Source organism: Chloroflexus sp. (genome assembly GCF_056331925.1).
On sequence record NZ_JBWGQH010000027.1, the window covers coordinates 1 to 57671 of the forward strand.

At 54.2% G+C, this 57671-nt stretch carries 47 protein-coding genes and 2 tRNA genes (1 of these 49 running past the window's edge); 24 read left to right on the top strand and 25 right to left on the bottom strand.

Translation table 11 applies throughout. The features are described from left to right. Nucleotides 1-186: 186 nt before the first annotated feature. A complete protein-coding gene (locus tag AC01ZF_RS13640; protein ID WP_424677341.1) occupies nt 187-750 on the bottom strand; it encodes a disulfide bond formation protein B in 564 nt (187 codons plus the stop codon). A gap of 134 nt (nt 751-884) precedes the next feature. Here AC01ZF_RS13640 and AC01ZF_RS13645 point away from each other — a divergent pair, with 134 nt between their 5' ends. Together AC01ZF_RS13645 and AC01ZF_RS13650 are read left to right on the top strand one after the other, a co-directional pair. Next, on the top strand, nt 885-3467 hold the full coding sequence (locus AC01ZF_RS13645; protein WP_476575427.1) for a GAF domain-containing protein: 2583 nt from the start codon (nt 885-887) through the stop codon (nt 3465-3467). 158 nt (nt 3468-3625) lie between these two features. Beyond that, nucleotides 3626-5593 carry a VanW family protein gene (locus AC01ZF_RS13650; protein ID WP_476575428.1) on the top strand — a complete coding sequence of 656 codons (1968 nt, stop codon included), beginning with the start codon at nt 3626-3628 and terminating at the stop codon, nt 5591-5593. Between the two features lie 57 nt (nt 5594-5650). On the opposite strand, the gene murI is transcribed toward AC01ZF_RS13650, so the two are convergent. The 10 genes from murI to AC01ZF_RS13700 form a co-directional block, all read right to left on the bottom strand. After that, nucleotides 5651-6457 (bottom strand): glutamate racemase, encoded by an 807-nt coding sequence (gene murI / locus AC01ZF_RS13655; RefSeq protein ID WP_424677338.1) that lies wholly within the window; start codon nt 6455-6457, stop codon nt 5651-5653. 6 nt (nt 6458-6463) lie between these two features. Beyond that, entirely contained in the window at nt 6464-7219 is a 756-nt protein-coding gene (locus tag AC01ZF_RS13660) for a gamma-glutamyl-gamma-aminobutyrate hydrolase family protein (RefSeq protein WP_424677337.1), read from the bottom strand. Between the two features lie 12 nt (nt 7220-7231). Further along, nucleotides 7232-7984, bottom strand: a complete 753-nt coding sequence (locus AC01ZF_RS13665; protein ID WP_424677336.1) for a gamma-glutamyl-gamma-aminobutyrate hydrolase family protein — start codon at nt 7982-7984, stop codon at nt 7232-7234. An 85-nt stretch (nt 7985-8069) separates the two neighbouring features. Beyond that, a complete protein-coding gene (locus tag AC01ZF_RS13670; RefSeq protein ID WP_424677335.1) occupies nt 8070-10712 on the bottom strand; it encodes a GAF domain-containing protein in 2643 nt (880 codons plus the stop codon). A gap of 21 nt (nt 10713-10733) precedes the next feature. After that, nucleotides 10734-11312 carry a SpoIIE family protein phosphatase gene (locus AC01ZF_RS13675; RefSeq protein WP_424677334.1) on the bottom strand — a complete coding sequence of 193 codons (579 nt, stop codon included), beginning with the start codon at nt 11310-11312 and terminating at the stop codon, nt 10734-10736. Nucleotides 11313-11321: 9 nt separating this feature from the next. Then, on the bottom strand, nt 11322-11732 hold the full coding sequence (locus AC01ZF_RS13680; RefSeq protein ID WP_424677333.1) for an anti-sigma regulatory factor: 411 nt from the start codon (nt 11730-11732) through the stop codon (nt 11322-11324). A gap of 46 nt (nt 11733-11778) precedes the next feature. Then, on the bottom strand, nt 11779-12246 hold the full coding sequence (dtd, locus tag AC01ZF_RS13685; RefSeq protein WP_424677332.1) for a D-aminoacyl-tRNA deacylase: 468 nt from the start codon (nt 12244-12246) through the stop codon (nt 11779-11781). Next, entirely contained in the window at nt 12246-13346 is a 1101-nt protein-coding gene (locus AC01ZF_RS13690; protein ID WP_424677331.1) for a PIN/TRAM domain-containing protein, read from the bottom strand. The genes dtd and AC01ZF_RS13690 overlap by 1 nt, the downstream gene beginning before the upstream one ends. Nucleotides 13347-13355: 9 nt before the next feature. Then, entirely contained in the window at nt 13356-14747 is a 1392-nt protein-coding gene (radA, locus tag AC01ZF_RS13695; RefSeq protein WP_424677330.1) for a DNA repair protein RadA, read from the bottom strand. A gap of 82 nt (nt 14748-14829) precedes the next feature. Beyond that, nucleotides 14830-17907, bottom strand: coding sequence for an O-antigen ligase family protein (locus AC01ZF_RS13700; protein ID WP_476575429.1), 3078 nt, complete (start codon nt 17905-17907; stop codon nt 14830-14832). A 700-nt stretch (nt 17908-18607) separates the two neighbouring features. Here AC01ZF_RS13700 and AC01ZF_RS13705 point away from each other — a divergent pair. From AC01ZF_RS13705 to AC01ZF_RS13730, 6 genes are all read left to right on the top strand, one after another. Then, nucleotides 18608-19537, top strand: a complete 930-nt coding sequence (locus AC01ZF_RS13705; protein ID WP_424676150.1) for a DUF4007 family protein — start codon at nt 18608-18610, stop codon at nt 19535-19537. Next, complete coding sequence (locus tag AC01ZF_RS13710; protein ID WP_424676151.1) at nt 19530-22958, top strand: P-loop NTPase family protein; 3429 nt, start codon at nt 19530-19532, stop codon at nt 22956-22958. The genes AC01ZF_RS13705 and AC01ZF_RS13710 overlap by 8 nt, the downstream gene beginning before the upstream one ends. Nucleotides 22959-22967: 9 nt before the next feature. Next, nucleotides 22968-23801 (top strand): phosphoadenosine phosphosulfate reductase family protein, encoded by an 834-nt coding sequence (locus AC01ZF_RS13715; RefSeq protein ID WP_424676152.1) that lies wholly within the window; start codon nt 22968-22970, stop codon nt 23799-23801. Between the two features lie 9 nt (nt 23802-23810). Then, nucleotides 23811-25589, top strand: coding sequence for a hypothetical protein (locus tag AC01ZF_RS13720; RefSeq protein WP_476575430.1), 1779 nt, complete (start codon nt 23811-23813; stop codon nt 25587-25589). A 20-nt stretch (nt 25590-25609) separates the two neighbouring features. Next, the gene (locus AC01ZF_RS13725) at nt 25610-27247 is read left to right on the top strand and encodes a hypothetical protein (protein WP_424676154.1); all 1638 of its coding nucleotides are present in this window, start codon (nt 25610-25612) and stop codon (nt 27245-27247) included. A 284-nt stretch (nt 27248-27531) separates the two neighbouring features. Continuing rightward, complete coding sequence (locus AC01ZF_RS13730) at nt 27532-32469, top strand: DNA translocase FtsK (protein WP_476575431.1); 4938 nt, start codon at nt 27532-27534, stop codon at nt 32467-32469. Here the strand turns inward: AC01ZF_RS13730 and AC01ZF_RS13735 are convergent. From AC01ZF_RS13735 to AC01ZF_RS13750, 4 genes are all read right to left on the bottom strand, one after another. Continuing rightward, nucleotides 32466-33065 (bottom strand): class I SAM-dependent methyltransferase, encoded by a 600-nt coding sequence (locus tag AC01ZF_RS13735; RefSeq protein WP_424676156.1) that lies wholly within the window; start codon nt 33063-33065, stop codon nt 32466-32468. The genes AC01ZF_RS13730 and AC01ZF_RS13735 overlap by 4 nt on opposite strands. 170 nt (nt 33066-33235) lie before the next feature. Continuing rightward, entirely contained in the window at nt 33236-33649 is a 414-nt protein-coding gene (locus AC01ZF_RS13740) for a DUF2237 family protein (protein ID WP_476575432.1), read from the bottom strand. A gap of 40 nt (nt 33650-33689) precedes the next feature. Further along, the gene (locus AC01ZF_RS13745; RefSeq protein ID WP_424676157.1) at nt 33690-34028 is read right to left on the bottom strand and encodes a hypothetical protein; all 339 of its coding nucleotides are present in this window, start codon (nt 34026-34028) and stop codon (nt 33690-33692) included. A gap of 73 nt (nt 34029-34101) precedes the next feature. After that, the gene (locus AC01ZF_RS13750) at nt 34102-34698 is read right to left on the bottom strand and encodes a DUF4126 domain-containing protein (RefSeq protein ID WP_428112202.1); all 597 of its coding nucleotides are present in this window, start codon (nt 34696-34698) and stop codon (nt 34102-34104) included. 192 nt (nt 34699-34890) lie between these two features. Between AC01ZF_RS13750 and AC01ZF_RS13755 the strand changes: the two genes are divergently transcribed. The 4 genes from AC01ZF_RS13755 to AC01ZF_RS13770 all read left to right on the top strand — a co-directional run bounded on the left by AC01ZF_RS13755 (nt 34891) and on the right by AC01ZF_RS13770 (nt 37746). Further along, nucleotides 34891-36762, top strand: coding sequence for an ABC transporter ATP-binding protein (locus AC01ZF_RS13755; protein WP_424676159.1), 1872 nt, complete (start codon nt 34891-34893; stop codon nt 36760-36762). Nucleotides 36763-36830: 68 nt separating this feature from the next. Then, nucleotides 36831-37034 carry a hypothetical protein gene (locus AC01ZF_RS13760; protein ID WP_424676160.1) on the top strand — a complete coding sequence of 68 codons (204 nt, stop codon included), beginning with the start codon at nt 36831-36833 and terminating at the stop codon, nt 37032-37034. A 6-nt stretch (nt 37035-37040) separates the two neighbouring features. After that, nucleotides 37041-37613 carry a DUF7847 domain-containing protein gene (locus tag AC01ZF_RS13765; RefSeq protein WP_476575440.1) on the top strand — a complete coding sequence of 191 codons (573 nt, stop codon included), beginning with the start codon at nt 37041-37043 and terminating at the stop codon, nt 37611-37613. 1 nt (nt 37614) lies between these two features. Continuing rightward, nucleotides 37615-37746 carry a hypothetical protein gene (locus AC01ZF_RS13770; RefSeq protein WP_424676162.1) on the top strand — a complete coding sequence of 44 codons (132 nt, stop codon included), beginning with the start codon at nt 37615-37617 and terminating at the stop codon, nt 37744-37746. 71 nt (nt 37747-37817) lie between these two features. Here AC01ZF_RS13770 and AC01ZF_RS13775 read toward each other — a convergent pair whose 3' ends face one another. Both AC01ZF_RS13775 and AC01ZF_RS13780 read right to left on the bottom strand, forming a co-directional pair. Further along, nucleotides 37818-38939, bottom strand: coding sequence for a cysteine peptidase family C39 domain-containing protein (locus AC01ZF_RS13775; protein ID WP_424676163.1), 1122 nt, complete (start codon nt 38937-38939; stop codon nt 37818-37820). Nucleotides 38940-39070: 131 nt separating this feature from the next. Continuing rightward, nucleotides 39071-39247 carry a hypothetical protein gene (locus AC01ZF_RS13780; protein WP_424676164.1) on the bottom strand — a complete coding sequence of 59 codons (177 nt, stop codon included), beginning with the start codon at nt 39245-39247 and terminating at the stop codon, nt 39071-39073. Nucleotides 39248-39577: 330 nt separating this feature from the next. Between AC01ZF_RS13780 and AC01ZF_RS13785 the strand changes: the two genes are divergently transcribed. The 9 genes from AC01ZF_RS13785 (at nt 39578) to AC01ZF_RS13825 (ending at nt 46724) form a co-directional block, all read left to right on the top strand. Continuing rightward, nucleotides 39578-40201, top strand: a complete 624-nt coding sequence (locus AC01ZF_RS13785; RefSeq protein ID WP_424676165.1) for a hypothetical protein — start codon at nt 39578-39580, stop codon at nt 40199-40201. An 87-nt stretch (nt 40202-40288) separates the two neighbouring features. Continuing rightward, on the top strand, nt 40289-41026 hold the full coding sequence (locus AC01ZF_RS13790) for a response regulator transcription factor (RefSeq protein ID WP_476575433.1): 738 nt from the start codon (nt 40289-40291) through the stop codon (nt 41024-41026). Next, nucleotides 40950-42437: a sensor histidine kinase gene (locus AC01ZF_RS13795; protein WP_424676167.1), complete on the top strand. Its 1488-nt coding sequence runs from the start codon at nt 40950-40952 to the stop codon at nt 42435-42437. The genes AC01ZF_RS13790 and AC01ZF_RS13795 overlap by 77 nt, the downstream gene beginning before the upstream one ends. Before the next feature lie 233 nt (nt 42438-42670). Continuing rightward, the gene (locus AC01ZF_RS13800) at nt 42671-43294 is read left to right on the top strand and encodes a MarR family winged helix-turn-helix transcriptional regulator (RefSeq protein ID WP_424676168.1); all 624 of its coding nucleotides are present in this window, start codon (nt 42671-42673) and stop codon (nt 43292-43294) included. A gap of 4 nt (nt 43295-43298) precedes the next feature. After that, entirely contained in the window at nt 43299-43574 is a 276-nt protein-coding gene (locus AC01ZF_RS13805) for a glutaredoxin family protein (protein WP_424676169.1), read from the top strand. A gap of 16 nt (nt 43575-43590) precedes the next feature. After that, nucleotides 43591-44181, top strand: a complete 591-nt coding sequence (locus AC01ZF_RS13810) for a protoglobin domain-containing protein (protein ID WP_424676170.1) — start codon at nt 43591-43593, stop codon at nt 44179-44181. 83 nt (nt 44182-44264) lie between these two features. Then, nucleotides 44265-44804 carry a DUF305 domain-containing protein gene (locus AC01ZF_RS13815; RefSeq protein WP_424676171.1) on the top strand — a complete coding sequence of 180 codons (540 nt, stop codon included), beginning with the start codon at nt 44265-44267 and terminating at the stop codon, nt 44802-44804. Nucleotides 44805-44868: 64 nt separating this feature from the next. Continuing rightward, nucleotides 44869-45564 carry a response regulator gene (locus AC01ZF_RS13820; RefSeq protein ID WP_424676172.1) on the top strand — a complete coding sequence of 232 codons (696 nt, stop codon included), beginning with the start codon at nt 44869-44871 and terminating at the stop codon, nt 45562-45564. After that, on the top strand, nt 45561-46724 hold the full coding sequence (locus AC01ZF_RS13825; RefSeq protein WP_428112195.1) for a sensor histidine kinase: 1164 nt from the start codon (nt 45561-45563) through the stop codon (nt 46722-46724). Before AC01ZF_RS13820 ends, AC01ZF_RS13825 begins: the two co-directional genes overlap by 4 nt. Here the strand turns inward: AC01ZF_RS13825 and AC01ZF_RS13830 are convergent. From AC01ZF_RS13830 to AC01ZF_RS13850, 5 genes are all read right to left on the bottom strand, one after another. Continuing rightward, the gene (locus AC01ZF_RS13830) at nt 46680-47369 is read right to left on the bottom strand and encodes a metal-dependent transcriptional regulator (RefSeq protein WP_424676174.1); all 690 of its coding nucleotides are present in this window, start codon (nt 47367-47369) and stop codon (nt 46680-46682) included. The two genes, AC01ZF_RS13825 and AC01ZF_RS13830, sit on opposite strands and share 45 nt — an antisense overlap. A gap of 69 nt (nt 47370-47438) precedes the next feature. After that, entirely contained in the window at nt 47439-47801 is a 363-nt protein-coding gene (locus AC01ZF_RS13835; protein ID WP_287904111.1) for an antibiotic biosynthesis monooxygenase family protein, read from the bottom strand. 9 nt (nt 47802-47810) lie between these two features. Further along, nucleotides 47811-48875, bottom strand: a complete 1065-nt coding sequence (locus AC01ZF_RS13840) for a FecCD family ABC transporter permease (protein WP_424676175.1) — start codon at nt 48873-48875, stop codon at nt 47811-47813. Continuing rightward, entirely contained in the window at nt 48872-49945 is a 1074-nt protein-coding gene (locus AC01ZF_RS13845) for a heme/hemin ABC transporter substrate-binding protein (protein ID WP_428132530.1), read from the bottom strand. Before AC01ZF_RS13845 ends, AC01ZF_RS13840 begins: the two co-directional genes overlap by 4 nt. Continuing rightward, complete coding sequence (locus AC01ZF_RS13850) at nt 49926-50741, bottom strand: heme ABC transporter ATP-binding protein (protein ID WP_428112191.1); 816 nt, start codon at nt 50739-50741, stop codon at nt 49926-49928. Before AC01ZF_RS13850 ends, AC01ZF_RS13845 begins: the two co-directional genes overlap by 20 nt. A 226-nt stretch (nt 50742-50967) precedes the next feature. On the opposite strand from AC01ZF_RS13850, the gene AC01ZF_RS13855 reads away from it, so the two are divergent. After that, nucleotides 50968-51044 (top strand) — tRNA-Ile (locus AC01ZF_RS13855). Nucleotides 51045-51093: 49 nt separating this feature from the next. Then, nucleotides 51094-51169: transfer RNA gene (locus AC01ZF_RS13860), tRNA-Ala, on the top strand. 435 nt (nt 51170-51604) lie between these two features. Here AC01ZF_RS13860 and AC01ZF_RS13865 read toward each other — a convergent pair. The 3 genes from AC01ZF_RS13865 to AC01ZF_RS13875 all read right to left on the bottom strand — a co-directional run bounded on the left by AC01ZF_RS13865 (nt 51605) and on the right by AC01ZF_RS13875 (nt 54906). Next, a complete protein-coding gene (locus AC01ZF_RS13865) occupies nt 51605-52027 on the bottom strand; it encodes a hypothetical protein (protein WP_476575434.1) in 423 nt (140 codons plus the stop codon). Nucleotides 52028-52811: 784 nt separating this feature from the next. Next, on the bottom strand, nt 52812-54305 hold the full coding sequence (locus AC01ZF_RS13870; RefSeq protein WP_476575435.1) for a cryptochrome/photolyase family protein: 1494 nt from the start codon (nt 54303-54305) through the stop codon (nt 52812-52814). 154 nt (nt 54306-54459) lie between these two features. Beyond that, nucleotides 54460-54906 (bottom strand): hypothetical protein, encoded by a 447-nt coding sequence (locus AC01ZF_RS13875; RefSeq protein WP_424677420.1) that lies wholly within the window; start codon nt 54904-54906, stop codon nt 54460-54462. Between the two features lie 1246 nt (nt 54907-56152). Here AC01ZF_RS13875 and AC01ZF_RS13880 point away from each other — a divergent pair. Continuing rightward, a protein-coding gene (locus tag AC01ZF_RS13880; protein WP_424677419.1) for a glycoside hydrolase family 31 protein crosses the window boundary here: on the top strand, nt 56153-57671 show its 5' portion. It continues 959 nt past the right edge of the window; the window shows 1519 of its 2478 coding nt (coding positions 1-1519); it begins with the start codon at nt 56153-56155; its stop codon lies beyond the right edge, outside the window.

The following is a 57671-nucleotide window of genomic DNA, read 5'->3' on the forward strand; positions in this document are numbered from 1 at the left end:
CTTTGTCAGTTCGAGCGTAGCGAGAAATCTTCGTCATTCTTCCCCACACACAGATTTCTCGGGCGCTGGCGCGCCCTCGAAATGACAATGGGGTCGTATGACGGGTAGGAATTTTATGGTAAATAATAAAAAAACCGCTTGTCATTCATAGAATGACAAGCGAGTTCTGAAACAGTGTGCAAAATGTTAGATCATCATGCCTAACCCAACAAAGACAGCACTCGTCACCATTACAATCGCCACAGCGGCGATACGGGCCGCACGCCCATGCGCAGGGGGTAGATCGGCGAGGGCCAGATTAGCCATCATCACACTGATAATCATGAAAGCAACGAGAGCCAAAAATGGAATCTTGAGAAAACTCAAGACACCGGGAATATTAATATAATCGAAAGCACACGGTACCGCACCGGCGCAAGGGGCTGGCGGAATGATCAACATCACCATCAGGTAATGGTAGAGCGAAACCGCAATCCCACCGAGGGCCAACGGCAATACATAGAGATAGACCTTACGGTCGTCACGCCAAATCCCAACAAAAAGAATAACCGTCAGCGGATACATCAGAATCCGCTGATACCAGCACAATTCACATGGAATCCAGCGCAACACTTCACTAAAAAACAAACTACCTGCGGTCGCAATCATTGCTGCCAGGAGCGCGATATGGCGACAACTGAAAGTAAGCCAGTCGAGTATGCCAGCCGGAGCAGTCGTTATTGCCGACTCTAAGGATTGAGCGCGATTCATCACTGAACTCCACAAACTACTTTTCATCCTATCAACATTGTATCATCAAACAATAGCTGAATGATTGAAGTGATAACGAATAAAGAGTATACTTACTCCTATCGGGCATATAATGTACATGTTACGGTTGAATGATGCGAGAACGATGGAACGCAACTCAGGCTCGTTTACTCGCCGATATCGGCTCATTGCTCGTCTCGTTAAGTCGGTCTGAGGCGTTTCAACAGATTGCCCGTCGTCTTGTCCCCTTGTTAGGTGATTGGTGCATTATCATCATCCGTGATGAACACCACCAACCGCGTCGCGTTGCCGTAGTCTGTGCCGATCCAAGCAAGCAGGCGTTAGCTGCTCGACTTATCCAAGAGGCAGTTCTTCAAGAGACGTACTCGCCGCCGGTACAGGTATTGACTACCGGACAACCGCTTTTGCTGCTCGATCTCCCGGACGATTATAGTGAGAATCCGAATTTTTCGCCAGCTTACCGCGAGCTTGTACGACAAATCAAGCCTCGCCAATTGTTGACCCTGCCGATATGGGTACGAGATCGGGTGGTAGGAGTATTGGTTTTGCTCATTACCGCCCCCTCGCAGCGGCACTTTACGCAAGATGATCTCATCTTAGCTACTGAGATAGCTAAACGGCTAGCACTGGCCGTAGAGAATCTCTTCCTCTATCGCTCAATGCAGCGTCGTCTCGACCAATTGTTGCTCGTGCAACGGGTTGCCGGTTTAGTCAATTCAGTATTGCATACCGAAAAGCTCTGCCAGTTAGTCGTCCAGCAGTTGCACGGTACCTTTGGGTATCATCTGGTAAGTATTTACCTGCTCCAAGACGGTGTATTACGGCTGCAAGCGGTGGTCGGTTACGATCAGGTATTGCCGGTCATCCAGTTGCATGAAGGGGTAGCCGGGCGAGTAATGCGCACCGGTCAAGCTGAGTTTGTGCGTGATGCAACGGGTGACCCTGATTTTATTGAGATGTGTCCGGGAACAACCCAATGTATTGTGGTACCGTTGCGCCACGGTGAGGCGAAGCCTGTCGGTGTGATTATTGTCGAGTCACTCGGCAATCCTGCACTTGATAACGAAGACTTCTTTTTGCTCTCATTACTGGCCGATCAGATTAGCATAGCTCTGATCAATACGATGTTGTTTGCCCGCATGATAGAAACGTTTGAGCGGTTTCGCTCTCTGATCGAACTGGCCGGTAACGCGATCATTTGCCTCAATCCGCAGTTGCACATCACCGAATTCAATCGTATGGCGGAACAGCTCTTTGGGCGCATGCGCAGTGAAATGATCGGAGCCGATTTTGTAACAACCCTCTTGTCGGAAGCCGAACGACCGCTGTTTGTAGCGTTGGTGCGTGAAGTTAAGCAGGGTGAGAGTACTCAATCGTTTGAAACAACCTTTTGCACGGCAGATGGCGAACGTTATTTGAAGTGGACGGTGACATGTCGACGACAGTTGAACGGTGAACTTGCCGAATTGTTACTGGTCTGCCAAGACTTGACCGAGCAGCGGGAGATGACAGAGGAGTTGCTGCGGTATGAGCGCCGTTTGCAAGACCTTGAGCGGTTAGAGAGCTTGGCGATAATGGCGGGTGGGATCGCACACGATTTTAACAATCTTCTCAGTGTGATTCAAGGTAATGCTCATCTTCTTAAAGATACCGCGGCAGTACCGAATTCAGCCGATCACTATTTGCAAAATCTCCTTACGGCAACGCAGCAAGCCGGCGAATTAGTGCAGCAATTGTTACGGTTTGCGGCTGCCGATCCAGTTGAATTACAGCAACTTGATCTGAACCGGTTGATTGAGGAAGCGATACCGGTCTTGCAAACTATGCTGAACCGTCCCGCTGTGATACGGCTCGATCTCGATCCGGCCTTGCCACCAATTCGGGCCGACCCGGTACAGATTCGACAAGTGCTGTTGAATCTCGTTATGAATGCAGTTGATGTATTACCGGAGCGTAACGGTGACATTTGCATACAGACAGCCTTGCGAGAGATAGGGGTAAGTGAATTCACCAATTTCATCTCTCCCCACCAGCTCACTTCTGGTGAGTATGTGACAATGGCAGTACACGATAACGGGTGTGGAATTAATCCAGCACTGCGGCAGCGGATTTTTGAACCATTTTTTACTACAAAAGTGCGTGGGCATGGATTGGGATTACCGAGTGTCCTGAATATTGTTCGCCAGCATGGCGGTGCGATTGAAGTCAAGAGCCGACCCGGAGAAGGGAGTACGTTCACCGTGTTGTTCCCACCTTGGCAGTCACGCACCGCACAAGGGGTGCTACCGATACCTGTTGCTAGTAGCGAGCCACCGTGCGTCTTGGTAGTTGACGATAACAACGATGTTCGCTCACTCATCGAACGGCTGTTGCGTCATGCCGGGTATCGTGTGCAGGCGGTGGTCAATGGCAGTGAAGCGCTGCAACTCGTGACACAAGGGCAGGCAATTGCGTGTGCTTTAGTTGATATTACGCTCGCCGACATCAGTGGTTATGAAGTTTGTCGTCAGATTGCCGAACGCAACCCATGCATCCCCTTAGCATTGATCAGTGGGTATCCGGTGGATGCAGCGAGTATTGGTGAGGTCTCGGTGGCTGCAACGTTACAAAAGCCGTTTCGGGCACAGGAGTTATGGTCGGTGGTGCAGCGATTGATCGAGATCCGGGCCGAGTTATTGAGAAAACAGAGATGCTAGCAATTTATCAGATGACGTTTATTGACATGTCTTGGTGGCAACGGTATAGTAAAGTGTCAGACAAAAGAAAGATGGTAGGGGAGGAGGTTTGGGTGTCGGTCCAGCAGCCTTTCAATCCAGCACACGAACACGGTTCAAAAGAAGTTTTGGCATCAGCGATGCCCGATGCTGTGGACTGGCCAGATCAAGCAGTTCAACCACCGGTATCATCACGGCGTGCGTTCAAACGGGCGCAGCACAGCGCATGGCAGATTGTAAAATGGTTGCTCTTGATAGCCCTTTTGAGTGGGGGGGGTGTCATCGGTGGGATGCTGTACTTTGAACGCAACTATGCCGGTCGCATCCTCCCGAATGTTACCGTGCATGGTGTACCCGTTGGAAGTCTCACCCGTGAAGAAGCTCGGGCAAAAATTGAAGCTCATTTTGCACCGTTCTTGGCCCAGCCGGTCATGTTGACCTACAGTGGTCGTACATGGACACCGACACTTGCCGAGTTGGGTGCCGAACTAGCGATTGATGAGGCGGTTGACAAAGCCGTTGCCGTTGGTCGTGGTCACGATCTGTTCACCAATCTACAGCAGATCGGTGCAGTGTGGCAGCGTGGACTGGAGTTACCTTTACATCTCTCCATCGACCAAGATGCCCTCCAACGCTACCTACTCGAGCGGGTTGCCGAGGTTGAACGTCCGGCGGTGGATGCGCGACTCGTGCTGCACGGGACAACGGTGCGGGTGGAGCCAAGTGCCGTCGGTCGGCAAGTGTTGGTTAATGACACACTCCACGAGATAGTAGCTGCTCTCCAAGATCTCAATCCCGATACGATAGCGTTGCGCACGCGCACGTTAGAACCGGCATTGCGTGACGATGCGGCGATTGTAGCTCAAGATCGCATTGCAGCGTTGCTGGCCGGGCCGATCACGCTGCTCATCGATGGTCGGCCATTTGTGTGGTCACTTGATGAGTTGGCGCGGATGGTGCGAGTTGAGCGCATTCCCGATCCGGCCGGTGATCGACTGGTGGTGGGTATCGATCACGAACTAGTACGGGCCAAAATCCGTGAGATCGGTGATGCTACTGAAGTAAAAGGTACGTATCCTCGGTTGAACTGGAACGATGGGCGTTTAGAGATCTTTCAAGAGGGGAAACCAGGACGACGGATCGATGAAGAGCAAGTGTTTGCCGCCGTGTTGGACGCCCTGACAAAACCGGCCGAACAGCGCACGGTCACTGTGGCATTCCGTGAGATCGCACCGCCGATTACCGCTGCGAATCTCGATCAGTTGGGGATTACCACCTTGATCGGTGTTGGTCGCAGTGATTTTACCGGTTCGGCGGCCTATCGCGTTACTAATATTCAGGCCGGGATGCGCTTATTGCATGGTGTGTTAATTGCCCCGGGTGAAGAATTCTCGTTCAATCAGACAGTTGGTCGGATCGATAGTTCAAACGGTTTTGTCGAAGGGTACGCGATTATCCAAAATCGTACCCAATTGGAGTGGGGTGGCGGGATTTGTCAAGATAGCACCACCATGTTTCGGGCGGCATTTTGGGCCGGTTTACCGATTACCGAACGGTGGGGGCACTCATTTTACATAAGTTGGTACGATCGCTATGCGTTTGGACCCTATGGCGATGGGCCGGGTATGGATGCAACCATTTTTACCGGTGGCCCCGATCTGAAGTTTCTCAACGATACCGGCGGATGGATTTTGATCCAGACGCTCGTAGATACGCACCGGCATTTGGCTGAGGTGCGATTGTATGGCCCGGACACAGGCCGAAAGGTGTTGCTAGAAGGTCCGATTATCACCAATCGCACGCCACCACCGGAAGAACCGGTCTACGTTGCGTCACCGAATCGGCCGGTCGGTCAACCACGGCAAAGTGATACAGCTCGCGGTGGTATGGATATTCTCTTTACGCGAATTGTGCTCGGCCCCGATGGCAAGGAAATCGAGCGTCGCCAGTTTGTGACGCGATTTAAACCGTGGCCGAATATCTTTGAGTACAATCCGGCGGATCTAGGGCCAGATGGCAAACCGTTGCCGACACCAACCCCACCACCTGAAGAGTTACCACCGCCAGAACAGCCACCGGTTGAGCCGGCACCAAGCGTAACCGAGTAAAACGCCAGTTGGGGCAATCATCAAGATGGTTGCCCCAACTGATTACTTTTGATACGGTTATCTCAACAGGGTGACAAGCGACGGTGCGGTCGAACCAGACTCAATCTGCACTGCGGTTAAGGAGAGCGGTTCACCCCATACATGAACGAGCGCTTCCGCAATTGCTTCCGGATCACCGGTCGTGAAGCAGCGTAGCGTTCCCTCACCGTGGGGAAGCCCAATTCGTTCGGCGATGCGAGCAGTTTGGGCAGCAACGGCCGGTCCGGTATCGATAATCGTTACCTCTGGACCGGCGCACGCTCTAATAAGTTGGGTCAGTGGGGGGAAATGGGTACATCCCAACACGATCACATCTGCATCAGTGGCAGCGGCAAGGTGGTTAGCGATGAGCGTTTTAGTGTATTCATCAGCAACTGCACCGGCCTCAACCTGCTCGACTAAATCAGGGCAAGCCAGCGCATAGACTTCGACCTCAGCGGCATAGGCATTGACCAGCGCACGAAAGCGGTCGCTGGCTAAAGTACCGCTGGTCGCCATTACCGCCACTTTGCCGCGGCGCGTAGCAGCGACCGCTGGTTTGACGCCCGGTTCCATCCCTACTACCGGCACCGGCAACGTACTGCGCAACACTTCAATCGCGGCGGCCGTCGCTGTATTACAAGCGACCACCACGATCTGTGAACCCTGTTCGACCAGCCATTGTCCACAGGCAAGAGTACGCGCACGTATCTCCTCAACCGGACGTGGACCATACGGGCAATAGGCGCTATCGGCCAGATAGAGGAGATCGGTGGTTGGCAATCGTTCACGGATAGCCCGTGTTACCGTTAGTCCACCGAGACCGGAATCGAAAATGCCAATCATACGACATCAAGCTCGCTGCCATTGTCGGCACGCAGCAACAAAATCGGTAAAGAGGGCGCGCCAGCGCGGTTCACTAGTATCCCAGAGATGTTCAGGGTGACACTGAACGGCCAACAAGTAATGATCGTCGGTCGTCTCAAATGCCTCAATAATTCCATCAGGGGCATAAGCGACGGGGCGCAAACCGGGAGCGAGAGTCTTGACCGCCTGATGGTGCATCGTATTACAGCCAATGTGTTCGGTGGTCAAGATGGTTGCCAAGCGTGAGTCGGGGACGATAGTCAACGGATGGGTGAGTTCGGTCCAGGCACGAGTACGGGTATTGGCGCGATGATCGAGTGTGGTAGCGACCTGAGAAGGAATATCCTGGTAGAGTGAGCCACCGAGTGCAACATTAATCACTTGCAAGCCACGGCAAATACCGAGCAGCGGTTTACCGTCAGTAGTGGCCCAGCGTGCGAGCGCCAACTCAACCGTATCGCGTTGTCGATCAACTGTGCCGAGGTGCGGATGTGGTTCTTCACCGTAATAGGCCGGATCGACATCATCGCCGCCGGGCAACAGAATACCGGCGCAGCGATCATACAGGAATCGGATTACGTCGAGGTCATCGGTAAGGTAGATAATCAGTGGAACGGCGCCGGCTGCTTCAAGGACACGCAAGTACGTAGGACGTACTGCCTGCAACTCGCGGTCATCAGCGCCTACACTGCTCGACATGAGCGTGATACCGATGAGGGGACGTTGTGAGTGTATCATCATTTGGTTATCTGTTCAGGCTGCTCGGCTTTGGCGGTGCATATCACGGCAACTTTCAACGAAAGCCGCAAAGAGGCCCTGCCAACGTGGATCGGTCTCAGCTTGGAGGGCTTCAGGATGGCATTGCACACCGACAATAAACCGAGTATCTTCGCTTTCAAGGGCTTCAATCACGCCATCTGGCGCCCACGCGACGGCGCGTAGTCCGGGGGCCACGCGGCGGACTGCCTGGTGGTGGAGCGAATTGATCATCAGGTCGGTTGTCCCCAAGAAGCAGGCGAGGCGGGCATCGGGAGCGATGGTCATTGTATGGGCCAGAAACGTCCAATCCTCGCGCGCATACGACTCGTTATGGTCGATGGTTGATCCGATTTGCGAAGGAATATCCTGATAGAGCGAGCCGCCGAGTGCGACATTAATCAACTGGACACCACGACAGATACCGAGCAACGGTTTATGATCGGCGGTGGCCCAGCGTGCAAGGCGCAATTCGGCCATATCACGAGGCAGATCGATCACACCTAGTCGCTCGTGAGGTTGGTCACCGTAGTGATTAGGCGATATATCGCCACCACCGGCGAGGAGCAACCCATCCAGACGGTCGTAAATGGTGCGCAGCGCAGTTGCGTCGAGCAGTGGTGGGATGAGTAATGGTACGCCACCGGCGCGCAGCACAGCATCAACGTAGGTTTTGCGGTGACCATAAGAAGGTGGGCACCAGTCGCGGTCGTGGAAAGTACCGCACGATATTCCAATCAGAGGCGTCATGCGCGCTTCCTCCATCGTAGCGATTCGTTATTATGAGTGCGCATTATAACACAAGACGCTTGTGAATCATCGGTCGAGAGGTTGATTAAGCCCGTTCGGCAGCAACCGGGAGCGCAATAGAGAAGGTACTCCCTTGACCAACTGTACTCTCAACCCAGATGTGCCCACCGAGCAACTGCACCAGTGGTTTAACAATCGACAGACCGAGACCCGTTCCACCGGCTTCTACTTTAAGCGGGTTTTCGGCGCGGAAGAAGCGGTCGAAAATGCGCGGGAGATCTTCAGGGCGAATCCCCACACCGGTATCACTGATACTGAGCAACAAATAGCGGTGATTCGTATTCAGGGTACTGCGCACCGGTTCAGGAAAATCAACATTCAGAATTTCGCGGACGGCAATGGTGATTTTGCCACCGGCAGGAGTGTACTTTACGGCATTGAGTAGCACGTGATAGAGGATTTGGTGTAAGCGCATTGCGTCGGCCCGGATGAGTGGTAAACCGGGCGGAATCGAAATAGTCAATTGATGCTGGCGTTGGCTAATGTGCGATTGTAATTCGGCAATCACACCACTTAGCGCCTCGGCAAGATGGAGTGAGCGCCATTCGAGGTGAATACTACCCGACTCGATCTTGGTAATTTCGAGCACATCGTTGATAAGGTTGATCATGCGCTCGGTATTATTGTAAATCGTATTCACAAACTCGCGTTGGGTGTCATTCAACTGACCAAGACCACCCATCGCCAACAACTGGGTAAACCCTTTGATGGCTGTCATTGGGGTACGTAGTTCGTGCGACATCGTGCCGATAAACTCATTTTTCATCCGGTCGGCCTCGACCTCGCGGGTAATATCACGCAGTACCAGCAACGCACCGAGGGTACGGTCATTTTCGTTGAGCACCGGACTCAGTGAAACATTGATCGTCGCATTCCCAATTGTCGTAGTCGTCGAAAAGGTGCGCGGTGTGCCATCGGTGGTCAACGGCCGACGAAAGAGTTCCTCGAGCGGCAAGTCCGCGGCGTGGGTGCTGAGGCAATGCTGAATCAGATCGTGCATATTCCAGAGCAGGAGTTCTTCCATCGGACGGTGCAAAATGCGACCGGCTGCCTGATTCACACTGAGGATACTACCGTTGATGTCGCATACCAGTACACCATCGAGCAGGCTTTGCAGGATGGCCGTAATCTGGCTCGTCTCACGCTGTTGACGTTCGAGCAATTCAGAGCGCCGGTTCGACTCATCGATAATCATCCGGTACAGCTTCGCGTTGTTGATCCCAATCGCGATGGTACCGGCGCAGGCGTTGAGCAACCGCACGTGCCCTTCGTGAAAAAAGTTGGGGCGCGAATGGGAGAGGGTCATCACACCGAGCACCTCACCCTGCACGAAGAGTGGGACCGCGATCATCGAGCCTTCACGCTTGCGGTTACTACCGGGTATCGTTACCCACCGATCGTCTTGTTGCACATCGTTCACCAACACCGTCTGCCCGTGTTGAGCGGCCCAGCCGGCAATTCCCTGTCCAATTGCAAAACGAACCGTATTATCCGGGGTGACTTTCCGTCCCAAAATAGCCCGTGTTGCCAGCAAGCTCGGTGATTCCTCCTCGGTGAGTAAGATCGAGGCATGTTCAGCTTGCACAATATGTGCCAGCATTTCGAGCGAATTATTCAAAATAAGGTCAAGATCAAGCGAGCGATTTACTTCAGAGGCAATCGCGTGGAGGGTCGCGAGGCGATCTTTCTCCTCCTCCAATTCGCGTGTTCGTTCGGTAACGCGCTGCTCAAGTTCGGCGTTGAGGGTCCGGATCGTATGGTACAAATCGGCATTCTGCAATGCAATTGCAGCTTGGCTGGCGATGCTCTGCGCCAAATCCTGCATAAAGCGTAGATCGAGCGGATTATGCCGCTCTTGCAGGGTCACTGCACCGATCACCCCTTCGCCACCGGTCATTGGAATCACCAGCACGCTACATCCGGCTAAAAGCCATTGATGGCTGGGATCGGTTGGTGCAGTCGGCCAAAACATGCCGGACGTACCGGTAAATGCAGCCTGGATCACCGGGTTGGTCTCCGGTAAGACATACCCGATTGAAGGCCCTTCGGTGCTCCCACGACAGGCAACTACTCGGAACCGCCGGTCGCTATCGGTCAGCCAAAGGGCAACGTGATAAGCATCGGTGAGGCGGTGTAGGCTATCGATCACGATCTCGATCAATGCATCATGGTCGAGCGTTGCCGAAAGACGTTGTGAAATATCGTTCAGCGCCTTGAGTTGCAGGGCACGATGGTCGGCGGCGGCTGAGGCAGCATCGAGACTAGCGGCAATAAATTCGCGCTCATGGATCAATTGGTTCGTGTGTTCCGACCACACCTCGGCCAGGATTACAAGTGCGTGCTCAAACAACTGGGCGAGCGAATCGATCGTAGCCGGATCGGCATTATCGTGCAGCAGGGCTGTGCGTGCAATCCGATGCAACTGATTGAGATGGCGCACAAGCGTGGGCAAATCAGCATCGCTTTGATCGGCGATCAACTCGCTGAACAACGCACGGAGCGATTGGTCATCGCCATTCGCCGCAGCAGTGAGCGCACTAGCAAACCGTTGAGGATCAAGGTAGGACAGAATCGCCACTGAACCTGTCGTGACATCGTGTAGATGAGACCACCATTGCAACAGATTGTTCTGCTGCATTTGTAACCAGTGGCTTAAGACGTGTTTCATATGTGCGCCAGGAGGCTTCCGTTATTCACAGCGTACCACCACAACGGTTGCGTCATCGTTCTCTTTGCCGAAGCGGGTCAGGATTTCTTCAGCAATCTGCTGTGGCGGTTGGTGTAGATCGGGTAGCGGTTCGGTAACAAACCGACTGGTGATGCCATCACTGTATAAAACGAAAATGTCTCCCGAATTGTAGGTGTACGTGAGCCGTAGGAGTTGGGGTAAACGATAACCAACAATGCCATTTTTCGAGATCGGTTTAATCACGAGGTTGCTATGCACGTGGACGCCGATATTACCGACACCGACGAATTCTGCCGTGCGGTTACGGTCGTCGAGTCTCAGCAGCGCCATCACCGCACCACGGCTACCGGAGAGGGCGCGATCGACACGTTGCATCAAGTCATTTAGATCAAGGTTTGGATGGCTCTCTAATACGGTGACTGCACGGCGGGCTGCGTCGGCAGCCGCTTCACCACCACCCAACCCGTCGATCACCGACACAAGCACCTGATCGGTATCGTATGGTAAGACAAGATAGGCGTCACCGCTCACATGCTGGCCTAGTTTTGGGCGCAGCGCCGCTCCCCATGTAATCGTCATACTGCCTCATCAACGGTGGCTTGTTCGCCATTTCACCGCCCGGACCGTTGTTCCAACGCCGGGTGTCGAATCAATATAAAAATCATCCATCAACCGGCGTACTCCGGGCAAGCCTGCACCGAGCGAGTTGGTTGTGCTAAAGCCATCACGCAAGGCCAGCTCGACATCGGGGATACCGGGACCGGTATCGCGTGACTCTACGGCCAGCCCGATCTTGGCGGGATCACGATGAACCTGGGCAAGCGTGATCTCCCCGCCACCGGCGTGACGAATCAGATTGTGCGCCAGTTCGAGAATGCAGATTTCGATCCGAGTACGGTCGGTCTCACTAAATTGTAGTTCGTTAGCGAGTCGGCGACCGGCACTCAGCGCAACATAGATATCTGCTTCACGCTGAACGCGAAACGTTATCGATTCCATACCCTTCATTATACCGGAATTGGAGAAAGGGGGTGTAACCATACAACTACTTTACCCGACGTGGTAAGCGTAATTCGGCACTATCCATCACGATCGTGACCGGGCCATCGTTGACGAGGGCAACCTGCATCATAGCACCAAAGACGCCGGTAGCAACCGGGATGCCGTATGTACGTAGCGCTGTGGTGAACGCATCGACCAGAGGGGCAGCGATTTCGGGTCGAGCAGCAGCGGTAAAACTCGGACGGCGGCCCTTGCGGGTGTCGGCATAGAGGGTAAACTGTGACACGACCAGTGCAGCGCCACCGGTATCGAGCAGCGAGAGATTAAATTTGCCTTCTTCATCGCTAAAAATACGAAGATGGGCAATTTTTTCGGCAAGGAGCGCAACATCGTCGCGCGTATCGGTCTGGTTGACACCTAATAGAATCAGGAGACCGGGGCCAATCGCTCCGACAACTTGACCGGCTACCGTCACCGATGCTTCAGTGACGCGCTGAATGACGGCACGCATTATTCCTCCTCAACTGGGACGGCAAACACCAGGCGACCGGTCTGGGTTTGGTGAATGCGGGTCACAATCACTTCAATCGTTTGCCCGATCAGATGACGGGCATTTTCTACGATCACCGGGGTACCATCATCGAGATAACCAACCCCTTGCTGGCGCGTATTACCTTCGTTGCGAATCAGCACGTGCAGTCGTTGGTCTTGCATAACCGGTGGGCGGAGGGCATCACTCAACTGATTCATATTCAGGACAGTTATCCCTTGCAGACCGGCGACCCGATTGAGATTGTAATCGTTGGTGATAATCGGGCAGTGATATTGGCGCGCCAATTCGATCAGTTTGTCGTCAACCCGCAGGGCATCGGGTAGATCGTGGTTGATAATCTCGATAGGCAGAGGTGACGATTGCTGCATCTGATTAAGCAACTCAAGCCCACGACGTCCCTTTTGGCGGCGGAGATCGTCGTTCGAGTCGGCCAATATCTGAAGTTCGGTAAGAACAAACGAAGGCACCAAGAACATTCCCTCTAAAAATCCGGTACGGGCGACAGCAGCGATGCGACCGTCAATGATTGCGCTCGTATCGAGCAAGTACCGACGTTGAGGTGTTTCTGGCGCTATCGGCGATACCGCTTCAGGCGAAGGTTTCGCTAGTGGAGTGGAAGCCGCGCGTTGTTGACGGAAGAGAGCGATCAACTCCATCAGGTCACGTTTACGCAAATACAAAATCGATGCACCAAAGTAGACAAAGATCGCAGTAACGATAGTGGGTAAAACGTTACCGTAAGGTGCGGGCAATGTAGATAATGGAACAGTTGCAAAGACGCCGGCGAATAGACCGAACATACACCCCATGATCACCAATATAACGTCGCTGAGTGGCACCGTGCGGGCTTGGCGAAAAAGTGAGCGAAGCGGATTGATAATTAAGCGCTGGGTGAGAATGAGGCCAATCGAACCACCGGCGATCGTGAGGAGTGCCGTTGCCCAAACCTGCTCTGCATTCGGATTGGGGCCTGAAAGAGTACGGCCTAGCAAAAAACCGAGATAGGCCATCCAGCCGAAGCCGAGCCAACGCACGATAAAGTCGAGACTCAGTCGCATGGCTCACCCTTAATCGGTTTCAGTCTGCGATGCATTAGGTTTGCGGGTGAGGAGTTCAACGGCTTCAGTCAGCGAGCGCACCAGCGTGATTGTCAAGCCGGGGGGTGTTTCGAGCGTCGTATGGGACGGTACCACTGCGTGGCGGAAGCCGAGTTTGGCCGCTTCGCTGAGGCGACGATCGATCTGGCTCACGCTACGCAATTCTCCCGATAGCCCAACTTCACCAAGACAGACCACGTCGGGATCGATGCGCTGATTGCGGTATGAAGAGGCAATTGCCAATGCCACGGCGAGATCGGCAGCCGGTTCACTAATCCGTAGTCCACCGACAATATTGACGTACAGGTCTTGATTAAACAGTGGTAAGCCAACCCGCTTCATCAACACGGCGGTCAGCATCAGCAACCGATTCAGATCAAAGCCATTGGTCGTGCGGCGAGGTTGGGAATTGGCTGTATGAGAAGTGAGGGCCTGCACTTCAACCAGCAATGGGCGAGTCCCTTCGAGGGTCACGGCGACGGTGGAGCCGGGACTGTGGGTATTGCGTTCGGCAAGAAAGACTTGTGATGGGTTGCGTACTTCGCGCAACCCATCACCGGCCATTTCAAACACTCCAACCTCGTTGGTGCTCCCGAAGCGATTCTTCACGCCGCGCAAGAGACGAAATTGGTGAAATCGATCACCTTCGAGGTAGAGCACGACGTCGACAATATGCTCCAGTACGCGCGGGCCGGCAATTGCCCCTTCTTTAGTAACATGACCGACTAGCACTATCGGAATCGCCGTCTCTTTCGCCAGTTGCATAAGGCGCAGCGCACCTTCGCGGACTTGCGAGACACTGCCGGCAGCGCTTGTCAATTCGGGCAGGTAGATGGTCTGGATCGAGTCGACGATCACCAGACGTGGGCGCAAGGTACGGATGTGCTCGATAATCAAATCAAGCGATGTTTCGGCCAATACGAAGAGGTCATCAGCGGTAAGACCAAGGCGTTCGGCCCGCATACGGATCTGTTGAGCCGACTCTTCGGCGCTGACGTACAGGGCCGGGCCAACACTGGCGGCAAAATGGGCGGCCACTTGGCCGAGTAACGTCGATTTTCCAACACCGGGATCACCACCGATTAAGACGACTGAACCGGGAACTAACCCACCACCGAGGACGCGGGCGAACTCTTCAGCGTAAACAGGTAATCGTTGAAAATCGGCCAGTGGAATATCGCGTAGGCGCGTGGGTTGGTTCTGGCCGAGAACAGTCGGGCGACCGGTACCGGTTGCGCGCGCAGGAGCGATCAATTGCTCAACCAAACTATCCCATGCACCGCATTCTGGGCATCTGCCCATCCAGCGACTCTGCTGAGCACCACACTGTTGACAGACGAAGATAGTACGTATTTTTGCCATATATTCATTATACCACCGCGCTTGCTCACCGATGGCATGTCCAGGTAATGGGGGCTTCCGGTGGCGGAACGGTCTTGGTACATTATGTTTGAGCCGGCGATGATTGAGCAAGCGCTAATGAACTTAGCCCGATTCGGCTACTCATTGCGAGGAGCCAGAAGCTCATCGCCAAATCAGGCCAGAAATAGAACGCATCGACCGATCCATGCACGAGTGCCCCGGTCATTGTTGCGGTAATCCCAATAGCGAGTGGTAGGGTAGGGTAGCGAACTGCGGTACGGATCATACACCACGTAGCCCAGCCTAACCCGATGAGCAGCAGGGGGCCGCCTCGCAAGAGGAGATCGAGGATCAGATTGTGCGGATGGGGAGTGTAGATCTCGTTGGTATTCGTCAGGGTCGGATCGATGTAACGAGGATAGACAACGAGAAACTGATCGAGTCCTATCCCCAGCGGATGATCGACCAACATTGCGAACGCAGCACGCCATGTGGCGAGGCGAATAGTGCTGCTACCGGTCATGAGACTAAGCCGTTCGATACCAATGGTAAGGCCAGCTCCGGCTGCGAGAACGATGACGACGCCACCGGTGATCAGCGACAGGCGACGATAGCGCGGGGGTGTGGCGAAAAAGAGTAGTACCCCGCCGGCGACGATTGCGCCGAGATATGCCCCACGGGAAAATGAAACGCCAAGGGCAGCGAGGCTAAGGATTGCGCAGGATGCCAACACCATTGCCAACCAACGTCGTTGCCGCTGCCATGCAGCCCACGCCAGTGCTGCCGCTAACGGCCAGACCCGACCCATCGCCAGACCGAGGTTGTTGGGATGACCGTAGAAACCGGTGGCGCGTATCACACCTTCGGTGGCAATCAGGTCTTCGCTATACCCGATTTTGACACCGAACAACGGTACAAGATTGATCCCGCCGGCTTGAGCAAGCGCTACCAGTGCCGAGATGGCGCCGGCAGCGATCCAGCCGATAAGAGTTGGCGTAATAACGGCGCGACCTTGCCGTTCGTGCCACCAGAGGAGGACAGCAAACAGCAGCGGTTCGACGATCATCCAGCGCAGCTCACGCAGAGCGGGGCCGCGTGCTTCGGCAATCAGCACACCCCATACGCCGGCGAGCAAGACGAGCAACGCAGGTGTGAGTGCGATGAGGGTGGTTCGCGAGCGGAGGATGGTAGGATTAAGGTACAGGAGATGTGACCGGTCGCGTACCACCGTCGCAATGGCGGCAATGAGCAAGACTACTTCGTGGAGTGGCAGATAGATGCCGCTCTCACGAATGCCAAATCTGGCGTCAAACAGACCTTTCGGCAAAAAGTAGAGTGGCACCGTTATAGCTACCCAACGCACGGTAAGTGCAGGATAGGCAATAGCTAAACCGATAAACGGTAGGAGACCAAGCATCGTGAGCGGGAGTTGTGCCGAAGCGCGATAGGCCACTGCGAGGGTGAGACCTTGGGCGAGAAAGATGATCCATTCGCGCCAATGGGCAGGGAGCGTTTGCCAACGCATCAGCAGATGATCGAGCACGTGCAAGGCCGTGCGCATTGTCAGCGCAGCAGTCGCCGCTAAAGCCACAATTAGCACCAACGGCCCGTAATCGGCAAGCGGACGCCATGGCAAGCTCCGCACCACGACAAACTCGGTTGGCGGCATACCGCCACGCAGTTCGAGGGTATGCACCGCATCGGGTAAACCGCGCAGCGCGTTCCCCGCTAGTTCTACCGGTGCACCATCGAGCAATGCCGCTGCCGGCGCGCCGCCACGCAACTCGATGTCGGTGCCGGCAAATCGCACCTGCCAGCCATCAGCAGTGCTCGTCACAGCGGGGTGATCCCAGCGATGCACGCCAACGGCAGCAACCGCGGGAGATTTGACATAATCGCGCAGAATGGCATACGAAGGCAAGGGCTGCCAATCGCGGCTCACCAGCGCAAAGTACGGGGTGGGATCATCAGGATGCGGCTCGGCATAGCCGCCGTAGCGCAACATCCAGACATTCATCACCCCCATCCACGGCCACTCGCGGCGGGCGCGCTCGATTTGGGCTGTGAGATAGGCGCCCTTAGTCGCTTCATCCACCGGCGGTCCCCAGACAAAGCGACGCTCAGGCGGTATTCGATCCGGCGCAGCGTTATAACCAAACTCGGTGACCCAAACCGGTGTTGCCAGATCGCCGTGGCGCTCCATCACCTCGCGCAGCAGCACTACCCGGCTGACATCGTTGCGGGTATCGATGGGACGATCCCAGCGCCAATTGTCGCGTCCGCGCAAAAAGACGTAGCGATGTTCACTCGGTGGTTGGCCGAGGCCATAATTCTGTGCAGCCATAATATCGAAATAGGCTTCGCCGCCAAGCCGATAGATTTCATCGAGGTACTCCAACTCGGTCATTGGCGCCCGCGGATCAAGGCCATCGGTGGGAGCTAGACCGGGGAAGATCACGACTGCATCGGGGTTAGCCGTCTTCACTGCTTCGTAAGCAAGGCGGAGCAGCGCGAGAAAATCGGCAGGTTTGGGTGTTTGCCAACCCCATTCATTCTTGAGATTCGGCTCATTCCAAATCTGAAAATAGCGTACTTGTCCGCGATAACGCTCAACGAGGATGGCGAGAAAGCGGGCATAATCGGCCAGATCATCGGGTGGAGCCATCGAGTTGCCATCGATGGCCAGGCCGGCCTGAAATTCCGGGGTCGAGCATGCAGCGGCGCAAGCCCACAGGGGAGGCCGGTCGACGCGCATAATCAACTCGATATCGTGGGCCACCGCCGAAGCAACGATCCGGTCATACTTCGCCCAACTCGACACCACACCGATCGTCGCCGCGTTACGGTGGTCGGTAAAATCACCGCGGCCGTGAATCTCGATGTCATCCCACGGTACCTGCATACGGGCATAGCGTGCACCGAGATCGCGGGCAAAGGCGAAGGTTCGGTCAATAGTGGCGGGATCGGGTTCGAGATGAAGGTTGAACAGATTGACACCGAGGGTGGGGCCGTTGCTGTATGGGAAGGGGGCCGCGATAGGCGAACGTTCGGCGACACCGCGCAAGGAGGCATTGTCAACCCAGACGGCAACGCCGAGCACAGCGACAAGCAGCGCATTGAGAAGAGCAAGCCAGCTAAAGCGGGTCAGTGCAGTACGCATAGCGCAGAGAGTATAGACGGCGAGCGGAGCGGTGTCAAGGCGGGACGCTATTGCTGAAAGGCATCGTTTTCGCTGAAGGGGGAGATTGCTTCAGGGGCGGGGCGCGCCACTGCGCGGGGTGGCCCTACCCTTGCGATGACCTTCAAGGGTAAACAGAACGTATGAGCGCAGATGTGGTTGATGGCTTTGGAAAGCGTCGTTTTGCCTTCACTCCCGGCTTCTCTCCTACTGGCGCGAAAGAGGGGAGCGTAGCGCCGGGCGTTGCGGCATCGCACAGCGATCAATCAATGGTTGTGCTCGGCTACATGTTTTTTTTCATCCCTCAACCTCTGTTGCGAGGCGTTGTGCTGAAGAGGGAGATTGCTTCGGTTGGGCGGTGCCAGCCCTGCTGGATGCTGCCCAACCGAAGCAGTGACAGATGGGGGTGTGATGGCGCGTCGTTGGCAGTGGTGGAGCGAGCTGTGGTACGGGCGGGAGGGATAAGCTCAGCATGGTTCGCACTGAAGGAGGGGATTGCTGCGGGGGCAGGGCGTCTGAATCCAGTGACATTGGGTTGCAATGGTGCAGTATATGATGATAAAATATCATGCTTTAGCGTCAGGACTAAATAAATGAGAAGCGACGAGTTGCAATGGTGCAGTATATGATGATAAAATATCATGGGTGTTCATTATTTCTGCTGAAGCTATAGGATCCAAATATGTCTTCATCTTCCCAAGATTGGCCCAACATAACGTTCAGCGGTCATGAAACCTTTACCCCGCGCAGCAATTGGCTCAAGAAAGCTTTTGATCTCCTCCAAGACATTCCCGATCTATTTCGTCGGGATGATGCGTTTATATTGCTCGGTGTTGGCAAAAATATGGCGCAGTCAATCCGCTTTTGGGGTCGAGCCACCGATCTCTTCGAGCGCACCGAGACGGGCGATATGCGGGCGACTGAATTGGGTGCAGCGCTGTTAGCGGATAACGGATGGGATCCGTTTCTGGTTACGGCAGCGGGGCGGTGGCTGTTGCACTATCAAATCGTTTCTAACCATGATCGGGCATTTACATGGTATTACACGTTTAATCTCTTAAAAAGAGGAGATTTTACGGTCAAATCACTTCATTCAAATATTATTGATTTCATAAACCAGAAAATAAATAAAATACCATCAGAAAATACATTAAATAGAGATATTGAATGCATGGTGCGTTGTTATGTGCGCACACCGGCCCGATCACGTGCGCAACCGCTCGAAGAGGTATTGCATTGCCCGCTCTTGGATTTGAACCTGATACAGGCATTGCCCGAACAGTCAGGCTATCGATTGGCGAGCGGCGCGCGGCCTGACCTGCCTAACGCGCTTGTAGCGCTTGCTGCGTTCCGGCAAGCACGTTGGCACCAACGAGCAACGCTCTCGTTCAATGATCTGGCGTATGGCGAGCGTTCACCCGGACGCATCTTTCGGCTTGATGAGGATAGTTTACTCAGTCGCCTCTTCCTGTTAGAAGAGGTTACAGGCGGTATCGCGTCGTATAGCGACAGCGGCGGTATTCGCCAAGTCATCTGGCGTGATTTGAGTCAATCTCAACTTGCGTTCAAGCTGATCGAGTCTGCCTTTGCCTCAGAAAACACCTATGCCTAATCTGATTTCAGTTGCAGCGCGTTTTACGCGGTCTGTTCATATTCGCCATGATTTCCGTGATCTACGCCATCGGCTTGATGGTTATATTGTCACACCATTGGTTTTGCAAACAACCGCACGTATTGTTGGTGGCTTGCACCCTGAGAGCCGTGAACGCGCGTTCTCGATTACTGGCCCGTTCGGGGCTGGTAAGTCGGCGTTTGGCGTATTTCTCACGCATTTTTTGGTGCGTAATTCCAGCTCGCGCCGCACGCTGCTTCGTTCGCTGCATGTTGATGAACATCCATTGCCGCTTGATGTACCGTCGTTGGTACCGGTGTTAGTTCCGGGCAACAATAGCTCGTTGCGGCGTGCATTGGTGCAAGCGCTCGTCGATGCGTTGCGTACATGGCACCCCAACGTGTCTGAGCAACTGAGCCAACACATTGCGGAAGCGCTCCATGAACCGGCGCTCGATCCGGTGCAGACAGCGATGCTCGTTGAGCAGACGGCTCAGTATCTACGGGCACACAGTGATTATGCCGGCCTTGTGCTCATCATTGACGAACTTGGGCAGTACCTTGACTATGCCGCTCGCCACGATGATGAGCGCGATTTGTTTGTCCTGCAAACGCTCGCCGAAATGGCGGCGCGGAGCGGCGATGCGCCGGTGCTCGTGGTAACAATGCTGCACCAAGCATTTGAGCACTACACGGTGTATGCCGGTGCGCAGCGCCGGATCGAGTGGGCTAAGGTGCAAGGCCGGTTTGTTGATCTCGCGTTTCAAGAACCGCTCAGTCGGATGGTGCGTCTGATTGCGGCGGCGCTGCGTCCGGCGGGGACTGATCCGCTCCGTGAGCAACGCTTGCAGTGGGCCGAGCGAATGGTACCGCTGACAGAAGCTTTGGGGCTGCGTCCAGCCGAAATCGGCAGCCACGAATGGCGCCAGATCGTGGCCGACAGTTTTCCCTTGCACCCGATGACGATGCTGGCTCTACCCGGCATTGTGCGCCAATTAGCGCAGAATGAACGGTCATTATTCGCGTTTCTCGCTTCTGATGAGCCATGGGGTTTGCGCGATGTCACGAGGCAGGCGCCGGATGGTACCGTGCCGATATACCGTCTCAGTCATTTGTTCAATTATGTTGAAACAAACCTGGGTGCTCGTCTCTTTGCCCGCAGCCTTGGGCGACGTTGGGCTGAGTTGGTAGAGGCGCGTGCAGATTTGACAGGCGTTGATCCGCTGCTGCTTGATACATTAACGGTGGTAGGAGTGTTAGGGGTGCTCGAACGCGCTGCCGGCATGCGTGCCTGCCAATCACACGTTGCGTTTGCGCTTACCGATGATCCATCTGATCCAACAGTAGCTGCTGCGTTGGCAACGTTGCAGAAGCGCCAGCATATTATCTACCGGCGTTTCCGCGATAGTTTTGTGCTTTGGGAAGGGAGTGATCTTGATCTTGAGCTGCTGACACAACAAGCGCGCCGCACGCTCGCTGAGCGGTATTCGCTGTGCCAGCTTTTGATGCGGTATGCCGATACCACGCCACGGATTGCATACCGTCATAGTTATCGCACCGGTGCTACTCGCGCCTTTGCAGTACGCTATGTTGATGTGCAACAGCTCGCCGATACGATGACCGTACCAGCAGGGTTGGCCGGCGAATTGCTGTGCGTCGTACCATCTGATGAAGAAGAATTGAGCCGAGCAGAGCATTGGGCGTGCCATCCTGACCGGCGACAGGAAACGGCCCGGATTATTGTTTTGCCGTGCCATGTTCACGAAATGCGGGAAATGGCACTAGATGTAGCAGCATTACGAATGCTCACCGAGGAACATGAAGCGCTCGAGCACGATCGGGTAGCACGGCGTGAGATCCATAGCCGGTTGATCGAAGCTGAACAGATATTGCGCGATACGCTGGCCGAAGCGTATGGCGTGCAGAGTCGCTGGTTTTACGGCGGCCAGCACGTACCGGTGGCAAATGCGCGGCAGATCGATGATCTGCTTTCCAAGGCGGCTGACGAAACCTATCGGCTAGCGCCGCACATATGGAATGAGTTGGTCGGGCGAGATGCCATTTCCTCAGCGGCGGCCAAAGCGCGCCGGAATGTTGTGGTAGCAATGCTCGAGCAGGCAGACCAAGCGTTGCTCGGCATTCAAGGGTATCCGCCGGAACGGGCAATGTATGCCAGCATTTTGCAGCGTGGTGGGTTGCATCGCCAAAATGAGCAAGGTACATGGGAAATTGGCCCGCCACCGCCCTCCGATCCGCTTCGTCTATTACCGGTATGGCACGCCATTGAAGCCAAATTGATGGAGGCTGGTACGCAGTCATTGGCGCTTGCGGCGTTGTATACGTTGCTTCAGCAGCCTCCCTATGGCATCAAAGCCGGTATCATCCCAATCTTATTTGTCGCCTTCTATGTTGCACGCGCCGGTGAGATGGTCTTCTACGAACACGGGAACTATGTTCCGGTTCCTGATATGGCGATGTTTGAGCGTCTCTTAGCGCGGCCTGACTATTTCGCCGTTCGTCTTTGCCGAGCCGAAGGCATGCGTTTCGTCTTCTACCGCCAACTTGCCGAGACGTTTGCGCCACAAGCGTTAACGCATCAGGTGCAACCGGCGCTGCTAGCGGTGGCGTTGCCTTTGCTTCGTACCTATCATCAATTGCCGGCGTACAGCAAGCAAACGAAGCAGCTTAGTCCGCAAACTCAAGCGGTGCGGCAAGCGCTGCGCGAGGCGCGCGCACCTGATGAATTGTTGTTTGAACTGCTGCCGCTAGCGTTTGATGTACCGCCAGTTTCCGAGCATGCGTCCGTGTCGTTGGAGCAGATGCATACGTTCATCGAACAGCTCCGGCAGAGCATGCGTGAGCTGCAAGAAGCCTTTCCAAGATTGCGACGCACTCTTCTGGCGCGTACCATGCGCGTATTCGGGCTTAGCGATGATGGCGTCGTAGCGCACCGTGAATTACTGCAACGATACCAGCGCATTGCTGCTTTCACCAACGATACCCAATTGCACGCGCTCGGCGCCCGACTTGAGACAGCCGTGCCTGATGGTGAAGCGTGGGCATTGAGTGTAGCCGCGCTGGTCGTAAAGCGACCACCTGATCAGTGGCACGATGCTGATGTACCGGTGTTTCACGCGGTAATTGCCGATCTCGCCCGCCGTTTCCACGCTGCGGAAGAACTCAGTGTGACTGCGCCAATGTTGCCATCGTCTTCTCGTGAAGTGATGCGAGTCGGCATTACGAACGGCAATGGCGAAATGAGCCGTGTGATCCATCTCTCCGCGCAGAGCGATGTCCAACGCTTGCGCAGCGAGGTGCAAGCACTTTTACACCGTTATGCGCATCTCAGTACGGAGCAACAGCTCGGCGCACTTGCGGAAGTATTGCAGCAATTGCTGCTCAATGAGCAACAGGTAGCCTAAGGAGTCTTTATGCTGATGAAATCCGACGTGATTGACGAATGGGCAGCGCGCCCCGGACGCCATATTGTCAATTTAAGTGGCGGGAAAGACAGCACCGCGCTTGCCATCTTTTTACACGACAAAATTCCGTGCATTGAATATGTGTTTTGCGACACCCATAAAGAATTACCGGAGACGTATGAGTATCTTGACCGGCTCGAAGCGTTCTTGCAGCGACCCATCACTCGCCTAAACGCGCAGCGTGGCTTTGATCACTGGCTTACTATGTACGGCGGGATGTTGCCGTCAGCCCAAGTGCGCTGGTGTACGCGCAAGCTGAAGATTGAGCCGTTTGAAGCGTTTGTCGGTGATGATACGGTATGGAGCTATATCGGTATTCGCGCCGATGAAGGGCGTAGCGGGTATATTTCGACCAAGCCGAACGTTCACCCGGTGTATCCTTTTAAAGAATTGGGGATGACCATTGCCGACATTGAACGTATTCTCGAAACGAGCGGGTTAGGGTTGCCGGCGTACTACTCGTGGCGACAACGGAGTGGTTGTTTCTTCTGCTTCTTCCAGCGCACCGGCGAGTGGGTCGGTCTCAAAGAGCATCATTCTGAGTTATTTGAGCAAGCAAAGCGCTACGAGACGGAGCGCGGCGGTGAGCACTTTTATTGGCGACAGCGAGAAAGCTTAGCCGAACTCGAACGACCGGAACGGATTGCGCAGATTAAGCGCGAGTATGCACTGCGCCTTGAGCAAGAGCGCAAAAAGCGCCCGAATCGCCCGTTGATCGAGTTGCTTGGCGCTGTGTTGGATGCTGAAGATGATGAACGAGGTTGTGATATCTGTCATCTGTGAGGACGGCTTATGGGTTGGGTTAGCAATCGCTTTGTCGCCTTGCTCAATCGCTATACCACTGCATCGCCCGATCACGAAGCGGCGTTTGATGAATACGTTTCCAACGGACCGGAGCCGCCGGCAGGATCGTTGCGGCTGACAACCAAAATTGAACAGTTTCTGACCAACCGGTTTCGCCAACCCCACCCACCCTCAGTGATCCTAACCGGTAATGCTGGCGATGGGAAAACATATTTATGTCGGCAAATCGTGAACGTATTACGGGGAAAAGAACCAGAACAATGGGAGGTGTTGATCGATCAGCCGATTGAATACAATACCATGCGGTTTTTCATTGTAAAAGATTTATCGGAATTGAGCGAGGAGAAGGGTAAAGAAATTCTGCAACGTCTGAGTCAGACGTTGCAAACCTCGGATCTGCGTGATCGGTATCTGATAGCGGCAAATGAAGGTCGATTGCGGGATCTGATCAGCACTATTGCTGGTCACAAGGAGCTAAAGGAGGCCGTTCAAACTCAGCTTGATCAAGGGCCGGCTTATCATCAGTCTCTCATTGTCCTCAATTTGAATCGCGTTGCAACTTCGACCTTTGTGCCGGCAGCGTTGGCGTGGATGACTAATCAGCGCAATTGGCAGGACTGCGACGAATGCCCTGTCCGAGAGAAATGTCCTATTCGCTTCAATGTGACCCGATTAACTGCGCAATCGGTGCAACAACGTATCAAGATGTTGTACGAGTTGCTTGAGCGAAGCAACGAGCATGTCACTATTCGGGATATGCTCGTTCACTTGGCGTACACCATTAGCGGTGGGTTTGATTGCTCTCAAGTGCAACAACAGGTGCAAGAGCGCGAAGATATGTATATGTCGCGTCTTGCATACTATGAGAATATCTTTGGGCGTGACGACGATGTAAGCTTTCGCCAAAAATCGCATGTTGCGCGCTTGCTGCATCGGTTCAACATTGGTTCGCAATCGATCTTTGCCATTGACGAGTTTATTATTAACGGCGGCGAAACGATTGCGGAGCAACAACACCAAGCAATATTTGGCGAGACGGTTGATCTGCACTTCAAAGCGTTTCATCAGGCGCGCTGGGCTTATACCGAAGGCATTGAGAGCGAACGTGACCAAGCGTTGTTACAGTGGCTGCCGCATTGTCGGCGTAAACTGTTCTTCGAGCGCAATCATCCAGATGATCAGCAGCTATTACCGTTTCGCTACTTTTCCATCTATCAACGACTGCTCGATCAACGGCAAGGCACACACGAAGGTATCGTTAGCCAGTTGATCAAAGGTCTCAATCGGGCATTCTCACGCCTCTATTTGACGCAGACCGAGCAACTTCGGGCCAATGAAAGACTGTACATTACTACCCAATATGTTCATAGCGTCAATCAACCGCATCCGATCGTGTTACTGACGTTGCCGATTGAAAATATTAGGCTTACTGTGAACACAACTAGTGATCAACACCTTGATCTACCAGAGCGCTCCCTCTATCTCCATATTACGCCGCCACCGATCCAGCGTCATGCTGAGCCAGTAGAGTGGCCATTAAACATCTTGCTCTTCGAGCACCTGATGCGTATTGCCGACGGCTGTCACATCTCGATCTTGGCTGACGAATGCGAACTCGAGGTACGTCGGCTGAAGGACGTCTTGATTCAACAATTCACTACGGTTGATACTTCGGCCAACGAAGTGGCATTTTTTGTGCCGGCGCGCCACCGTTACGAGTTGCGCCGGTTACGGATCGACGAACAAGGACGGCTGGCTATTAGCTGACCGCTCAGGCTGGTGATGGTATGAATACATACGGTAATTTTAAGAATGATAAAGGTGATGAATATCAACCTGAGGTCATGGTTTGGGGCCACCGGTTGCGAGAGGGCCAGCACTGGATGGAGTATTTGCTGGAGTTTTTGAGCGTACTAGCGGGATATGGCTATCAGTTTGGCCGTACCGATGATTACCGGGTGCCAGCGCGGTTAGGGTTGAAGCGGTTTGTGTTCTACGATGAATACGAAAAGACCCAAGATCCGCGTGATCGAAAGGCGGTCGATTTATTGCGGCAAGAGCTAGCGAAGCATGTGCAAGCCAATGGCCATCAACCTGAAGCAGTCTTGGAGCAGTTGCGCACATTACTGCGTTCATTTTCCGTGATTGAAGCGAATCGTTCTTGGTTTGCCAAAAGCTTGTTCCCTGTGCATGAAGAATTGTTGCTATGGGAAGCGTTGCGCAAGGGGTCAACCAAAAACGTTTACCGGGCTCAGGTTGATAGTCTGACAATCGAACTATTGGATGCGGGGATTGAGTTTTTGCCGAGAAATTTTTTTGCGCGCGGCGGTGAGTTGTACTACTTGATGATTTCAGCCGGAACTGAACAATCGCCGGAGCAGCGCCAGCGTATCGGTCATCGATTGCGCGAACTCTTAGTCGAGCGCAATCAGACGCTAGGGCGATTTGCGCAGATGATCAACGCCTGTTATTCGGCATTGATCGGTGAAGAGCAGGTCGTTAAAACGGAACCGGGATGGCTGCCTGATCCGACTTGTTCGTTGTACCGGCAATGTGCGAAGGATGTTGATCATTTGCTCGATAACAGGCTTGATGCGCTAGAGAGCCTTGAACTGCTAGCTCACCTGATTGGATTTCATATCATTATTTATATTTACCATCGTGCGCATCCCAATCATAACGATCACATTCATCACACAGGACAATGTCTTGATCAGTGCCGGCCTGAGCTCCTGATTGATATTCCCGGTGATGAGGATAGCCGGGTTATCCGGCAAATATCGGCCAGCCAACTGTTACGGCACGAACAATGGCAGATTCATCGAATTCGGACATGGTTCCGCAGTGATGCTGTGGCGATAGCACAGCATAAAACCGCCGAAGCATTGATAAATGCACTTGTTGATCGAGCAGAACAACGTGTCAAGGGTAAACGTAAGGTTACTCCCCAAGCCTTTCAGGACCGCATTACCCAATTTCGTTGGCAAGCGCTCCAACTTAAAAACAATACGGATACGATCATCGAACACTATAGCCAGATGATGTATGAAGTGACAGAACATAACTTCCGTCAGCATTTTATTCCCATCCATCGCCGGCTTGGCCGGTCAATTGGCTTGATCGCACCACAGCGCGGCCCGCAGCCACGGTTTGTGTTGGGTGATACGTTACTCAAGACATTGACGATGACCGTTATCAAGCCGCTTGAGCAGGCCATAAGCTTTGGCGAATTTCTAACCCGATTATATGAACAGTACGGCATTATCATTGGGCCGGGGGAAGCGCGTGCTTCAAGATTGCTAGAGCGGGCTGGGGTAAATGAAGGTGTGTTTGCCCGTAATCGTGAGCGGCTACTTGAGCGGATGAAATTTGCTGGTTTGGCAACCATCTATTCTGATGCGACGGCAATGGTGCATCGAGCGTAGGTAGCGGAGGCGCTATGATAACGAGTCCTAATCAGATTATTGCCAATGCAATTATGCACTGCTTAGATCGTTTTGTTGCGCATGATCAAACTAGCCGGGTATTTGTGCGCTTAGAAGATTTTTCAGTCGACGTGTATCGTCACGTGCTCGAAACGATCCGGTCCACCCTGAAGGGTCGCCCCGTGACAGTGCGGACGGTTGGTCCGATTAAGGGTTTTGAACAATTTCAAATCGAATCTGACAAATCAGCCACCTGGTATCGCAACAACTTGAAAGCAGGACACATGCTCCTACTGATTTTTAACCGGCGTGCGAGCGATGCGCAAAGCCTAAAAGATATGTATGTGCTTAATAGCACAGCTCTGCTGCGTGACTATGTAGATGAATTAATCGAAGCCAGTCTTCAGTATTATCAAGTAAGTCGAGATGAACAAAAAGTATTGAGCAACTTCGTGCGTGTTCGCTTGCATCAGTTAGGAATCGAATCGTCACTTGAACATATAGTATCGTTTTTTATCGAAATCGATCGATTATTAAATGATCACGTCACCATCGAGGAGGCAATTGCCCAAACTTTACCCCATCTGCGCTTATTCCGTTGTGCTGAATTAGCCAAACACTTTCATACCGCACGCGCCCATAAGCTGCTGTGTGACGTGCGGGATGCAGCACGGATCGGTTTTGAGATCATTGATAAGCAACGAAGAGAACAGTACCTTAGCAATCTTGAGCGGGCCGAACTGAGTGACGAGGAGGAACCCGACGGTTTATCATCTGCGCAGAAAAAGCAGTTGCTCCGCACTTTTATATTGGGTGAACTTGATGATCCGGCTCAGCTTCGCCAAGCCCTTGCGCTTGATTGGGCCGAGGTGCAACAGATCATCAAGCCGCGCCGCAAGAAAGCGAGTCTTGAGCAGGTTATTCAAGAACTCGATACAGATGATAAGTCTGTGCAAGAATTAATCATCCAACTCCAGAATGGGTCTGAGGTTGAGCGATCGCTGATCGAGCAGATATTGGCAAATTACGGTGGGATACTGTCGGACGAGAGTCGAAAGGTACTCCGCGCGACTATACGACCGCATGAAGTTAGAAGTGCTGATTTTTTGACCGGCTTGCTATCAGCATTGATAGATCTGCGCCATTTGCGTGAGGATAACGAGGCTGCTGGCGCACAAGTAGTGGTGCAATTTCAGCCGTCGAAAGAAGAGCAAGCGTTGACGGAGGCCGTGCAAGTGTTTCGCTGTTTATACGGCGGTATTGAGACAGTCATGAGCTCCATTCGGTGGGAATTAGCTGAGTTATGGAAGTTAGCTGTGGATCAAACCGAAGAAGAGGATCTAGGTAGTGATGAGACCGAACGGGTGAAAACGGGTAAGCTGGCCTTCAATGTTCTGCTTCAGCGTAAGAATCGGACAATCGCGTCAACCACATTGATCTGGGAATATCGCTCAAATAGTCTAGCAGCAGCGACCTATCAAGCGCTAGCATACGAGAACAGTTTATTTCAATCGTCTCTCCACAGCCCTCTATTTGCCGCTGCATCGCCATCGTTACGGATTCCATTCTACACTTCTTGTAAGCTTCCGGCTAACACTGTCGATCTTGATCTTCATCGTCCTTTGTATACATTCGGCAATTGGCACCAACAAGCGGATGTTGAACGCAATAACCTGCGGTACGCGCTCGAAAAAAACTTCCGCGATCTACGAGTGCCTGCTGAAGCGGGATCTGCCCTGATGAACGCCCTCGATAGTCTTGAACAGGCATGGGCTAACGTTGTGCAAGCGGCATTGAAAGGATTGTTTGATGCACCGATTATTCAATTTATACAGGCATACCAACAATTTCTAGCGAAAACTCTCGAATATTTGTCAAAAAAGCAATATAAAGAAATTTATCAAACTATCAATAAAGCTTGGATCATAAGCGAATCTTCGCAAACAGATTGGGCAGTAATACCGCTCATCCATCCGTTGAAATTAGATTGGTGGTATAAACGGGCAATATATTATCACGATATTATTACCCAGATGTTTCGTGATTCAACACCAGCGCGCGCCATTGACAACAAACGGTTTCGGCGGGAAATGAGTCTCATCGACAGCGCATTAGCGACTCCGCCGGTTATTGCGCTGGCCAATGATCTGCATCAAGGGTATTGGTATGTAGCGCATGAAGATGTGCAGGGGTACACGCTCTTCCGTGGGGTACGCGAGGCTGACAACATTACCGGCACTAATGTTCACGAGCTAGCCACAGATGAACAAGAGTTGATGGAAAGTCAGGCCGTCGAAACACTGGTTGGGATTCTGCAAGACTATATTGAAACATACCCCTTTGCGCGAGAGGGCATCACGGTCGTACTCCTCGAATGCCATAACAGCGCTCTGCCGGTATTGATGCTCAAACGCTTAAGTAAAGCAACAGAGCGTGATCCTGAGCGAATTCATCTTATTGTGCATACATCCACTTACGGGGGATCGATCTACCGGCGGCTAGATGAGTGGCTTGCTAGCGAGCCCCCGGGAACCAAGCGTGAAGGGGCGGCCTATTTGCCGCGCATTGTGGTTGAAGTACGCGAGTGCGCGCTTAATGAACTCTTACAGTCAGTGAAAAGGTCAGATGTCGTTGTATTGGTCGATCTGTTCAATCGGGCGAATCAACCGCTCAAAACAAAGCTTAATGGGCTCACCCAGTGGGATGCAGGCAATACAATCATTGACTTCTATCCCGCGCGACCGGAACCGTTCCGAGAAGGTGCAATTGAACGGTTGTTGCAGTTAATCCCGAACAATAAACCGGATGTATTGCGCCTCTTCCTGCTCTGCCAGTATGCCGGCAATCTGCAGCCGGGAGCTGAAATGCCAGCGGTAATGAATGATCTGGAGTTAGCGCAAGTGCTCTCGCTCAATGCATGGCAAGCCGATCTTGAACGGTTGCATCATCACTTCAATTGGGTGGTGTGCTACGATCAAGTTATTGATCGCTTCTTGCTCAAAGCGGCGTGCCATAATCGCATCCAAATCGTTCGCTATGCGCTAGGGCTAGGCGTACAACGGCTGCATCATTTGACGGTCTCTTCTGCTAGTCGAACCCAAGAGATTGTGGTCAAACGTCTCGCCAACAGGCTAGCTAACATGGTGCCGCGCATCGAGCGAAGCCAGTGCCAACAGATTGCGGCTCATTTAGCTGAAATGGCCAATCGGATTTCAGGTAATATTGTGTTGCGGGCCGCCGGGCCGGGATTGTTTCTCAATGAGTTGATCGGTCTCGTTGTGGCAATGTTTCAAGCTGAGCAGGCGTTTCAGCGCCAATATACGCAGGCGCTTAGTGTATGGATCTTGCTTGATGATTATAAGCATTGGTTCCGAAGCGGCAAAATGCCTGATTTACTCTTGATTGGATTGCAGAAAGTCGATGAACGGGCTCTAGTTCATTTACAGCTCGTGGAAGCAAAATGCGTTAACGCGACCGCATTCGAGCGAGAGGCAAAAGATGCGTGTTTGCAAGTGCGGAGCGGGGTAAGCCGATTAGCCAGCATCTTTGCCCCCGGCGGCCGCCATCTCGATGCGCCATTCTGGTACGATCAACTCTATCGTGCTATTGCCGGCAATGTCCAATTTAATGATGAGCAGTTTGAGGTTTGGGAGGTAGTTTCTGAACAGATCCATCGTGGTGAGTATGATTTCGTCATTAGTGGCGCTAGTTATGTTTTCTGTTATGATGATCAAGTAGGAATTTTCAATGGTCCAGACATTCGTCCATTTACCGAAACGGCTGCTGACGCCCCAGCGGCATCATTGACTGAACATCGCTATGGGCGCAATGAGTTGATAGCGGCGCTACGCCAGCTTGTGCAGCAGACGAGTGCGCTTGATCCGCAACAGATATTTGATTGGACGCCTGATCCGGCTAAACGTTCGCACGATGTCGCTGCGGAGGCGGTGGGTCTGACCGCAAATGTGCCCGCCTCTCATTCCCGAGTGCTCTCGCCGATATCAAACACGCCGGGTGAACAAATCTATCTCTCATCACCTCGTGTCACACCTCAGGTACAGCAGTTCGCGATTGCCGAAGGTCAAAATAATAGTCCAAGTGTTCAATCCAACGAGGAACCGCTAGCCCCTATCCCACCGGTCGAGACCGCATGGCTTGAACAAAAAGCGCGCGATATCGAGCGCGCCCTCCGCCAGCGCGGTGTCCAACTCTATTCCATCAATGCCAATGATGCGGATCACGGACCGAGTATTGTGCGGTTCAAGTTTCGGCTAAAGCCAAATCAGCAGTTGAAACGAGTGCAGGCAATGGCCGAAGATCTGGCACGCGATTTGAAACTATCTGCACCACCGTATATCGACAATGTGCCGGAAACAGACTTTGTCGGAATAGACATTCCACGGCCACGGCGTGAAACGATCTATTTACGTCCATTCCTTAAGCGATTACCTTTGCCAAAGCCAGCAGAACTGCCGATTGTGATAGGGATTGCACCGGATGGCCAACCAATTATTGAAGATTTCGCGGAATTTCCTCATCTGTTAGTAGCCGGTGCTACCAAGTCGGGTAAGTCAGTCTTCTTACGTAATCTGTTGCTCAGTCTGTTAACGGTCTATCGTCCGGGAGCATTGGAGCTGCTGATCATCGATCCGAAACAAACAGACTTTACTTTATTCAATAAGCTGCCCTATTTGCGAGGGGGTAAGGTCATCGTTGATCGCAAGGCAGTACAAGAAGCATTGCTTGACTTAGCGCGCACCGAAATGCCGCGCCGGCAAAAGATTATGGCCAATCGGAGCATGAATATTAAAGCGTTTAATCAACGGTATCCCGAAGAGGCATTGCCGCCGATTATCGCTTTGATCGATGAATATGGCCTATTAACAAGTCACATGAGCAAAAAAGAGCGAGAGGCATTTGAGCAAAGCTTAGGTGAGCTAGCCGCAGCCGCGCGTGCGGTTGGCATTCATATCATTTTGGCTACCCAGCATCCGAGTGCTGAGGTCATTACCCCGATTATCAAAGCCAATTTAGATGCTCGGGTAGCGTTGCGCGTAGCCTCTCAGGTAAATTCGCGAGTAGTATTAGATACGACCGGAGCCGAACATCTTCTCGGTCAAGGCGATATGCTCTTCCGCCGGCCAGATGGCCGAATTCTGCGCTTGCAGGCACCGTTTATGGATGAAGAGGAGCTAATGCGGTTGTTAGACATGTACCGTTAAACTCGCTCCCCCACTACATTGATCCATTGGATGCCGGGCCGGCTAGTATCAGGCGTCTCCTCCACCAACAGTACCCGCATGCCCACCGATTCGAGCAGGAGGATGAGGTGGGTAAGGGGAATATCGGTATACAAGCGGCCATCGGGGGTGCGTTCGCCGTCGGGGAGCGGGGTGCGATACGAGACGATCAGGCGCCCGCCGGGACGGAGGATGCGGGCGAGGTTGACGGCAGCGCCGATGAGTTCGGCGGCGGGGAGATGCATGAGCACGGCGACGCAGAGGACGTTGTCGAAGCTGGCGTCGGCGATGCCGGCGAGGTCGGGGAGAGCGGCTTGTTGGACGTTGATGCCGGCGTAGGCGGCCCGGGCTTCGTTGATCATGCCCTGCGATGGTTCAAAGCCAATGGTGGGGTAGCCGTGCTGTTCGAGCCATGCCACATCGCGCCCGCTGCCGCTGCCAATGTCAGCGGTGGGGCGCCCCGGATGGAAGAATGTTTTGATCAGGCGGTAGATCGATTCCGGGCGCCGGTTGCGCTGGAATGCAGCCTGTTGGCGGGCCAGTTCGTCGTAGGTGCGAATGGTTTGTTGGTCAGGCATACGTCATTAGCCGGTGCAGGTGATAGGTTTGCCGATTTAAGCTGCCTAGCGAAGATCTGGCACACTTGGTAAGACGGGTTGTGGTTTTTTGGTCATCATGGTTGCTTTCCGGCAAACGACATCATCGGTATGTGCGTTCTGGTATCCAAGAGCCGGCAATCTAGCCAGTGTTACCCCGTTTCTCCGGCGTCGGCCACGTCGAGGGCGTAGCGCAGCAACGTTTCGCGCGGAATGACCGTCAGTGCGGCTTCGTGGGTGGCAGCGAGGATCACCGGTGGAGCGACGCCGGCGTCGTAGGCTTCGAGCCAACGGAGTGCGCAGAGGCACCAACGGTCGCCCGGTTTGAGGCCGGGGAAGCTATATTCGGGCCGCGGCGTTATGAGGTCGTTGCCGCGTGATCGGCTGAAGGCAAGAAATTCAGCGGTGACTTGAGCGCAGACGACGTGGAGACCAGCATCGTGCGGGCCGGTATCGCAGCAGCCGTTGCGATAAAAGCCGGTCAGCGGCTGCATACTGCACGGCGTGAGTGCATTGCCAAGGACATTACGGGCTGGTGATTGTTGACGTTCGTTTGAATACATCATAGTTCGTGTGATTGCTCAATTGCTGGGTTCGAGTGCAACATCACTGCATGCTGGTAAACGGAATCAAATTCCCGGCGTCGTCCAGTGTCCAGACGGTGCCGTCATTGGCGGTGATGCCGGTTTGGGTGCGCCAGCGTTCGGGCAGGGGGCGCGGTATTGCCAGCATCCCACCAGACGGCGTGCTGAGTAGGGTGAAATCGAGGGTACCGGTGGTTTTGCCCTGCACGGTGACCCGTACCTTCCAGCAACCGTTCCATTCGCGGTAGAAGTCGTAGCTGAGTTCAACCGGGCCAAGCCGACCGGTGAGCAGCTCGGCGATCAGTTTTTTGGCTTCCGGTACTCGTTTGCGCAAATCGGTGAGCGGTTGCGGTGTTGACATATCGTTCATACCGTTATACGTGTGCGTAGTTGTGGAACGGTTTGGCTCCATAGTAAGCCTGCCGCAGGCTACATTAGAGTGGACGTGTAATGCCATTGCGGTTGAGCTTCGCTTCGCGCCAGACGCGAACCGCGCCGCGGATGAGGCGGTAGGCAACGAAGGCAAGGATTAACGTGATAATGAAGGCTATGACCGGGAGGAAGATAGCGAGAAGACTGAGCACAAACGAGAGTGCGTCTTCAAAGAAACTGAGGAGTGAGTTGGCGGTGCCGCCGGTGGCAGCGGTAACGGTAGGTCGGATGCTAGCGCGGGCACTTTGGGTGCCGGCGGCGGCGATGATGGCGGCGATGGCAACGACTGCCGGGTGGATGGCGACAACATCTTGGGCGGCAGCAAGGGCAACGATTGCCCCGGCGATCGGACTGATGACAAGCCCAATGATGTGGAAGACGCTGTCAACCGCCGGTACTTTGTCGCCGATGAAGTCGAGGATGGCAAGGACGGCAAGGACGATCATGGTGATCGGGTGGGCGAGCAGATCGAACGGTTCGCTGAGTTGAATGAGACCGAGGCGGGAAAGCACACTGACGGTGAGCAGGGGTAGGTATGCGTTGAGGCCGGTGGCGGTGGCGAGGCCAAGCGAGCTTGCCAGTGCGATGATTGTCTCCATGACAGTACTCCGGTGGCGGGTGAATTGCGGAACAACCGCGTTCGATCCTCTTGCGCCGTGCGCGAAACGAATGCCTAACTGCGGTAGGATTCTACTCCTTTTTCCTATCAGACGCGCAATCTCTCTACAGAGTTGCATATCTGATAGCATATCATGCTACTACGTTCCGGTAGCATATTGTAAGGACAGGGTATGACAGAACCTCCGCGTGGTCGTCCGCGTCTGATCCCGTCGCTGTCGCGCCCGCAGACGCTGCGGCAGTGGGTGGTTGAGACGCGGCGAGTGTTGCGCAATGTGCCGGCGGCGTTCCGGCTGGTGTGGCAGGCCGATCGTCGACATACCGTGGTGATGGCGATGATTACGTTGCTGGCGGCGGGGTTGCCGCTGGTGCAGGCGTACATCGGTAAGCTGATCGTGGATACGGTAGTGGCGGCGGTTCAAGACAAGGTGGGTGCGCTGACTGGCTTGCAACAGGCGTTGCTGTGGCTTTTGAGCGAGTTTGGCTTGATCACGCTGGGGGCGGTGTTGGCGCAGGGTCGGTCGTTGAGCGAACACATCTTGCATGCCCGCCTGAGCAATCTGGTCAATTTGATGATCATGCGCAAGGCACTGTTGCTCGATCTGCATTATTTTGAAGATGCGCAGTACTACGACAAATTGCAAAATGCGCGACGCGAGACCAATTGGCGGACGATGGCGATGGTCAACACCGTGTTTAGCGCCATCCAACAAGTGTTGACCTTGATCTCGTTTGCGGCCAGCCTGCTCTGGTTGAGTCCACTGATTGCGCTGTTGCTGTTTGGCGCGACCATCCCGGCGTTTCTGGCCCAAACCCACTTCAGCCGGCTGCGGTTCCGGCTCTTGACATGGCGGGCGCCGGAGTTTCGTCGGATGCAGTACCTTGAACACCTCTTGACGGTGGATACGGCCGTGAAAGAGGTCAAGTTGTTTGCGCTGGGCGGGCCGCTAATCGAGCGCCATCAAGAGCAGTTTCACCGTTTCTTCCACGAAGATGCAGCGCTGGCCCGGCGGCGTTCGCTGATCAGCACCTTGTGGGGGATTGTGGCGAGCGCCGGCTATTACGCTGCTTACGGTTGGATCATCTGGCAGACGGTGGCCGGCGTGATCACGATTGGCGGTATGACCTTTTATCTCACCCTCTTCCGCCAGAGCCAATCGGTGGTGCAGACGCTGTTTGCTAATCTGAGCCAACTGTATGAAGGTGGACTGTTTTTGACGAATCTCTTTGATTTTTTGGCGATTGAGCCGCGGATGAAAGAGGGCCGTAATCTTCCAGTGCCACGCCCGATTCGGCGGGGAATTGAGTTTCGGAATGTGAGCTTTCGTTACCCTGATCGTGACGAGTGGGCGTTGCGCGAGATCAATCTGCGGATAGAGCCGGGAGAAAAGATCGCGCTGGTGGGTGCGAACGGGGCCGGTAAGACGACGTTGATCAAGCTGCTGACCCGGTTGTACGACCCGACCGAAGGCCAGATTTTGCTCGACAGGGTTGATCTGCGCGATTACAATGTTGATGACCTGAGGCAACGAATTGGCGTCATTTTTCAAGATTTTGTACGCTATCAGACGACTGCCCGTGAAAATATCGGGTTTGGTCAGATCGACGAACTAGCGAACGAACCGCGCATTCGCTCGGCGGCGGTGCGAGGCGGGGCCGATGAGGTGTTGGCACAACTGCCCCACGGCTATGATACGATGCTGGGGCGCTGGTTTGAGAACGGGGCCGAGCTGTCGGGTGGGCAATGGCAGAAGATTGCGTTAGCCAGAGCGTTTATGCGCGAGAGCGAAGTACTGGTGCTCGATGAGCCGACGGCGGCGCTCGATGCTGAGCGCGAATACGAAATCTTTCAGCGGTTTCGGGATTTGACCGCGGGGAGGATTGCGGTGCTGATCAGCCACCGCTTCTCGACCGTGCGCATGGCCGACCGGATTGTGGTGCTCGAACATGGCCGGATCACCGAAATGGGTACGCATGAGGAGTTGTTAGCCCGCGGTGGGATGTATGCTCGTTTGTTCAATATGCAGGCCGAAGGCTATCGTTGAAGCAAGAGAGGTCATCACGGCGATCGGCGCGCTGCTCAAGCGGGGGCGCGGTTTGGTGGCGGTACAAGGTGTTGTGGGGGCTGGGAATTTTGTTGGCGTTAGTAGGGCGGAGCGGATACGGTGTGACGATCAATTTTGGCGTGAGCGATCCGGGCCAGCCGCCGGATGAAGCCGTGAGCTGGATACTGCTGGCCTTTATCCCAGAAGACTTAACCCCAGAGGCGGCGACCGGCTGGGTGTTGTCGTTAGGGCTGATTGTGCTGGTGGGTTGACTCGTGATGCTGTTTATCGGGAGCATTGTGGAAGGGGCGGCAATCGTGCAGACTGTTCTGCTCGATCAGCGCGGGCAGTTTGATCTGAGCAACAGCTTTGCGGTTGGGGTCAGCCGGATGACGTCGTTGGCGCTGATGGATTTGCTGTTGGTGCTGCCCGTTCTGGTGGTATGGATTGGCATTCTGGTGGCGTTTGGCGCCGTGGTTGCCAGTGTCTTGACTATGGCGAGCGATGGGCTGTCAGCTTCGATGCTGGGACTGGGGGTGCTCACAATCTTGGGTCTCATAATTTGTCTGGCGATTCCGATCCTGCTATGGAGCCTCTTCTTTGCCGTCTTCCGCCCGCTGGCGGCGCGGGCGGGCGTGCTGGAGGGGCAAGGGCCGGTGGCCGGCATCAAGCGTGGCTGGCAGGTCTTGCGGCGCAATTTGGGGCAGGCGGTTGTGGTTTGGTTGGTGACATTTGGGATCGGGCTGGTCTATAGCTTGCCGGTAGGGGCGATTGGGGGCGTTGTCGTTTGCAACCGGCGCCAATTCGGTGACGAGTTTCGGTGCGTGGGACATCATCACCGTGTTGTTTAACATGATCTTTGCGATCATTCTGGGCGGGTTGTTGGCTAGCCTGAATGTAGCACTTTGGACAGTTGGCTACCGGCAATGGACGATGGCGACGCCGGCGATGCAGCAGGTGTATGCGCCGGTGCAGATACGATAAGCGGTGTATGTGACCGATCTACCCCTCCTCGTCAATAAGGAGGGGCAGATCATTGATAGCGAAGTTGTCAGTCAGGGTACGTAGGCCTGAATCGTCTCTCCAAAAGCGCGCTCGGCGGTGGCAGCGTGACGGAGCAATGCCGCGATCTGACTCGGCTCGGTTGCAGTTGATGCCTGTTCATAGTAAGTTGCGGCTTCGGCAAGATACGTCGCTGCCTGCACAATATCCGGTTCGGCAGCAAAAGATTCACGGAGGAAGGTGGCATTCTCACGACGTAAGCGAGCGGTTAAGGCTAACGTTTCTCGGATCCGCTGTGGAGCAATGTGGCCGCGTTCAAGCGCCACGATGAGTTGCTCAAGGGCGGCCAGACCGGTTGGTGGACCGTACTGCTGATTGCCGAGCGTAACGCGAGCAATTTGCTGCCACACTGGCTCTATATCGGTTGATGGAGTAGTCGGCAGAAAGATGGTCAGGTTGTACCGCCACGGATACCCAAACGCCGCCGCGTGTGCCTCCATTGCCGCCAGTACCTGCTCGTTGGTGACATAAAGACCGGTCTCACCGGCTCGATGGTGACCGGGTTGGCAATTAGCGGGCGCGACGCAAACCGTTTCGTAGACAAAAAACCCTTGTTGATCGTAACCGGCAAGGACATCGCTATGCGGAATGAGTTCGTTAGCGCCATAGAGCTGCCCCATATCGAGGGCTACCCGTACCGGATGACCCTGAGCGATGAACGAGCGGGCAGCCGTGAGCCAGAGATTGGGGTCATCGGTGGTGTAATAGCGACGTTGCAAGCCAAGGTAAGGTGCAGCTACCTGCAGACCGATTTCGGGGTCTTGACCGAAAGGAGTCACCTCGGTACTATCGGGCAGAGCGGAGAAACCATACGTAAATGCCATCAACCAATCAATGGCCGGACGAGGTTGGAGATTACCGTGGTGGGCAGCCATCATCTGCAAACTTGTTGATTGACAAACCGGCAAATCGGCAGCAATCCACGGGGTATCAACCAACATCCACGAATCGGGGGCGGGAACAAGCGTGGCTGTGGTTAACGGTTGTGGTTCATACGTTGATGAAAAATACCAATGAAGCAGTGTCCGATTGAACCATTGCCGACCAACTATCAGCACAGTGGTGAGCAAGACGAGACTAATACCAACAATAATTGCGATTCGATACCGGCGCATTGGTTTGTTCCTTACGCGGCCCAATATCAATATACAGAGCTAGCATAGCACCGGCAAAGTGGTGTGTGGCGAAACATTCAGCTACTGTAAGGAAAGAAACCTCCCTCGTACCAGCCGTAGGCAGGAGGGGATCAACTTTCGTGATGAGACCAGAACGGAGCAGGTCGGCGGGTTGTACGTGGTGGTAGTGCGCGCCGATGACGACGTTGGCGGGTGCGCATAGTCAGGGCCACGAGAGGCCAGACCAAGCCGGCGATGATGAGAACCCCAAGACCCTGGATAAGCGCGATCAAGCCGGCCATTTCCATAATGGTATCTCCTTGGATAAGACAGTGCTTATGATCTAATTACGTATATACTAACTCGCGCAGACGTAGTATACTGCAATAAAATGATTTTGTAAACCATTTACTGTAAAAACCTTTTAACCGGCGGCGCGGCGTACAGTAGTCCGAACGTGCGGTGCGAGTTGTCCGATCTACGCATCGGCTACGGCGGTAAGCACAATAGATGTGCCCGGAGGCCAACTTCTTTAGCTTTTCTTCAGTTTTTCTTTGGATTTGATTAAGACTGGTCTGCTACGCTACCATTGCCGGCAATGATGTAGTCAGGCATCGCATCAGCACAAAGGAGAACCTATGCGAGTAATCCTAGTAATACTATGTATAACAATGTTCGGAATGTGGGCTATCTCGCCAAGGGCTGCACACGCGCAGCCGGGGCGGCCCCCGGCTCAGCCCCCAGCTTTTTCCGAGACACCAGTGACAGTGATCGGCAACGTGACAGCGTTTAAGTACACGCGACGAGGCGAAGTAGATGGGTTCTACCTTAACGATGGCACGGAAGTACGTTTTCCCAAGCACCGGGCATGGGAAGTAACGCAAGTAGTAGCGATTGGATCATCTGTGCAAGTCGATGGCATCCAGCGTTTTGGGCGACGGGGCGACATTCACGTGAAAGCGCAGGTCATTACCAATCTGACGACTAAGGCCCAGGTAGTCATCGAAGAGGTGGTGTCGGTTCGCGGTCAAATCGAGAACTACACGTATAGCCGTAGCGGTCGGATAGACGGTCTCATCCTTAGCACCGGTGATACAGTGAAAATACCAAGGCATATGAGCGCTTATATCAGTAGTAGCTTGCCGATTGGAACACCGGTACAAGTCGATGGCGTCCGTAAAACCGGCAAGTGGGGTGATGTGCATATCAAGCCCGATACAATAACCAATCTCACTACCGGTGAGGTATTCGTTATCCCATAACAATCGGCTCGTGTCAGATCATTTGCCGGTATGGTGTGGGTGCGACATTCGCGTCGCATCCACATTCCTGTATGCGGGAGGTGAACAGTGCACACAACCGATGAAACCGTACACTTGAGCAACGAGAGGCGCGAGCTGCATGTCGTGGTCATCGAAGATGAACCGACCATTGCCGAGTCGCTGCGGATCGGTCTTACTTACGAAGGCATGCGCGTAACAGTGACCGGTGAAGGGCGCAGTGGTCTTCAGATCATCGAAGAGCAAGGTGCCGATCTGGTCATTCTCGATCTGATGCTACCTGATATTGACGGCATCGTCGTTTGCCGACGCTTGCGGGTACGGTCGAGTGTCTTACCGATCATTATGCTCACCGCGCGGGGCGACGTACAGGAACGGGTACAAGGGCTACAGATGGGTGCCGATGACTACATCGTCAAACCGTTTAGCTTCGATGAACTACTTGCTCGGGTGTATGCCATTCTCCGGCGGGTAGGCATCTCACGTCCGGTAACGGTATTGCAGGTAGCCGGACTGAGCCTGAATCCGGAGACACGCGAAGTAACACTGCATGGTCGCTCCATCGAATTGACGCCGACCGAGTTTGCATTACTCGAACAGTTTATGCGTCATCCACGACGTGTCTTCACCCGCCAGACCTTACTGAGTCGGGTGTGGGGGTTTACTTACGTCGGTGATTCGAATATCGTTGAAGTCCATATCAGCAATCTTCGTGAGAAAATCGGAGATCATGAACGCAAACTTATTCGTACCGTCTACGGTGTCGGCTACAGCTTACGGCCTGACGATGAAACAATGGTGGAATAGGCTATCGTTGCGACAGCGGCTAGCCCTACTCTACAGCAGTTTGCTGGCGCTCTTGCTTGGCGTGCTGGGGTTTGGGTTCTACATTGATATTCGGCGGTTTCTGGTGAGCAGCACCGAACTACGGATTCGGGCACAAGCCAAGCCGGTCATTGAGCAATACATATTTGCGCAGACCGATCCGGTGACAGTGTTACCGCAAATTGCCGTTCAGTTGAGTCGCGATCTCACCTCACGTGATACCACAGCGTTGGTCTTTGATCGGGAAGGCCACTTGCTGGCCGATGGCCGGCGTTTGCCGGAGGAACCGGCAGCGATGCCGGTTGACCCCGACTATCTTGTCCAGGCCCTTGCCGGCCACAATGACATAACCGTCATTCAACTGGTTGGCGAACAGCGTATGTTCAGTCTGCTCATTCCGTTACGGTCGGAACCGGGAGCGGCAGAAGTATTCGGCGTGGTACAGATGAGCACACCACTCGCACCGATTGAAGAAATGTTACAGCGCCAGTCCGTCATCATCGTAGCCAGCGAGATGGTCATTCTCGTTGTAGGCAGCATCATCGGCTATTGGCTTACCAGTTCAACCTTACGGCCATTACGTGATCTGATCGACGCCTGTCGCAATATTGCGCGTGGTAATCTTCGTCAGCGTGTTTCAGTGATCTCACCATACGATGAAGTCGGGCAACTGACGGCGGCGTTTGATGAGATGGTCGAGCAATTAGAACAAAATTTTCAAGCCCAACGGCGATTTATTGCCGATGCCGCGCATGAGATGCGTACACCGCTGACGGCATTACGAAGCGGGCTAGAGGTGTTACTCCGCGGTGCGCAGGATGATCCACAGACGGCTTTTTGCCTGATTCAGAATATGCATCGCGATGTTGTTCGTTTATGTAACGTAAGTGAGCAACTGCTCGATCAAGCACGCTACGAATCGGGACGGGCACTCTCTTTCCAAGCAGTCGCGATTGCCGACGTTATGGCCGAGTTTGTTGCCCAAGCGCGGTTACTGGCCGGTGAACGGACATTGGTGCTTGAACCTGGGCCGGTAGTAGAAGTTATGCTCGATGTGGATGGGATCAAGCAAGCGTTATTTCACCTGATCGATAATGCAATTCAGCATACCACGCCGCAGGGCGAAATTAGACTGGGCTGGTCGGTTGAGCGAGGGGTGGTGCAGTTTTGGGTAGCCGACAACGGGGAAGGCATTGCTGAAGCCGATCTGCCGCACGTATTTACGCCCTTTTATCGGGGCGACCGTTCGCGTTCACGGCGCACCGGTGGTACCGGTTTGGGCTTAACGCTGGTGCAGAGCGTTGCCCGTGCTCATGGTGGCGAGGTTACGATAACGAGTCGGCTGAGGGAAGGAACGCGGGTTGTCATAGCGATACCCTACCGGATGAAGTAGTGAGTGTGTAGGGTACAATCGTCGTTTGTTTTCGGTGAGAGCGCGCTCCGGTGCGCTTTTTGTGTTTGATTGAGGGTGAAAACCATCTCGTTTGGACCGACCAGGTGATCGAATTGAGCAATTGAACAGGGCTTCCCCCCACTTGACAGCCGTCGTATAATTTGTTTAGAATAACTAAATAGATCAATAGCCTTAATTTTATACTTCTAAGATATGTAGAAACACTAAATACTATGTCACCTTTCGATCCCTCCCACCGACGTACACCAACCGAACGTAGCGTGATTGCGCTGTACCGAATTGCCCATGCCATCGAAGTGTTGCTGCGCCAACGTGGCAAAGCGGTACGGTTGACAACAACTCAAATCGATACCCTCCTGTTTTTGAAATATGCACGTCCGGGTGTGCGGACGGTAGGTGGATTGGCGCAACGGTTGGGGGTGTCGTATGCGACGGCGAGTGTGGTGGTGGATGGGCTTGAGCGGCGCGAGTTGGTAGCCCGTCACGGCTTGCAGAACGATCTGCGCGTAGTTCGGTTACGGTTGACCGAAAAGGGTGAAGCGCAATTGGCCGAGATTGAAGGGGCGCTCGATGGTTTACAGGCGGCATTAACAGAGTTGACCCCGAACGAGCAGGCGTATCTAGATAGTATGCTGCGGACAGTGGTACGTTCGTTGCAACGGATCGGTGCCGTTCACGTGTACGAGATGTGTTGGGGCTGCCAGTTTTTCCGGGCGTATGCGCATCCCGATAATCCAGCAGCGCCGCATCATTGCGCCTTTGTTGATGCACCGCTCGCCGATAATGAGACGCGGTTTGAGTGTCCTGATTTTGTGCCGATGCCTGAAAGGAGGTGAGGGTATGGCGTGGCAATTGACGCTCTACAGTGCAGCCGATTGCGACGATACAGCTCAGACTCGGGCATTGCTGCACGAGCGTCAGATCGTGTTCCATGAGCATTCGATCGACCATGATCCGGTGGCCGAACAGTTTGTCGTGTTTATCAACGGAGGCTATCGTAGCACGCCGACATTAGTCTTTGCTGCAGGGCGGTTTAAGTTGGTGGTAACCGAACCGACCGAAGCTGAGCTGGAAACGGCATTGCAGATCGCTGCCGGTTTACCGCCGGCTCATTGACGAGCAGGAGGCAGCTATGACAATGATGTCGATTCCTGGGTATGACTACGGAACGGCGCAGGTCGCACACGCACCGTTTAGCTTGGCCGATTTTGAACTGCTGAAACAGGCGGTTATGTTTGGGCCTGAAGACGAGCGTTATTTGCGGATGGCCGGTGACGTACTGGCCGATCAGATTGATGATGTGCTTGATCTCTGGTATGGGTTTGTTGGCTCGCATCCGCACCTGCTCTACTATTTCACCGATGGGCAAGGCCATGCGCAGAGTGAATACCTGGCTGCGGTGCGTCGCCGCTTTGGGCAGTGGATCCTCGATACATGTCGGCGACCTTACGATCAGGTGTGGCTAGATTATGCCTATGAAATCCGGTTGCGCCATCATCGCCGCAAGAAGAATCAGACCGATCATGTGCAGGCTGTTCCGCACATTCACTTCCGCTATATGGTCGCCTTCATTTATCCGATTACGGCGACGATCCGGCCGTTTCTCGCAAAGAAGGGACACTCGCCTGAAGAAGTGGAGGCTATGTATCAGGCATGGTTTAAGTCGGTGGTGATGCAAGTAGCGCTCTGGAGTATGCCTTACGTTGCACCGGAAGATTTCTAAGTCGACTCTCAGCTTGGCTTGAGCAAATCTTGAGTTACACGCTGTATCCTTCCTACCGTGTCAGTTCGATATGGAGGAAGGGTATGCAGCGTGTTGTTTTGTTGTGGCTTTTGATATTGGTAGCCTGTAGCCAACCGGCAGCGCCAACACCGATGGCGGGTATGGATCATGCGATGGGGCATGGAAGTGAGGCTCCGTATGATGCGCTCTTTATTGACAGCATGATTGAGCATCACGAGGGTGCGATCAGGATGGCGCAACAGGTGTTGCAAGAGAGCCGTGACGAGCGAATTCGTCAACTGGCCGAAGCGATTCTGGCGACGCAAGCGGCTGAAATTGACCAAATGCGTCAATGGCGACAGGCGTGGTACCCAGATGTGCCGCCGACCGGCGGGATGGGGATGGAGATGGGGCCAATGGCGGTACCTGATGGTGATGAACCATTTGATCGGCGCTTTCTCGAGGCGATGATCCCCCACCACGAGGGGGCAGTGGCGATGGCGCGCGATGCGTTGCAAAAGGCTGAGCATGCCGAGATTCGTGAGCTGGCCCAAGCAATTATCACGGCCCAAGAGGCTGAAATTGCCCAGATGAAACAATGGCTGACCGAGTTTGGTCGGTGATATGGTGATATGATGATAGTAGCGGTGGATTGTGCTGCCACCGCTACGAGACACACCCTGACGTATGCCCACACCGACGATTCTGATTGTTGATGATGAAGCGCGCTTGCGCGAGTTGGTGCGACGCTATCTCGAGCAGGCCGGCTTTCAGGTTATGCAATCTGCCGATGGAATAAGTGCGCTCGATCAGGTGCGCGCTTGGAATCCTGATGTCGTGATCCTCGACATTATGTTGCCGGTGTTGGATGGTCTTGCGGTGTGCCGGCGTTTACGTACCTTTTCCGATGCCTACATTCTCATGTTGACGGCTCGGGCCGAGGAGGCTGATCGGGTTACCGGGTTGGAAACAGGAGCCGATGATTATCTTACTAAACCCTTCGCCCCCCGCGAGTTGGTTGCACGGGTACGAGCCTTGTTGCGACGACCACGGCATACACAGGTGTCGACTCCATCGTCGTTGATTCACTATGGTGGTTTGGTGATCGATCCGGTGGCGCATACGGTAGCATTGGATGGACAGTTGCTTACCCTGACACCAATCGAGTATACGTTGCTCTCAGTGATGGCTGCCGCACCCGGACGGGTGTTTTCGCGCACGCAATTGCTCGACCGGATATGGGGTAATGACTATTTCGGCGATGAACACGTTGTTGAAGTTCATATTGCAAATTTGCGCAAAAAGCTAGGTGATAATCCGAACCGACCACAGTATATCTTCACCGTGCGAGGGATCGGTTATCGGTTTGGGGAGCGCCGATGAATGCTTGGTTGCGACGTGGTAGTCTACGACAAAGATTGTTGCTCACGCATATAGTCACGATTGCAGTGAGCGCATTGACATTAGGTGGCATGACCATCCTCTTTGCGCCAAGCATCCACGACCGCCTCATGATAGCTTGGTTAGGTCCGCAGTGGGTCGAGACGGCCGATGCGAGTATGGTCGAGATGGAGCGGGCAACCAATGAGATCTTCACCCTTGCCATGATGCAAGCACTGCTGATCAGCAGTGGGGTCGCAATCGCTGTCGCAGTCCCGGTAAGTTTGGTAGCATCGCAGGGGATTGTTCGGCCTATCGCACGCCTGTTGGCGACTGCACAGCGGATTGCCGACGGTCATTACCACGAGCGTGTACCGCTCCAGGGTGAGCGTGAGCTAGTGCGGCTGGCCGTGCAATTCAATACAATCGCGGCGGCGCTCGAGCAGGCCGAGCAACGTCGCGTGGCTCTCATCGGCGATGTCGCACACGAGTTGCGCACACCATTGGCGACCATTGCCGGTTATGTTGAAGGGATGCTCGATGGGGTGGTGGAGGCAGATGAAGGCACGTGGGTATTGGTACTCGATGAGGTCAACCGGTTGCACCGATTGGCAGGTGATTTGCAAGAACTGTCGCGGGTCGAGGCCAAACAGATCGTGTTAGCACGGCAAAACGTTCATCTCGAAACCTTAATCGAAGCGGTCTGTGTTCGCTTAGGACCACAGTTTACCGAAAAGGGTGTGCGATTGCAGGTACAGCTTGCCGACGGTCTGCCATCGGTTTGGGTTGATCCTGATCGAATCCTCCAAGTGTTGATAAATCTCGTCGGAAATGCGTTGCAGTATACGCCGTGCGGTGGTTCGGTCACGATACGAGTATCGGTAGTGGAGCAGATGGTCCACGTGTGCGTACACGATACCGGGATCGGGATTGCCGCCGAACATCTACCGCATCTCTTCGAGCGGTTTTATCGAGTTGACAAAGCACGTGCACGGGCTACCGGTGGTGTCGGTATTGGCTTGACCATCTGCAAAGCGTTAGTTGAGTTGCATGGCGGGCAGATTGGGATCCATAGTGATGGCCCGGGGCAAGGGGCGACGTGTTGGTTTATCCTACCCCTATTCGACCACAACGTACAGCGCTTGGGCGATGCGTTGGCCTAACACGATCGGTCGTTGATCGAGTTGGATAACCGTCTTGGATAACGGATCAGGGACCCGGATCAGTGTGCATCCCGGTACGATTTCATAACTCCACAGACGCCGGATGAGTTGTGGATCGTAACAGATCCATTCGGCAATGCGTGTGAGACGACAGCGTTGACCGAGCGGTGCATTTGGTAACGACACTTCGCCTGCGGTAAACGTGCTGCGTCCGGGGATAGGGTTGCCGTGTGGGCAGACAGTTGCCTGGCGCGTGTGTACAATGACTCGCTCAATGAAGCATGGTGAAACGACTGCGGCTAATCGCGCAGCCTCACGATGGACGAATATCCACGGCACACCGACAACGTCGAGGAGAAATCGTTCGAGTAATCGGTGTTGGATGAGGTGGTGGTGGGCCAGTAGCCAACCGTTAGCGGTGAGTGTAAGCGATCCAACCGTAGTCGCATTGATGAGTTGTCGCTTGAACAAGCTCTGCAGCGTGAAGATCATCGTTTCGGGGGCGAAATGCAGACAACGCGCTAATTGGTCGGCAGTCGTGGTTGGTTCTGTTTCGATCAGATCGGCCAAGGTGGTTAAGCAAGCCGCTTCGGTGGTAGTGAGTTGGATAATTCGGTTTGATGCGGGATAGGAAAAGGTTTGCATAGGACAACTGAAGTGTTGTACGGCGTGTGGGGGGTGAGGTATGCTACCCCCCGACACAAATGCGACTGATTACTGATGATGGACTTTAAACGGTTTGCCGCGTGGTTCGACAACGAGATCGGGACGGGTTGTGTCCATAATGATTTCGTGCAATTCGAGCTTATTCGGCGCTGTAAATGCTTCTTTCGGCAACGTACCGGAACGAGCATGACCTTGGCGGAACTCGTCTGATCGCACCCACGCCTCGAAGTGGGCTCGGCTTTCCCACGTCGTGAGGACGATATACGGATCACCGGGATTGACCGGGCGCAACAATTGGTTACTGATAAAACCGGGCATACGGTCGACCAATCGTGCGCGTGTGCGGAATGTCTCTTCAAACAGATCGGCGTAATCGGGATGAACGTAGATGCGGTTGGCAGTCGTGATCATGCAATCCTCCTAATGAAACCCATAGTGCTTTCGGCTACGTAAGATTAGGGCGAGGAAAAACGGCCCACCGGCGAAAGAGGTAAAGAGACCAACCGGAATCTCGGCGGGGGCAGCCAGGGTACGGGCAAGCAGATCGGCCAAGACGAGCAAGATAGCACCACCCAAAGCGCAAGTTGGGATCAATCGGCGGTGATCGGGACCGATAGCAAGACGTACCATGTGCGGTACGATCAAGCCGATGAACCCAATCGGGCCGGCGAGAGCCACAGCAGCACCGGTGGCTAAGGCAGCCAGTAAGACGACCGCTCGTTTGATCCACTCAGTATTGACGCCAAGATGGCGGGCTTCGGTCTCGCCAAGGGCGAACAGATTGAGGTGCGACCCCAAGCGTGGGGCGATGAGAAGTGCCAAAACAATCGGTGGCACTGCCGTCAATACCGTTTCCCACAATGCCCCACCGAGCCCGCCAAGAGTCCAGAAGACAATCGAGCGCAACTGGGCATCATCGGCCAGATAGGTGAGTAGACCGGTTGTAGCACCGGCCAGCGCGTTGAGCGCTAGTCCGACCAACAACAGCATCGCGACATCGGTACGACCAGAGCGGTGTGATAGCCGGTACACAAGCAGAGTTGTCGCGGCGCCGGCAAGGAAAGCGGCAATCGGCAAAGTATAGATCCCGAACACAGCAATCCCGCTGATAATCGTAAAGACGGCACCGAGAGCTGCGCCACTGCTCACGCCGATCAAGCCCGGATCGGCGAGAGGATTGCGAAAGATTCCTTGCAGGAGCGCACCGCTCACTGCTAATGCAGCGCCGACAAACGCGCCAAGGATGACTCGTGGTAGTCGGATGTTCCACAAGACAGCCACTTGCTGCTGAGTAACAGCCGCATCGAACGGGAGACCAACTTTACTCAAGATAACGGCCAGCACCACATCCGGTGGAACGGCAACGGCGCCGATCCCGACAGCCAAGAGTAACGTACCGATAAGGGCGAGGATCAACCCGGGTAGCACGTAGGTACGTCTTCTAACGACGGTGTGGTGGTAGGTTGACATCGTCGTTGCGCTCATGATCCCTCCGTCTGAGCAACTGCATTGCGAAACGCAGCGACGAGATCGGCCAGCGCTTGCCCGGTGCGTGGTCCCATTCCGTTCAGATAGAGATCATCGAAATCGATAACTCGTCGTTGTTGGCCGGCAGGTGTATCGGCTAGACCGGGAATGCTGAGGAGACCATCAATACCGCCGACCGATTCAAGACCCTTTGTAAGCACGAGTATCACGTCAGGCTGAGCAGCGATCACCACTTCTGCGCTCAACGGCGCGTAATTGACAATCCCGGCTTCGGCACCGGCATTGATACCACCGGCAGCCGTAATCATTGCATCGATCGATGTATTTGCACCGGCAACTTGCTGGACATCGGTACCGCGCAAGTACAGGAAGAGGACCCGTGGTTGGCGCGTCAAGGAGCTAGCTTCGGCACGAGCACGGGCAATGTCGGCCTCAACCTGTCCGGCTAGCTCATAGCCGCGTTGCGGAATACCGAGTGCACGCGCCACGAAGAGGATCTTCTGGATAGGCGATTCAAGAGTTGGTGGGGCAGCAGTGAGGGCAATGGGTATCCCGGCTGTACGCACTTGTGCCAAGACTTCCGGTGGGCCAGCCGACTCGGTACCGATCACGAGGGTCGGATTTAACGACAGAATACCTTCGGCATTCAGACGGCGCTGATAGCCGATACTAGGGAGGGCCTTCACTTTATCGGCGGGATACGTCGCGCTAATATCAACCCCGACAATGTTATCACCCATACCAAGTGCAAAGATGATCTCAGTTATATCACCGGACAAACTCACAATCCGTTCAACCGACTCGATAACAACCGTTTCACCTTGATAATCGGTGACGGTAGCTGGCAGTATCGGTTCGACGGTTGAGGCGGGTTGGGTGGTGGGTACCACAACGGGCGCGGTAGTCGGCGCAGGTGCGGTGGTCGGCGCAGGTGCGGTGGTCGGCGCAGGTGCGGTAGTCGGCGCAGGTGCGGTGGTCGGCGCATTAGCGCTAGAATTCGAACCACATGCACTAAGAAGTGCGAGCAAAACCAGCAAAATAAACGGCTTAGTGAACTTCGATACCATAGGTGACGGAACTCCTTGTACTATGCTCCGGTAGACTAAGCACAAGAGGTGCTGCCGCATGGGGATGTTGTTGAACCTTGATCGGCACACCGTACACGTCGCTGAGCAGTGCAGCTTGCAAAACATCCCATGGTTTCCCGATAGCGCACAAGCGGCCCTGATGCATCACTCCGATCCGGTCGGCGTACAAGGCAGCCAGATTCACATCGTGCAGCACGATCAGGGCGGCGCCTCCCTGAGCGGCTGCTTGCCGGGCCAGGTGTAATACGCGGTGTTGGTGACGTAAATCGAGGGCTGCGGTTGGTTCGTCGAGAAGCAGGACGGGAGTCGTTTGAGCCAGAACACGCGCGAGCTGGACACGTGCCTGCTCGCCGCCGGAGAGGGTTGGCAACGAGCGCAGAGCAAATGTAGCCGTCTCAGTTTGGGCCATTGCTTCACGGGCAATGGCGAGATCGTGTTCACCTTCCCGTTGCCCACAGAGATGCGGCGCGCGGCCCATGAGAACCACTTCAAGCGCGGTGAAAGGAAAGGTAACGACAACTTGCTGACGCAACACAGCACGTCGTTGGGCTTGTGCCGTTGCCGATAGCCGACCCAATTCTTGACCTTCTAGTCGGATCGTCCCGGTGGTGGGCGGCCAATCACCGGCCAGCAAGCTTAATAACGTACTCTTGCCGGCACCGTTTGGCCCGACGAGAGCCACCACCTCGCCGGCGGACAAGCTCAGGGAGACGTCTTGCACCAGCCAGCGCCCGTCGATACGGTACCCAACGTGTTGTGCAACCAACAGTTCCATGGTGGTGTGTACCTCGGTGGTGTGTGCCTCATTCACTACGTGCTAAGCGACAAAGTTAGAATATACTAATTTGACAAATTTGTCAACCAAAAACACAAAAAACTCATATAACGCTTTGGTAAGCGATAAACAACACCACCAGCCGTAAGCAGGCAGAGGTTGTTTGCTCATGTAACCGATGACTTGACACACTACCTGAGCTGTGCTATACTTCACCGCGTTGCGAGGGCGTATAGCTCAGCCGGTTAGAGCGCGATCCTGATAAGATCGAGGTCGGTGGTTCGAGTCCACCTACGCCCACCAGCACGAGAGAATAGGGAATGAGCTGGCATTCTCTATTCTCTCTTGTTTTGGGGCGATAGCTCAGTTGGTAGAGCATCTGCTTTGCACGCAGAAGGTCAGGGGTTCGAATCCCCTTCGCTCCACCACCTCAATCCTTCCTCCTGCTGTACGAGCGGGCCGTAGCTATGCTACGGCCCACCGTGTTTTATGCTGCTCTGAACTGTGGTGAGGCATAGCCCACGAACGCACGGTCTGCTATGGCGGGTTGGTGCGCTCCAATCTCCATCGCAGCCGTGGCGAACAGTGGCCCGGCGGTGAGCGTGCGGTAGCGGGTCGTTTGTGAACTACTGAGAAATAACACACGCAACATACTGGCGACGGTCATCTGCTTATTTCAAGTTTCCTGTCAATTCGTAAAATATCGAAAATACTTGACAGATTTTGAAAATTACTCTAGACTATGAAAATAGTAGTAACGCAATATTCAGCGATTTATGAAATCGAGAAAGGTTGATAATCTGTGACGAAAAGAGATAAAGTATCATAAAATTAAAATAAATGATAAAATATAGATCTCGTATCTACTGAACCATCCATATCTGCCAAACATCATGTGTGCTACTACGGCAAGCATGGTTATCAAAGCCAATGGTTTCTTGGACGTATCTATAATTGATAAAAACGCCTGTTATTATGATGAGTAATAAAAATGTTAGAGTAATGCCCGGTTTTGTGTATAAATTTATCATTATATTTAATCCGGTATTAAATATCCCGCTTTGATCTAGTTCCACTTTTGATTTGACAATCACTGATGCGGGCAGCGGCGCCAACCCTAGTGACATCAGGAAGAGCGAAAAACCGCCTACCAAAAGGCCAATGCAGACGATGGTTGCGATACCAAGCCAGCGTTTGCCTTGCGTAATAAGGAAGATCGCAGCTAAGAAGGAAATCGCCAGATTTTCATACTGCACCAGTGGCGCCAAAACCAATACAACAGGCATCCATCGCGGTAATTGCTGATAGCGCGCGTACCTAATTAAGCCGTGGGCAATGAGCTATGTGCAGAGCACTTGGAGCGAATGCTCTATACCGCTAAAGATAAAGACAAGACCGATAATATTCGTAGTAAAGATAATGAGTAATGATAGAAATAAGGTAATCGTGCGATCTTTTCTCGTATCGGTGAGGTCTAGGGCGATTTGCACTGTTCTTGGCAGTAATAGAGCAATACCAATAGGAACCAGAATATTAATCACCAGTGGTGCGAAGGGGTGTGCGCCAAATATGGTCAAGAGAAATGACCAAATGATACTCGATGATGGTGAGGAAAATTCGTGTTCGTTGACGCCGTAATGCTCTCTGGCAATACTCTCGGCTAGGGCAAGATGAATGTAGGGATCGTCAAGTGTGTAGGTGAAGAAGAAATTGGTTTAGATGAGAATAGCGCTGAGGATGACCGTGATCGCAATACCAGTGATAAGAGCGGGGATAGCCATCCATGGTAACGCCGAAACCGTTCGTTGGACTGCGATGCTTTTTGTCATGGGTCTTGCTCTGTGTGGTGTTGTTTGGAAAGGCCAGCCTTCAATATTATAGCTGAGGCATCATCCGGCTACAACTTACCCATCCGTCCTAATCGCGTATGTGACCGGATGGCTTGTGCTCCCCAGTCCGCAGTGTTGAGATGACCGAGATCTGGGACTGCCGGGCTAAGACATGAGGTTAGTACGCTTGAATCTAGCGTGCGGCAGTGTGACCGCCGCACTTCATCCTCGCATCATCCAGCTACAACTCGTTCATTTTCCCCAACACCTCTTCTGCCTGCGCCGCAATTGCTTCCCGCTCAGCGGCGCTGAGCCGGCTTAGCCCTAACACCGCCGGGCCAAGACGAGGGTTAGCGCGCAGGCGCGTTTCGTGGCTGATGAGGAAGTGCCAGTAGAGGGTATTGAACGGGCAGGCGCGCGGCCCAACCCGCGCTTTGCGATCGTAGAAGCACCCCTTGCAGTAGTCGCTCATCTTGTCGATGTAAGCGGCGCTGGCAATGTATGGCTTGGTCGCCGTGCGCCCTCCATCGGCATTCAACCCCATTCCGATCACATTCGGCGTGACTACCCACTCATACGCATCGACATAACATTCAAGAAACCAGTCGTTCACCGCTTGAGGCTGAACCCCGGCCAGCATAGCAAAATTGCACAGCACCATCAAGCGTTCGATATGGTGGCAATAACCATTCTGCAACACCCGTTGAATCACGCAGTGCAAACAACGCATACGAGTCTGACCTGTCCAATACCATGCTGGCAATGGCCGTTCCGCGCCCCAAGCATTGGCCCGTAATAGGCCGGGCATCAATTCCCAATAGCGGTAGTAAATGTATTCGCGCCAGCCGATAATTTGGCGTACAAAGCCCTCGACCGAGGCTAACGGTGCGTGGCCGCGTTGGTATGCTGTTACTGCCGCTTGGGCCGTTTCCAACGGATCAAGCAGTCCAATGTTCAGGAGAGGAGAGAGCTGGGAATGGAAGAGCACTGCGTGCGCACTACTCATCGCGTCTTCAAACGGGCCGAAGTCAGGTAAACGGTGCGTGATAAAATCATCGAGTGCGGTGAGGGCCTGGGCTCGCGTAACCGGCAAATCGAACTCCTCGACACTCCCGATGGCGTGAGGACAGGCAACGACGAGGTCGGCAATCGTCTGCCGGGTAATTGTGTCGGGCGGAAAGCGCAACGGCGGCGGTACCGGTCTTCCATCGTACCGACGACGATTCTCGCGGTCGAAATTCCACACACCACCGGTGGGCTGCCCGTCTGACTCAATCAAGAGGCCGGTCTGCCGGCGCATCATGTGGTAGAACGGCTCCATCAACGCCGGTGAGCGGGGCAGAGGGAAGCGTTCTACGAGGAAGAGGGTATTAGGCAAGATCGTCACCGGAATACCGAGTTCGGCTGCGAGACGGTGTTGGAATTGGCGGGTGGCATATTCGGCGGCGGCGAGGCAGTACAAGTGTTGTACCCCAAACGAGGCGACATGGTCACGCAAGCCGCTCAGAAAATCGGGTGCTCTACGGAGATCGACGTCGTAGCCGGCTACACGTAGTTCAGCAGCGTAATGGCGCATAGCACTGATCAGCAACACCAGCTTGCGACGGTGATACGGGCGTTGATTAAGGCGAGCCAGCGATTCGATCAACACCACCCGCCGCCCGATAGCCAAACCGGGATGGACGGCGCTAAGTTGGTCGCCGAGGATCCAGACCGATTCAGAAAGCGTAGTCATAAGTGATCGGTTGAGAAGGTGTCATCAAGACGCAGAGCGGGCCAAGGCGCGGTAGAGCCGGGCGGCTGTCCGGTTCGCAAAGCCGCAAAGGAACGCAATGGTTGGATCATAAGCCTCGGCGTCCTCTGCACGCTCGGTGGTGAGAAGATAGGCACTACTGGCGGAAGAGGCGGTCGAGGGCAGCGTTCCACGCCTTCATCCGTTCGGGATCGCCGCCAACATCAGGATGGTGGAGACGGGCCATTGCTTTGCGGATAGCATTTGCTTCGTCTTCGCTAATCTGGCCAGCGAGCGAACTAATATCAATGACTGCACCGGGACGAGGTTCTTCGTGTCGTAGGGATTCGAGACGCTGAGCGCGAGCACGCCACATATCACGTTCGTGGCAGAGAATCGTATTTTCGCGCATCGTTTCGGTCAGCGTCTCGACCATCTTCGCGTGAGCGCGCTGAGCCTCTTGGGCTGCCGCCATCGTCTTCTCCAATTGGCGGCGCAGCGAACGGATCAGCGCCTGCGCTTCATTCAATTCACGGCGCAGGATTTCTAGCTCACGTTGCGTGCAGCCATTGCTCGTTGGCGTCAACTCATCTGAGGTCAACACACCCGACTCCTTAAAGCCTTGCTCGTCGCTACATATTTTAGTATAACGCAATTGCTGCATGAGTGTGCTGTCATTATACTGTATTGCAGATGTCTGTTTTGCAGGTGGGGTACCCACCGTTTGCTCCCCATTCGGCAATCCGTTCCGGCGTTTGTCCCCGATACAGCTATGTCGGTATCAACCCTGTAAAAAGCGGGAGGGGTCGCAGGGCATTGCCGCCGCGACCCGTCACACATGTGGCAACGGCCACTTGCCGGTGGCCGTAGGGGGATTATGGGGAGCAACAGTGAGGATTAGGAGGATTGATGTCGAGCGACGTCTGTTGCTCCATCGCTCGACCTGTGAAAAGTATAGCAAGCTTTGATGCCGGCGTCTATCCGTCTTAAGGCTGATTTTGTTGGGGGAGGACAGTCGTCCGCAACTGACTGGGCCTTGCGCCGATTCCCACCTTTGTTATCGCCGGCTTGGGGATTACCCCATCAACGCCTGCAATTTCGTGCAGAACAAAGTAGCCTATCAGCTGGTTAACATAGTCCCGCTCTAACCTGAGGTAGCAGGCGTAGAGGTCGGCGAGAGGAGGGGTGAGGGGGTGGGTAGTGGTGATACGGGTGTTTGCGGTGGCGGATAGGGGGCAAGGTAGGAGAAGCCGTGCCCGGCGGCGGGTAAGGCGAATCGAACGTGTAAGGAGCCGGTGTAGCCGGGAATGCCAAGAGGCTCACAGCCATGGAAGCGGCATTAGTGGCCCGAGCGCAGGCATCACTGCCCTTAAGAATTCGCACTTCTCGGGCGGTCTCCAGGCAGTGATGACGACCCGCCCGCCACTGCGGGCGACGCGGACAAGTTTGCGCATGGTGACCACCATATCCGCTGCGTAAAAGACGCTGTTGACGGCTATCGAGCAGATGATCCAAGGCTTGGTTAGCACTTGAACAACAATCACGATCTCACGCCCTGCAACTTCATCGTGCAGATACTAAAAGAAGCATCGTGGGTGTATTCGGTTTGTTTCCAGTCTAACACTCGAATCACACCAACATGAGATTTTTCATCACCGAGTGTGGCCGTACCATCGGATACTCGCTATTTTAGCATAGATGTTATGGCTGTATTATGATCAAATCGGGCATATCCGGCGTCGGTCTAAGACCTATCCGTACAAATGTTCGCTATTGTGCATGTCGTATCATCGCGCTGCTATGTTACAATTGTCCGCTGATACTACGCTTGTGAACTTGAGGAGACTGCCATGACGCACGCGCCGGCACGGGTCGGCTTGACCGATACCCGTTATTTTCTGCCGTTGTCACGCCTTGAGCGGGTGCAACCGATTGAACGCGGTATCTTGGCCGCGCTCGATCATGAGTGGCTGCGGGTGGAGTTCATCCGCGATGATATCGTTCGTTTGAAGATCAGTCGTGGTGGGGTGTTTGATGAGCATCCGACGTATGCCGTTGCTGTTGATGTGATGGCAACGCCGATTCCTGTGTTTCACATTGTTGAGACGGCGGCGGGCGTTGTTTTGCGTGGGGTACACCTTGAGGTGGTGATTGGGCGTGATCCGTTTTCGGTGCGCGTCTGTCGTGCTGATGGCAGTGTGGTATTAGATACGGCAATCGGTCATGATGGACGGCCATGGGCTTACGCGACCCTTAATGATGCGTTTGCGTTTCATCGTGTGTGTGCCCGTGAAGACGCTTTTCTCGGTTTGGGAGAGAAGACCGGTCGGCTTAATCGTAAAGGGCGCGATTTTATTCTGTGGAATAACGACGTGCTCAGTCCGCAAGGTGAAGCGGAATTCGCCGTTGGGCGTGATCCGTCTGATCCGCGTACTAAAAATACCAGTACCGAGTTCGATCCCTACTATGTCTCGATCCCGTTTTTTTACCATCTTGATCGGCACGGCAACGCCGCGGGCTTTTTTCTCGATAATAGTTATCGGGTGCATGTTGATTTTACCCCGCCGGAAACGTATGGTATCTGCGCGCTCGGTGGTCAGTATATCGAATACATCTTTGCCGGGCCGCAGATGGCTGCAATCCTAGAAGGATTTACCTGGCTAACCGGTCGCCTTGCGCCGCCGCCGATCTGGGCGTTGGGCTATCATCAGTGCCGTTGGCATCGCTACGACCAATCTGAAGTGCTGGCGCTCGCTGCTCGGCACCGCGAACGTTGCATTCCATGCGATACGCTCTGGCTCGATATCGAACATATGGATGGGTATCGGGTCTTTACGTGGAACCGTGAGCTGTTTCCCGATCCGCGTACCCTTGCCCAACAATTGCATGACCAAGGCTTTCGCCTGATTACGATTGTCGATCCGGGGGTGAAGGTTGACCCGCAGTTTGCGCTGTACGAGACGGGTCGGGCCAACGATTTCTTCTGTCGCACGAGTAGTGGTGATATCTACATCGGGCAGGTCTGGCCGGGACGCACTGCGTTTCCTGATTTTGTGAAGCCCGACGTGCGGACGTGGTGGGGGCAGCTCAACGCTGACCATGCGCGGTCGGGTATTGCCGGTATTTGGAATGATATGAATGAACCGGCAACCGGTGATATTCCGCCTTACGCGATGCGCTTTAACGGCGGGTGTGAACCGCACGAGCGCTATCACAATCAGTATGCCCTCCTCATGGCGATGGCAACCGTCGAAGGGTTGCGTGCCGCGTTTCCCGACCGGCGCACGTTTGTGTTGTCGCGGGCCGGTTTTGCCGGTATTCAACGGTACGCTGCCAACTGGATGGGCGATAACTGTGCGCGCTGGGATC

Bases quoted from the DNA above. Each gene is read 5' to 3' on its own strand.
- AC01ZF_RS13640 (WP_424677341.1), bottom strand. From the start codon at position 750: ATGAATCGCGCTCAATCCTTAGAGTCGGCAATAACGACTGCTCCGGCT.
- AC01ZF_RS13645 (WP_476575427.1), top strand. From the start codon at position 885: ATGCGAGAACGATGGAACGCAACTCAGGCTCGTTTACTCGCCGATATC.
- AC01ZF_RS13650 (WP_476575428.1), top strand. From the start codon at position 3,626: ATGCCCGATGCTGTGGACTGGCCAGATCAAGCAGTTCAACCACCGGTA.
- murI (WP_424677338.1), bottom strand. From the start codon at position 6,457: ATGATTGGCATTTTCGATTCCGGTCTCGGTGGACTAACGGTAACACGG.
- AC01ZF_RS13660 (WP_424677337.1), bottom strand. From the start codon at position 7,219: ATGATGATACACTCACAACGTCCCCTCATCGGTATCACGCTCATGTCG.
- AC01ZF_RS13665 (WP_424677336.1), bottom strand. From the start codon at position 7,984: ATGACGCCTCTGATTGGAATATCGTGCGGTACTTTCCACGACCGCGAC.
- AC01ZF_RS13670 (WP_424677335.1), bottom strand. From the start codon at position 10,712: ATGAAACACGTCTTAAGCCACTGGTTACAAATGCAGCAGAACAATCTG.
- AC01ZF_RS13675 (WP_424677334.1), bottom strand. From the start codon at position 11,312: ATGACGATTACATGGGGAGCGGCGCTGCGCCCAAAACTAGGCCAGCAT.
- AC01ZF_RS13680 (WP_424677333.1), bottom strand. From the start codon at position 11,732: ATGGAATCGATAACGTTTCGCGTTCAGCGTGAAGCAGATATCTATGTT.
- dtd (WP_424677332.1), bottom strand. From the start codon at position 12,246: ATGCGTGCCGTCATTCAGCGCGTCACTGAAGCATCGGTGACGGTAGCC.
- AC01ZF_RS13690 (WP_424677331.1), bottom strand. From the start codon at position 13,346: ATGCGACTGAGTCTCGACTTTATCGTGCGTTGGCTCGGCTTCGGCTGG.
- radA (WP_424677330.1), bottom strand. From the start codon at position 14,747: ATGGCAAAAATACGTACTATCTTCGTCTGTCAACAGTGTGGTGCTCAG.
- AC01ZF_RS13700 (WP_476575429.1), bottom strand. From the start codon at position 17,907: ATGCGTACTGCACTGACCCGCTTTAGCTGGCTTGCTCTTCTCAATGCG.
- AC01ZF_RS13705 (WP_424676150.1), top strand. From the start codon at position 18,608: ATGTCTTCATCTTCCCAAGATTGGCCCAACATAACGTTCAGCGGTCAT.
- AC01ZF_RS13710 (WP_424676151.1), top strand. From the start codon at position 19,530: ATGCCTAATCTGATTTCAGTTGCAGCGCGTTTTACGCGGTCTGTTCAT.
- AC01ZF_RS13715 (WP_424676152.1), top strand. From the start codon at position 22,968: ATGCTGATGAAATCCGACGTGATTGACGAATGGGCAGCGCGCCCCGGA.
- AC01ZF_RS13720 (WP_476575430.1), top strand. From the start codon at position 23,811: ATGGGTTGGGTTAGCAATCGCTTTGTCGCCTTGCTCAATCGCTATACC.
- AC01ZF_RS13725 (WP_424676154.1), top strand. From the start codon at position 25,610: ATGAATACATACGGTAATTTTAAGAATGATAAAGGTGATGAATATCAA.
- AC01ZF_RS13730 (WP_476575431.1), top strand. From the start codon at position 27,532: ATGCTCCTACTGATTTTTAACCGGCGTGCGAGCGATGCGCAAAGCCTA.
- AC01ZF_RS13735 (WP_424676156.1), bottom strand. From the start codon at position 33,065: ATGCCTGACCAACAAACCATTCGCACCTACGACGAACTGGCCCGCCAA.
- AC01ZF_RS13740 (WP_476575432.1), bottom strand. From the start codon at position 33,649: ATGATGTATTCAAACGAACGTCAACAATCACCAGCCCGTAATGTCCTT.
- AC01ZF_RS13745 (WP_424676157.1), bottom strand. From the start codon at position 34,028: ATGTCAACACCGCAACCGCTCACCGATTTGCGCAAACGAGTACCGGAA.
- AC01ZF_RS13750 (WP_428112202.1), bottom strand. From the start codon at position 34,698: ATGGAGACAATCATCGCACTGGCAAGCTCGCTTGGCCTCGCCACCGCC.
- AC01ZF_RS13755 (WP_424676159.1), top strand. From the start codon at position 34,891: ATGACAGAACCTCCGCGTGGTCGTCCGCGTCTGATCCCGTCGCTGTCG.
- AC01ZF_RS13765 (WP_476575440.1), top strand. From the start codon at position 37,041: ATGCTGTTTATCGGGAGCATTGTGGAAGGGGCGGCAATCGTGCAGACT.
- AC01ZF_RS13770 (WP_424676162.1), top strand. From the start codon at position 37,615: ATGATCTTTGCGATCATTCTGGGCGGGTTGTTGGCTAGCCTGAATGTA.
- AC01ZF_RS13775 (WP_424676163.1), bottom strand. From the start codon at position 38,939: ATGCGCCGGTATCGAATCGCAATTATTGTTGGTATTAGTCTCGTCTTG.
- AC01ZF_RS13780 (WP_424676164.1), bottom strand. From the start codon at position 39,247: ATGGAAATGGCCGGCTTGATCGCGCTTATCCAGGGTCTTGGGGTTCTC.
- AC01ZF_RS13785 (WP_424676165.1), top strand. From the start codon at position 39,578: ATGCGAGTAATCCTAGTAATACTATGTATAACAATGTTCGGAATGTGG.
- AC01ZF_RS13795 (WP_424676167.1), top strand. From the start codon at position 40,950: ATGAACGCAAACTTATTCGTACCGTCTACGGTGTCGGCTACAGCTTAC.
- AC01ZF_RS13800 (WP_424676168.1), top strand. From the start codon at position 42,671: ATGTCACCTTTCGATCCCTCCCACCGACGTACACCAACCGAACGTAGC.
- AC01ZF_RS13805 (WP_424676169.1), top strand. From the start codon at position 43,299: ATGGCGTGGCAATTGACGCTCTACAGTGCAGCCGATTGCGACGATACA.
- AC01ZF_RS13810 (WP_424676170.1), top strand. From the start codon at position 43,591: ATGACAATGATGTCGATTCCTGGGTATGACTACGGAACGGCGCAGGTC.
- AC01ZF_RS13815 (WP_424676171.1), top strand. From the start codon at position 44,265: ATGCAGCGTGTTGTTTTGTTGTGGCTTTTGATATTGGTAGCCTGTAGC.
- AC01ZF_RS13820 (WP_424676172.1), top strand. From the start codon at position 44,869: ATGCCCACACCGACGATTCTGATTGTTGATGATGAAGCGCGCTTGCGC.
- AC01ZF_RS13825 (WP_428112195.1), top strand. From the start codon at position 45,561: ATGAATGCTTGGTTGCGACGTGGTAGTCTACGACAAAGATTGTTGCTC.
- AC01ZF_RS13830 (WP_424676174.1), bottom strand. From the start codon at position 47,369: ATGCAAACCTTTTCCTATCCCGCATCAAACCGAATTATCCAACTCACT.
- AC01ZF_RS13835 (WP_287904111.1), bottom strand. From the start codon at position 47,801: ATGATCACGACTGCCAACCGCATCTACGTTCATCCCGATTACGCCGAT.
- AC01ZF_RS13840 (WP_424676175.1), bottom strand. From the start codon at position 48,875: ATGAGCGCAACGACGATGTCAACCTACCACCACACCGTCGTTAGAAGA.
- AC01ZF_RS13845 (WP_428132530.1), bottom strand. From the start codon at position 49,945: ATGGTATCGAAGTTCACTAAGCCGTTTATTTTGCTGGTTTTGCTCGCA.
- AC01ZF_RS13850 (WP_428112191.1), bottom strand. From the start codon at position 50,741: ATGGAACTGTTGGTTGCACAACACGTTGGGTACCGTATCGACGGGCGC.
- AC01ZF_RS13865 (WP_476575434.1), bottom strand. From the start codon at position 52,027: ATGCCTGTTGTATTGGTTTTGGCGCCACTGGTGCAGTATGAAAATCTG.
- AC01ZF_RS13870 (WP_476575435.1), bottom strand. From the start codon at position 54,305: ATGACTACGCTTTCTGAATCGGTCTGGATCCTCGGCGACCAACTTAGC.